Here is a 41,839-nt window from a genome sequence, read left to right as displayed (position 1 = left end):
CGAGTTGTCACCCCAGGCCCAGACGGTGCCATCGGCCTTGAGCGCCATCGAGAACGAGCCCCGGGCCACCACCTGGACCACGTTCTGCAGCGTGGGGATCTGCGTGGGCACCGTGCGAGTGCTGGAATTGCCAAGGCCCAGTTGCCCGCCATTGCCGTAACCCCACGACCAGACCGTGCCGTCGGCACGCAACACGAGGGCATGGTCATAGCCCATGGAAATGGCAGGCTGCACGGCCTGGGCGGAGGTCATCACGAAAGCGGAGCACAGCGCGGCAGCACCCAGGGCAGCGGCAGTGCGCAAAGACTTCTTCGTCATCAGATACTTCATCGGTTCCCTCGATAAGAATAAAAAAGAAAATGGAATCACCGTTCAGAGCCTGCAAGGGCTCCATGAACCAGCGGTGTTGCAGCCATTCCATCCCCGAGATGCCGGGCTGCGACCCGCCTGGCTGCGAGTCTGCCGACGGCCGGCTTTGCAAACAATGGTGTACGGAACAGGCCGGCGGGGCAGGCGTGAACTTGTGCACGAACCCTGTACGGAAAAACGCACGGTCGTGCCGGCGCCGGGTCGCCACGTCCTTTCGCCGATACTTGGGGCATGGCTGCAGAACACGATCAACTCACCACATTGCAAGGCGCCCTGGCGCGTTTCAGCGAGGGCGCGGCCAGTGCAGCGTCCTTGAGCGACCTGGCGCGCGGACAGGCGCAATTGCTGGCGGCGCTGCCTCCGCGCTACAGCGAGGTGCTGCTGAATCTGCTGGACCGGCTCGAATCGAGCGCGCTGTTCTCCGAAGAGAGCTGCTCATTCAGCCAGAAGGACCTGGTGGCCAACCTGCAGATGTGGGTGGACAAGGCGCGAGTCACGCTGGACGCTCGCTGAGCCCCGCCGATCGACCTGTCAGCGGGCCGCGCTGGTGAGCTTGCACAGCTGCAGCGCCAGGCGCTGCAGGGCCTGCCAGCCATCGGTGGGCCAGTCGGGCGACTTCAGGCCCTTGACGATGCCGTCCACGGTGTGGGCCGATTGCAGCAGGCGTGCCAGCGCCGCATCGCTGGCCTTCGGCAGGATGCGCTCGAACAGGCGCTCCTTGGGGCCCCAGATGCGGTTCTCGCGCAGGGCCATGGGCAGGGGGCGGCCGGCGTTCATCGCATCTTTCACACGCTTGAGGGCGCGGATGTCTTCGGCCAGGGCCCAGTGCACCAGCACCTCGGCCTCGCCCTCGGCCTGCAGGCCGTCGAGCATGCGCTGCACGCGGCCGGTGTGGCCGGCCAGCACCGATTCGGACAGCTTGAACACGTCGTAGCGCGCCACGTTGAGCACGGCGGCCTCCACCTGCGCCTGCGTGAGCTCGCCAGGCGGGTGCAGCAGTGCCAGCTTCTGGATTTCCTGGTGCGCGGCGAGCAGGTTGCCCTCCACCCGGTCAGCAAAGAACTGCAGTGTGCGCTGACCTTCTTCACCCGCCACCACGCGCTGGCCCTGGGTGGCCAGGCGCTGGGCGATCCACTGCGGCAGCACGCCGCGCTCGATGGGGTCTATCTGGATCGAAGTGCCGTTGCCTTCAAGCGCGGCGAACCAGGCCCCGGTGCGGGTGGCCTTGTCCAGGCGCGGCAGCATCACCAGCGTGAGAGTGCTGTCGTTGCCCTTGGCGGCCTCGGCAATCTGCTGAAGCGCCACGCTGCCGTCCTTGCCAGGCTTGCCCGAGGGGACGCGGATCTCCACGATCTGTTTGTCGGCAAACAGACTCAGCGATCCCCCCGCTGCCAGCACAGCGCTCCAATCAAAGTGAGCGCCCGCTACCGTGTAGGAGCTGCGCTCGGTATAGCCCTGGGTGCGCGCCGTGGCACGGATGGCGTCGGCCGCCTCCTGTTGCAGCAGGGCTTCGTCGCCATGCAGGACATACAGTGGCGACAAGGCCCGTTGGAGGTGGGTGGAGAGTTGGGCCAGGGCGACTTGCATGGGGCAAAGTCTATCGCTCCCGGAGTGCGCGCCGCACCACCCCACGAAGCGATACACCGATCACGCTGCGCAAACTGCCAGTAAATCGCTGCAAATTGATCGGTTTACTGCAAGAATTGCACAGGCCTCTGGCTTTCCATTGCGCGTGCGCAGACCCACAATAATGGTCCGCAATGCTGCGGCGCTATCCGTGCCGCAATGGCTTGCCAGATCACCACCCCACAAAGGCCTTTTCGCATGACCACCTCCCCTGCCCCGCAGCTTGCCGCCAGCCTGATCGGCGCCCCCACCGACATCGGTGCCGGCGCACGAGGTGCCTCCATGGGCCCCGAAGCCTTGCGCGTGGCAGGCCTGCAGGCTGCCCTGGAACGGCACGATCTGCAGGTGGTGGACCGCGGCAACCTGAACGGCCCGGCCAACCCCTGGCAGCCGCCAGTGGATGGCTACCGCCACCTGCCCGAGGTGGTGCAGTGGAACCGGTTGGTGTTCGACGCGGTGTATGCCGAGTTGCAGCAGGGACGCCTGCCGATTCTGCTGGGTGGCGACCATTGCCTGGGCCTGGGCAGCATCAGTGCGGTGGCACGCCACTGCGCCGACACAGGCAAGACGCTGCGCGTGCTCTGGCTCGACGCCCATGCCGACTTCAACACCAGCGCCCTGACCCCGAGCGGCAATGTGCACGGCATGCCCGTGGCCTGCCTGTGCGGTCTGGGCCCGCCCGAGCTCACCGGCCTGGCCGGCATGCCCGGCGGCGGCCCGGCCCTGCGGCCGCAGCAGGTGCGCCAGATCGGCATCCGCAGTGTCGACGCCGGTGAAAAGCGCCTGGTGCACGAACAGGGGCTGGAGGTGTTCGACATGCGCGCCATCGACGAGATCGGCATGCGCCAGGCCATGCAGCAGGCCCTGGCCGGCATGGACGACCAGACCCACCTGCACGTGAGCTTCGACGTGGACTTCCTGGACCCGGCCATCGCCCCCGGCGTGGGCACCACCGTGCCCGGCGGCCCGACCTACCGCGAGGCCCAGCTGTGCATGGAGATGATCGCCGACAGCGGCCGCCTGGCCTCGCTGGACATCATGGAACTGAACCCGGCCCTGGATGTGCGCAACCAGACGGCGGAGGTGGCCGTGGACCTGGTCGAATCACTGTTCGGCAAGAGCACGCTGATGCGCGTGCCCCCGCTGAAATAACTTCAGCGCTTGACGACTGCGAGCCGGCGCAGCAACTGCTGCACGATGTCGGTCTGCATGTTGCGATACAGCAGCGCCTCTTCAGCCTCCTTGGCCAGGGCGATGGTTTCGTTGTAGCTGATGTCGCGCTGTTGCAGCAGCTCGGTCTCGGGCAGGAGTTCGGCGCCGGTGGAGCTGCGCACGCGAAACTTCACGCGCAGCCGCAGTTGCAGCTCGCGCACCTGGCCCGAGGCGTTCTGCCCCACGACCACGCGCTCGCGCTGCTCGGACAACAACTCCAGCCCGACCTGGGCCTTGGGCAGGTCGGCCATGTCGCGCAGCACCGTGAGCTTGGAGCCGGACCCATCCAGCGTACGCTGCAGTTCGCGCGCCAGCGTCGAGCTGGGAGGCGCGGCGATGAACAGCGTATCGAATGTGAACTCGGGCACACCGCGCAGGCGGAAGCCGCAGGCCGTGAGCAAGGCGGCAGGTGCCAGCAGGAGCAGGGTGCGCTTGTTCATCATGGTCATACAACCACGTTCACCAGGCGCCCCGGCACCACGATCACGCGCTTGGGCGCGGCACCGGCGGCCTGGGCGATGAAGGCCTCGCTGGCCAGCGCCAGGCGTTCGATCTCGGCCTTGTCGGCCTGGGCCGGCACGAGGATGGAGCCACGCAGCTTGCCGTTGACCTGGAGCATGAGCTCGATCTCGTCCTGCACCAGCGCACTGGCATCCACCTGGGGCCAGGGCGCATCGAGCAGCTCGCCGAGCGCACCGGCATAGCCCAGCGTGGTCCACAGCGTGTGAGCGATGTGGGGCGTGGCGGGGTACAGGCTGCGCAGCAGGATGCCGAAGCCCTCAATCAATGCCACCTGGGCGCCGGCCGAGTCGGTGGCCTTGAAGTCCTCGAGCGCGTTGATCATCTTCATCGCGCCCGAGACCACCGTGTTGTACTGCATGCGCTGGTAGTCGTAGTCCACCTGCTTGAGCACGCTGTGGATCTCCAGGCGCAGGGCCTTGGCCTCCTTGCCGAACTGCACGTCGGCCAGGCTGCTGGCACCGGCCACGCTGGCCAGTGCCGCATCGCGGTCGATGGCGGCGAGCTTGAAGCCGAAGTTCCACACCCGGCGCAGGAAGCGGTAGCTGCCTTCCACGGCGGCATCGTTCCACTCCAGCGTGGCTTCGGGCGGGGCCGTGAACATGGTGTACAGGCGGGCCGTGTCGGCGCCGTACTTCTCGATCAGGTCCTGCGGATCGACACCGTTGTTCTTGGACTTGGACATGGTGCCCACGCCCTCGTAGTCGATGGCCGTGCCCACGGGCAGGTCGCCCACGGCATTCACCAGCTTCGCGCCGATGATCTTGCCTGCCTCGTCGTGCAGGTGCTCGACGTCGTGCGGCCAGAAATACTCCTTGCCGCCCTTGTCGGTGCGGCGCGAGTAGATGTGGTTGAGCACCATGCCTTGCGTGAGCAGCTTGGTGAAGGGCTCGTCGACCGTCACCAGCCCCAGGTCGCGCATGACCTTGGTCCAGAAGCGCGCGTAGAGCAAGTGCAGGATGGCGTGCTCGATGCCGCCGATGTACTGGTCCATGCCGCTGCCACCGGTGGCAACCTGCTGGTCGCGCATCCAGTAGGCGGTGCCGTCGGCCACCATGGCGTCGGCATTCTTCGGGTCGCAGTAGCGCATGAAGTACCACGAGCTGTCCACGAAGGTGTCCATGGTGTCGGTCTCGCGCCGCGCGGCCTTGCCGCAGACGGGGCAGACCACGCCGGCATGAAAGCCCTCGTGCTTGTGCAGCGGGTTGCCCGAGCCGTCGGGCACGCAGTCGGTGGGCAGCACCACCGGCAGGTCCTTCTCGGGCACGGGCACGGCGCCATGCTCTTCGCAATGGATGATGGGGATGGGCGTGCCCCAGTAGCGCTGGCGCGAAACGCCCCAGTCGCGCAGGCGCCAGGTGGTCTTGGTCTCGCCCAGGCCCTTGGCATGCAGGGCGTGGGCCACGGCGGCCACGGCCTCCTTGTAGCCCATGCCGCTGAAGCTGTCGGAGTTGATGGTCACGCCGCGCTGCTTGTCGCCATACCAGTCGTTCCACTGGTGGTAGTCGAAGTGCTCGCCGTCCACCAGCACCACCTGCTTGATTTCCAGGTCGTACTTGAGGGCGAAGGCGAAGTCGCGCTCGTCGTGCGCGGGCACGCCCATCACGGCACCGTCGCCATAGCCCATGAGCACGTAGTTGCCCACCCACACCGGAATCTGCTCGTCGGTGATGGGGTGGGTCACGAACAGGCCGGTGGGCTGGCCCTTCTTTTCCTGCGTGGCCAGCTCGGCTTCGGTGGTGCCGCCGCTCTTGCATTCCTCGATGAAGGCCGCCAGCGCCGGGTTGCTGCGCGCCGCATGGGCCGCCAGCGGGTGCTCGGGCGCCACGGCGCAGAAGCTCACGCCCATGATGGTGTCGGCACGCGTGGTGAAGACGTACATGCGGCCATCGCCGATCAGCGCGCCGTCGTCACCGCGGATGTCGTGCGGGAAGGCGAAGCGCACGCCCTCGCTCTTGCCGATCCAGTTCTCCTGCATGAGCTTGACACGCTCGGGCCAGCCGGGCAGCTTGTCGCCGGTCACGAAGTCCAGCAACTCCTCGGCGTAGTCGGTGATCTTGAGGTAGTAGCCGGGGATCTCGCGCTTTTCCACCGTGGCGCCGGTGCGCCAACCCTTGCCGTCGATGACCTGCTCGTTGGCCAGCACGGTCTGGTCCACCGGGTCCCAGTTCACGACCTGGGTCTTGCGGTAGGCGATGCCCTTGTCCAGCATCTTCAGGAACAGCCACTGGTTCCAGCGGTAGTAGCTCGGGTCGCAGGTGGCGACTTCGCGCGACCAGTCGATGGCCAGGCCCATGGCCTGCATCTGCTTTTTCATGTACGCGATGTTCTCGTACGTCCACTTGGCGGGCGGCACGCCGTTCTTGAGCGCCGCGTTCTCGGCCGGCAGGCCGAAGGCGTCCCAGCCCATGGGCATGAGCACGTTGTGGCCGTTCATGCGCAGGTAGCGCGTGAGCATGTCGTTGATGGTGTAGTTGCGCACATGGCCCATGTGCAGCTTGCCGCTGGGGTAGGGCAGCATCGAGCAGGCGTAGAACTTCTTCTTGTTCGCGTCTTCCGTCACGCGGTAGGCATCGCGGGCGGTCCAGTGGTCTTGCGCGGCGCGCTCAACCTCTTGGGGAGAGTATTTGTCTTGCATGGAGGCTCGGGTCAGAATGGGGTGCAGCCACAGGACTGCGCTGCGCGGATTTTAGGCTGTCGGGCGCACCACCCTGCGCGCATGCCCTGCCAGCCGGCTTTCAGGGGTTTTTCGGGGCCGTGGCAGCCGCCTGTGGATCGGCCACGAAGCCGATGCGCTGCAGGCCTGCGGCATGGGCCGCCCCCATGATCTCGACGATGCGGCCATAGGGCACGGCGGTGTCGGCGCGCAGCTGTACTTCGGTGTCGGGCTCTGCAGCGCCGATGCGCTGCAGGCGCTCGGCCAGCGCGGCCTGCGCCAGCGGCTGGTCATCGAGGTAGGCCTGGCCGGTGCGATCCACCACCAGCGTGAGGGCCCTTGCGGGGGCGCCCGGCGCGGCGCCATCGGCGCGCGGCAGGTCCAGGCGGATGGCGCTGGCCATGAGCGGCGCGGTGAGGATGAAGATCACCACCAGCACCAGCATCACATCGACCAGCGGGGTCATGTTGATGTCACTCATGGGCGCCGAGCCCTGGCTGCGCTCCAACCGGCCGAAGCTCATTCCCCGCCTCCCGGACGGAAAAGCCCGCCCTGCGGGGTGCCGCCGGCTGCGGTATCGATGCGCAGCTCGCGCAGGTCGCGCGCTAAGCCTTCGAGGTCGGCTTCAATGCGCCCGATCAGGCGCCCACAGACGTTGTAGGCCAACACGGCCGGAATGGCCACGGCCAGGCCGGCGGCGGTCATGACCAGGGCTTCACCCACCGGACCGGCCACGCGGTCGATGGTGATCTGCCCGGCGCCGGCCATGGCCGAGAGTGCATGGTAGATGCCCCACACCGTACCCAGCAAGCCCACGAACGGCGCGGTGGAGCCCACGGTGGCCAGCAGCACCTGGCCGAACTGCAGGCGGCCCAACACCGCGTGCAGTGCGTCGCGCAGCACGCGCGTCAGGCGCTGGGACAGGCTGCCCATGGAAGCCAGCGCTGCCGGGGATGCCTGGTCGGCCACGGTGTTCACGGCCTGCACCATGGGCAGCACCAGGGCCAGCCGGTCGAAAGTCTGCAGGCGCAGCGCGGCGTCCTGCAGCGAGGGGGCCTGCCAGACCGCAGCCACGCAGCGCGCCACGTCGGCACTGGCGCGGCGCAGCAGGCGCAGCTTCCAGACGATCACCACCCAGCTGGCGACGGACATGCACAGCAGCACCAGGGCGGTGGCCTGCGTGACCGCATCGCCCTGGCGCCACCAATGGAGTGCATCCATGCGCTTGAACAGCCTGTTTGTTTACTTCAGGTTGAGCACGTCGAACATGTCGTGCAACCCGGTCTTGTGCGCGGCCAGGTAGCGCACGGCGCGCAGGCTGCCCTGGGCATAGGTGGTGCGGCTGGACGATTTGTGCGTGATCTCGATGCGCTCGCCGATGCCGGCGAACAGCACGGTGTGGTCGCCCACGATGTCGCCGCCACGGATGGCGGCAAAGCCGATGGAGGACGGATCGCGCTCGCCGGTGATGCCTTCGCGGGCGTAGACGGCGCATTCCTTGAGGTCCCGGCCCATGGCTTCGGCGATGACCTCGCCCATCTTGAGCGCGGTGCCCGAGGGCGCATCCACCTTGTGGCGGTGGTGGGCTTCGATGATCTCGATGTCGTAGCCGATGGCCATGGCCTTGGCGGCCATCTCCAGCAGCTTGAGCGTGACGTTGACGCCGACGCTCATGTTGGGCGCCATGACCACGGCCGTGCGCTGCGCCAGGGCCGCGATCTCGACCTTCTGCTCGTCGGAGAAACCGGTGGTCCCGATGACCATCTTCACGCCCAGTTCGGCGCACGCGGCCAGATGGGCCAAGGTGCCTTCGGGGCGGGTGAAGTCGATCAGGACGTCGGCGTTCTGCAGGCCCACCCGCAGGTCGGAGGTGATGGCCACGCCGCTGGCATGGCCGAGGAAGGCGGTGGCGTCCGAGCCGATGCCGGGACTGGCGGCCACGTCCAGTGCGCCGGCGAGCACGCAGTCATCGGTGGCACGCAGGGCCTCGATGAGCATGCGGCCCATGCGGCCCGAAGCGCCGGCCACGGCCACGCGCACGGGGGTGGAGGCAGTCGATGTGTTCCCTGGCATGTGTTTCCTGGTATCGCAAAAAAGGGGGTCCGCAGACCCATGTCAATCCATCAAAAAGCCCGCAGGGGGCTGGCTGGACGCTCAGCGCCCAGGCGCCTCAAGGGGCGGGTAGCGCGCCGGCGCGAGTTCCTGCGGTGCTGCGTCGGCAGCCTTTTCGGCAGGGGTTTCGGCTTTGCGCGCGGGATAGCGCGACAGCTGGTCCGGCGTGGCTTCCAGCACCGGCACCTTGCCCTTGCCGGTGCGGCCGCCGTCCAGCGAAGCGACGAATTCAGCCTCCGACGGCATCTCGTCGCCTTCCGAGCGGGCCAGCACGTCGCCCTCGAAGAACACCGTGAGCTTGCGGGTCTGCAGCTCGGCCGATGGTTTCTTCAGGGTGAAGACATACTCCCAGCGGTTGGAATGGAACAGGCTGGTCACCAGGGGCGTGCCCAGGATTTCACGCACCTGCTGGCGGCTCATGCCGGGCTTCAAGGCCTCGACCTGTTCGCGCGAGACGAAATTGCCCTGCACGACGTCGATCTTGTACGGCGTGACCACGGTGGCCAGGCGGCGGCTGGCGCCGTCCAGGCTGCCGCACCCTGCCAGGGTACCGACAGCGGCACCCACCAACAGGATCCAGCCCAGGCGGGCATTGATACGGGCTTTGACTGGCATGAGGGAAAGAGCAGAGGATATGATCAAACCATTGTAGCGGCAGCCTCTCTCCCCTTCCCGGGCCACCGGCAACCAGGACCAATCCATGACCAACATCGACGAACTCAAAAGCACCGGCCTCAAGGCAACCCTGCCCCGCCTGAAGATCATGGAGATCTTCCAGAAAGGCGCACAGCGCCACATGACGGCGGAAGACGTGTTCCGCGTGCTGCTGGAAGAGCGCTCGGACATCGGCCTGGCCACCGTGTACCGCGTGCTCACGCAGTTCGAGCAGGCGGGCATCCTGATCCGCAGCAACTTCGAGAGCGGCAAGGCGGTGTATGAGCTCAACGAGGGACAGCACCACGACCATTTCGTGTGCACGTCCTGCGGCAAGGTGGAAGAGTTCTACGACCCCGAGATCGAAAAGCGCCAGCAGATCGTGGCCAAGGCCAAGGGCTGGCTGGTGCAGGACCACACCATGGCGCTATACGGCCAGTGCGCCGCCTGCGCCAGCAAGAACGCCTGAAGTCCGCAGCCCTGCGGGCCGCGCCTGGCTTCAGCCTCCGGTATCGCGCTCCATGGCGCGGCGATGGCGCTCCACGAATTCCTGGTAGGTATCGATCCCGCGCAACTGCAGGATGGTGTTGCGCACGGCGGCTTCCACCAGCACGGCGATGTTGCGGCCGGCCACCACCTGGATCACCACCTTGAGCACAGGCACGCCAAGCACGTCCTGGGTGAGTGGCTCGTAGGGCAGACGCTCGTAGTCGCGCTCCAGCGTCTCCTTGCGCACCAGGTGCACGATGAGTTTGAGGCGCATCTTGCGGCGCACGGCCGTCTCGCCAAAGATGGCGCGGATGTCCAGGAGGCCGATGCCGCGCACTTCGAGCAGGTTCTGCAGCAGCTCGGGGCACTTGCCCTCGATGGTGGTCTGGTTGATGCGAAACAGGTCCACCGCATCGTCGGCCACCAGGCCGTTGCCGCGCGAGATCAGCTCCAGGCCGAGTTCGCTCTTGCCCAGGCCCGACTCACCCGTGATCATCACGCCCAGGCCCAGGATGTCCATGAACACGCCGTGCATCGTGGTGCGGTCGGCAAAGTGCTTGGACAGGTAGGCCCGCAGCACGTCGATCACGAAGGCCGAGGACTCGTGCGTGGAGAACATCGGGATCTGCGCACGTTCGCACATCGATACCAGCGCATCGGGCGCGGTCTGGCTATCGGCCAGCACCAGCACCGGCGGCTCCAGCGTCACGATGCGGGCGATGCGGCGCTTGCAGTCGTCGGGCGAGGCGCTGCTCAGGTACGCGATTTCGCGCTCACCGAGGATCTGTACCCGGTAGGGGTGGATGTAATTGAGGTAGCCGACCAGGTCGGCGCCCGAGCGCGCAGAGCGCACGGCGACTTCGTCAAAGCGGCGTTCTGAAGCGCCGAGGCCCGCGACCCATTCCCATTTCAGGGGGCCGCGGAATTCCTCGAACAGGACATCGGCGCTGACAACATTGGGCTTCACGGCAGAAGGCGGGTGCGCGATGCCGGCTCGGCTCAGGCGGCCTGGGTGGACTGCCAGCCGGCAATCATGCCGTGCAGTTCGGCCGCGTCAATGCTGGCCTTGAGCTTTTCGCGCAGGACCGAGTCGCTGAGCAGTTCGGCGATCTCCGAGAGGATTTCCAGGTGCTTCTGGGTCGCCGCTTCGGGCACCAGCAGAAAGATCAGCAGCGCCACCGGCATTTCGTCGGGGGCGTCGAAGCCGATGGGATGGGCCAGCTGGAACACGGCAGCCATCGGGGCCTTGAGGCCCTTGATGCGGCCGTGCGGGATGGCCACACCGTGGCCCAGGCCCGTGGAGCCCAGGCGCTCGCGCGCAAACAGGCTGTCGGTGATCAGGGCACGCGAGAGCCCGTGCTGGCTCTCGAACAGCAGACCCGCCTCTTCAAAAGCACGCTTCTTGCTGGTGGAGTCCACGCTCACGAGCACTTGGGCGGGAGGCAGGATGGAGGCGAGTCGGTTCATGGTCAGAGGTAACAATTATGCACATATTGGCAAAAACCCTGAGCAATTTACAAGGAGCCACAAAAAAACCGCCTCCAGGGGCGGTTGCTGTGGCCCGCAATGCAACGCTCAGGCGTGCATTTCGCGCTTGGCAGCTTCGTGGTGGTGGTCCTGCAGGCGGTCCTTGTGGCGCACCACCTGGCGGTCCATCTTGTCGACCAACTCATCGACCGCAGCATACAGGTCGGAGTGGGAGCTTTCGGCAAACAGGTCGTTGCCTTTCACATGGATATTGCATTCCGCTCGCTGGCGCTTTTCCTTTTCCTTTTGCTTCTCTACTGTCAGCAGCACCTTGACATCTACTACCTGGTCGAAATGGCGATTGATCCGGTCCAGCTTGGTGGTCACATAACTGCGCAGGGCTGGGGTAACTTCGAGGTGGTGACCGCTGATCGTCAAGTTCATAAATAAGTCTCCTGTGGCTCTCGGTGGAACAAATGCCGCCCTGGATCAGAGGTGCGGCCCGGCGAACTTGGATGCATCCATTGACGGGTTCACTATGCCCCTGCTGTCATCGAAATGCAATCCCATACCGCCCCTGCCCGCTGGGTTATGCCGGCCAAGGTGCCAGCGGCCCGAAAAGGGCGCACAATGGCTGAGTTGGCGGGGGAGCACCTCCCCCTTTCGCCTCGCGACTCAAGCCTTGGCTGCAGTCACCGGCGCTGCGCCATGCAGCACCAGCCGCCCCACCACCATGATCGACAGCACGCTGGCAACGGTGCCCACCACAGCGGCCATCCAGTAGCCCTGCACCAGCCCCTGGGCATCGCGGCTGATCAGCACACCCCCCACCAGTGACGCCACCCCCATGGCAGCAGACTGCACCGAGGCATTGAGCGTCATGAATGTGCCGCGCAGTTGCGGATTGGCGGCCGAGGTGATGATGGCCATGCCCGGAATCATGCGCCCGCTCATGAAGGCAAACATCAGCGTGGACACGATCAGCACGGTCCACAGCGGCACCCCGTGCACCAGCGTGATGCCCAGCAGGCAGGGCCCGACCGCCAGGGCCAGCCAGCGGAAGGTGGCCACCTTGCCGCGCGCATCCGTCAGGCGCCCGAACAGGCGTGCCGTGAACAGCGTCACCACCCCGCCGCACAGGTAGATCAATGGCACCTGGTCGGTGCGCACGCCGGCATTGGCCTGCATGTAGATCGTGATGTAGGGGATCACCGTGAAGCCCGTGAACATCAGCAGGCCCGAGAACACGAAGGCCCGCCGGTGGTTGGCGTCCCGCAGCACCTCGGCGATGCCGCCCAGCGCCGTGCGCTGCTGGCCTGCGGCCAGATGGGCGTTCATGGTGGGCAGCGTACGCGCGGCAAACACCAGCAGCAGCAGGCACATGGCGGCGATGGCGAAGAAGGGCATGTGCCAGCCTCCGTACTCGGCGAACACCAGCCCCAGCGGCACCCCGGCCACCGTGGACACCGAGAACGAGGTCATCACGATGCCCATCGCCCGCCCGCGCCGTTCGAAGGGAACGACATCGGCCACGACAGTCTGGCACAGGGCCGAGAGCACGCCGCCGAACATGCCGGCCAGCACGCGCGCCACCATCAGCGTGGCGTAGGTGGGCGCCAGGCCGCAGGCCAGCGTGGCCAGGCCGAACAGCGCGTACAGCGCCAGCAGCAGCCGCTTGCGGCCAAAGCGGTCGATGTAGGTGGAGGCCAGCAGCCCCGAGACACCGGCCGACAGCGTGTACGCCGACACCAGCAGGCCGAACTGCGCGTCACTGATGGAGAAGATGCGCGTGAGCTGCGGGCCCAGCGGCATCATGATCATGAAATCCAGGATGTGGGTGAACTGCACGCCCGCCAGGGTCAGCAGCAGCCACAGTTCGCGGCGGGGAGTGAGGGGATGGGAAGTGGGCACAAAGGGTGGCCGGCAAGGGCATGGTGAAAGCAAGCCCGGCAGTGTGCCGCCCCTCGGGGTGCCCTACAAGCCCCTGCCCGACCGGACCGCCCGCCCCGGCGCGTAAAATCGCAGATTGCACAGATTGTGGCCGCGCGGGTGCGCGCCCCTCCCCTTTTCCCCAAGGCCTGCCTGCAGCGGACACCGACTGCCCCACACCGACACCATGACCCAGCCCAGCTCCAACGCCCTGCACACCTCTGCCCTGACCTCGCTGCCCCTGCTCGCACGCGGCAAGGTGCGCGACAACTACGCCGTGGGCGACGACCGCATCCTGATGGTGGCCAGCGACCGCCTCTCGGCCTTCGACGTGATCATGGGCGAACCCATCCCCGGCAAGGGCGAGCTGCTCACGCAGATGGCGCTGTTCTGGTTCGACAAGCTCGGCCACATCTGCCCCAACCACCTGACCGGCGACGCCCCCGAGAGCGTGGTCACCCCGGCCGAGGCGCCGCAGATCCGCGGCCGCTCGATGCTGGTGCAGCGCCTGCAACCCATTCCGGTCGAGGCGGTGGTGCGCGGCTACCTGGCCGGCAGTGGCTGGAAGGAATACCAGGAGTCGCGCTCGGTCTGTGGCGTGCCTCTGCCAGAAGGCCTGACCAACGCGGCCAAGCTGCCCGCGCCCATCTACACCCCGGCCGCCAAGGCCGCAGCGGGCGAGCACGATGAGAACATCACCTTCGAGCGCACCGTGGAGATGATCGGCCTGCCCCTGGCCACGCAGATCCGCGACCTGAGCATCGCCATCTACCAGGCCGCCGCCGAGATCGCGCTCACCAAGGGCATGATCATTGCCGACACGAAATTCGAATTCGGCCTCGCGCCCGATGGCACGCTGGTGCTGATGGACGAGGTGCTCACGCCCGACAGCTCGCGCTACTGGCCCGTGGAAGGCTATGAAGCGGCGCTCGCAACTGGCCAGAACCCGCCGAGCTACGACAAGCAGTTCGTGCGCGACTGGCTGGAACAGGCCCAGGTCAACGGCAAGCCCTGGGACAAGACCCCACCCTCGCCGCGCCTGCCGCGCGAAGTGATTGAAAAGACCGCGGCCAAGTACCGCGAGGCGCTGGAACGCCTGGTCGGCTGATTCCCTGGTCACGGCAACGAAAAAGGCTCCCGAGGGAGCCTTTTTGCATGGGGGGGGCGCTGGTCAGCTGAGCACGACGCTCGACAGGCGGCGGCGGTAGGTGGCCACCACCGGATCGTCCGGCGGGATCTGGCCGTCGGCCACCTTGGCCTTGGGCTGCTCGATGATCTCCAGGATGGCGACGTAGGTCTTGCGCGCCACCTCCTCGCCCCAGGCCTTGTCGCGCATGAGGATCTCCAGGAGTTCGTCCATGGCGTCGGTCCAGCGCTGCTCGGTGATGAGCCAGCGCGCCTGTGCCAGGCGGGCATCGAAGTCGCGCTTGTTGGCGGCAATCTTCGCGTCGAACGCGGCAGTGTCGCCGGCGCCTTCGCTGGTCAGCACCGCATCGATGGCATCCATCCAGACCTTGAGCGCGGCGATCTTGCGCGAATTGGGGGCCTTGGCGATCACCGGCGCAAAGGCCACCTTGGCGTCGTCGTCACGGCCCAGTTGCAGCAGCAGCTTGACGTAGTCGAAGCGGGCGTCGTCGTTGCCCGGGTCGGTGGCCACCGCGTGCTGCAGCTTCTCCAGCGCCGTGTCGGTGTCGCCTTCGGCCAGCGCATCCAGAGTCTCTTCCTCCGGCTCCTCGGCTTCCAGGACTTCGGCGGTGGGCAGGTGCTTGTCGAGGAACTCGCGCACCTGGCCCTCGGGCAGGGCCCCCATGAAGCCGTCCACGGGCTGGCCGTTCATGAGCAGCACGCAGGTGGGAATGCTGCGGATGCCGAACATGCCAGCCAGTTGCTGCTCCTGGTCGGAGTCGATCTTGGCCAGCTTGAAGCGGCCGTCGTACTCGGTCTCCAGCTTCTCCAGCACCGGACCCAGCGACTTGCAGGGGCCACACCAGGGCGCCCAGAAATCCACCAGCACAGGCACTTCCATCGAGGCGGCAATCACCTCGGCTTCAAAATTTTCTACGGTGACATCAATCATGGTCGGGGGCCCAGGGCCGGTGAAGCAAGTTGGCGCTATTTTGGCGCATTGAAACAACCCCGTGGCAGGGGGGCCATCGCAAATCGTAAAATCGGGGGTTCCACCTACAGCGCCGAAGCAGACCCGAGTCCGCCGCAGCGCCCCCACACACACCATGAAACCCATCCAGATCGGCGTGGTCATGGGCTCCAGCAGCGACTGGGAGACCATGCAGCATGCAGTGCAGATTCTTGAGCAATTCGGCATTTCCCACGAGGCACGCGTGGTGTCGGCGCACCGCATGCCCGACGACATGTTCGCCTATGCCGAAGCCGCCGTCGGCCGGGGCCTCAAGGCCATCATCGCCGGTGCCGGGGGTGCCGCCCACCTGCCCGGCATGATCGCCGCCAAGACCACCGTGCCCGTGCTGGGCGTGCCGGTGGCCAGCCGCCACCTGCAGGGCGTGGACTCGTTGCACAGTATCGTGCAGATGCCCAAGGGCATCCCCGTGGCGACCTTCGCCATCGGCACGGCCGGCGCCGCCAACGCGGCCCTGTTCGCGGTGGCCCTGCTGGCCAGCGAGAGCCCCGAACTGCGCCAGCGCCTGGAAGCCTTCCGTGCCGAGCAGACCGAAGTGGCGCGCAACATGACCCTGCCCCCCGCTACTGCATGACCACGCTGTCTGCCCCCCTCCTTCCAGGATCGACCCTGGGCGTCCTTGGCGGCGGCCAACTCGGCCGCATGTTCGTGCACACGGCCCAGGCCATGGGCTACTTCACCGCCGTGCTCGATGCCGACCCCACCAGCCCCGCCGGGCTGGTGAGCCACCACCACATTGAAACGGGCTACGAAGACGCGGCCGGCCTGGCCGAGCTGGCCCGCGTGGCGGATGCGGTGACCACCGAATTCGAGAACGTGCCCGCCACCGCCCTCGCGGCCCTGGGCGCGCTGCGCCCCGTGTCGCCCGCTGCAGGTGCCGTGGCCGTGGCGCAGGACCGCGCACAGGAAAAAGCCCATTTCGTGCGCTGCGGCGTGCCGTGCGCACCCTATGCGGTGATCGAGACGGCCGCGCAACTGGCCGCCGTCTCGCCAGACCTGCTGCCCGGCATTCTCAAGACCGCGCGCATGGGCTACGACGGCAAGGGCCAGGTGCGGGTGAAGACTGCGGCCGAACTCGCGGCCGCCTGGAATTCGGTGGGCCAGGTGGCCTGCGTGCTCGAAAAGATGCTGCCGCTGGCGCTCGAATGCTCGGTCATCGTGGCGCGTGGGGCCGACGGCGCCTGCGTGCACCTGCCGGTGCAGCGCAACCTGCACCGCGACGGCATCCTGGCCGTGACCGAGGTGCATGCCGGCAACCTGCCCGACGACCTGGCACTCCAGGCCATCGCGGGTGCCATCTCGGTTGCCACCGGCCTGTCGTACGTGGGCGTGCTGTGCGTGGAGTTCTTCGTGCTGCAGGACGGCGCTCTGGTGGTCAACGAGATCGCCCCGCGCCCGCACAACAGCGGCCACTACAGCCAGAACGCCTGCGATGTCTCGCAGTTCGAATTGCAGGTGCGCACGATGGCCGGCCTGCCGCTCACGCAGCCGCGCCAGCACAGCCCGGCGGTCATGCTCAACCTGCTGGGCGACCTGTGGTTTGCTGCCGACGGCAGCGGGCAGACCCCGCCCTGGGCCGAAATACTGGCCCTGCCCGGCACCCACCTGCACCTGTACGGCAAGCGCGAAGCCAAGCCCGGGCGCAAGATGGGGCACCTGAACATCACGGCAGACAGTGCCGATGCGGCACGCGCCACCGCCCTCAAGGCTGCGGCCCTGCTGGGCATTGCGCCCTTCTGACCCGGTCGGACCGCATTCCATGATCCTCGACGGCACTCAGCCCGAATCCATTGCCGCCGCCGCCCGTGCGGTGCGCAGCGGCGCCCTGCTGGGCCTGCCCACCGAGACGGTGTACGGCCTGGCGGCCGATGCCAGCAGCGATGCGGCCGTGGCGCAGATCTTCGCGGCCAAGGGCCGGCCCAGTGACCACCCGCTGATCGTGCATGTGGCCGACGCCTCGGGCATCGGCCATTTCGCAAGCGAAGTGCCGGCCTTTGCACAGGCCCTGGTCCAGGCATTCTGGCCCGGGCCCCTGACCCTGATCCTGCCGCGCCGCAACGGCGTGGCCACGGCCGCCACCGGCGGCCAGGACAGCGTGGGCCTGCGCTGCCCGGCCCACCCTGTCGCCCACGCACTGCTGGCCGCCTGCGCAGCCCCCGGGAATGGCAGCGAACTCGGTGGCCCGCCCGTGTGGGGGGTGGCCGCCCCCAGCGCCAACCGCTTTGGCCGCGTGAGTCCCACCACCGCCCAGCATGTCGCCGACGAGTTGGGCGAGGACCTGCTGGTGCTCGATGGCGGCCCTTGCCCCGTGGGCATCGAATCGACCATCGTCGACTGCACGCGCGGCACGCCGGTGCTGCTGCGCCCGGGGGCCATCACGCGCGCGCAGATCACCCGCGCCTGCGGCATCGCTCCGCTGTCCAAGGAAGACCTGCCCGAGCACACCCCGCGCGCCTCGGGCACGCTGGAGGCCCACTACGCTCCGAACGCCAAGGTGCGCCTGATGGACGCCAAGGCCCTGCAGACGGGCCTGGACCTGCTGGGTGCCGATGCGGCCAACATGGCCATCTATGCCCGCGCGGCACTGCGCACGCGCTCGTCCAAATTGGTCATACGCCGCATGCCCGATGATGCGACGGCCACGGCCCAACAGCTCTTTGCGGTCCTGCGCGGCTTCGACGACGAGGGTGTCAAACTGATCTGGATAGAGACCCCGCCCGCCACCCCGGAGTGGGAAGGCGTGCGGGACCGCTTGCAGCGTGCAGCAGCCGCCTGAATACCAATTTGCCCGCACTGTGACAATGCTTTACATGCCTTGACATGGCGTCGTTAAACTAACCCCCCATTTTCTGGAGAAATACATGGCAGCAAATTGGATGCGCCGCACCGTACTGGTGGCCGCATGCGCGTCGGCCGCATTGCTTGCGGCCTGCGGTTCGAGCACGACGGAGTCGGCTTTCAACCCCGAGCGCCTGGTGGCCTTTGGCGACGCCTACAGCGATGTGGGCCAAAAGGGCACGCGCTACACGGTCAACGATGGCAGCGTGAACAACTGGACGCTGCAGATCGCCTCGCGCTACGGCAAGACATTGACCGCATCGTCCACGGCTGGCGGCCGCAGCTATGCCGTGGGCAATGCGCGCGTGGCGATCAAGCCCGACGCCGCAGGCGTGGCGACCACCTCCACCGTGACCGAGCAGATCGACGCCTTTCTCGCCGCCGGCGGCGTTGCCGCGAACGACCTGATCGTCATCAACGGCGGCCCGAGCGATGTGATCGCCGGCATGGCCGCCGTGACGGCCGGCACCCAGAGCACCACCGACATGGTGGCCGCTGCGCGCAAGGCTGGCCAGGACTTGGCTACCCAGGTGCGCCGCCTGGTCGCTGCGGGCGCCAAGAACGTGGTCGTCACCGGTACCTATGACCTGGGCAAGACGCCCTGGGCCAAGGCCATCAACCGCGAAGCCCTGCTGAGCGATGCCAGCAGCCGTTTCAACGAAGGTCTGCTGGTGAGCATCGTCGATCTGGGCGCCAACGTGCTGTACGTGGACTCGGCCTACTACGTGAACCTGTACGTCGGCACCCCCGCCAACTACGGCTTCAACAACGCCACCACGCCGGTGTGCACCTCGCTGGACACCACCAACGGCATCGGCATCGGTGCCGGCCAGGTCAACTCGGCCCTGTGCACCACCTCGACGCTGGTGGCCAGTGCCAACCAGGACGCCTACGTGTTCGCCGACAGCGTCTACCTGACGCCCAACGCCCACCGCCAGTTCGGCAACTACGCCTACGACCGCCTGCGCGCTCGCTGGTAAGCAAGCCCTGCGGCCCCGGCCCATGAAAAAGCCGACCCTTTTGGGGTCGGCTTTTTTGTTGGCGGGCCCGGGTCAGAACCTGTACGCGACGCCGATGGCGATCACGTCGGGGTTCAACCGCTTGCTGATCGACTGGCCCGAAGACAGGTGCGTCGTGGTCTTGAGGAAGCTCTTGTAGTAGGCGGCATCCAGCGACCAGCGCTCATTGAAGTTCCACACAAAGCCGACCTGGGGAGTCAGCCCCCACTTGTTGTCCACCGACGCCGTCGTGGGGCGTGAAGGCGTGCCACCGGTCAGGCCGCTCAAGGTGGCCGTGGTGCGGGTCTTGAAGAAGCGGCTGTAGGTCAGGCCCAGGCCCACATAGGGGCGAAAGCGCGCCTCGGGCTCGGCAAAACGGTACTGGGCGAACACGGTGACCGGCAGGACCTTGGTCTCGCCGAGCTTGCCCACGCCCGCGATGGCGCCATCGCCCTCGATCTCGTGCTTGAACGGAAGCGCCAGGGGGACATCCACGGCCCAGTGGTCGGTCAGCATGTAGTTCACGCCGCCGGACAGCGAGGTGGCATTGCCCACGTCGACCTTGGTGCCCGGAAAGCTCGGAGCGCTCAGGTCGCCGCTCCTGACCTGCGGGGCAATGTGCGTGAATCCGGCGCGCACGCTGAACGTGCCCGCCACCTGGGCCGAGGCGCTGGCACCCAGCAAGAGTGCCGCGACAGCCAGACCGGCCTTGGAAAATTGGTGCATGAAAGACTCCTTCGAAGGGATGGAGCAAAGCCGGCTCACAGCCAGCCCGCCCGGGACAGCGAACGCGACACCAACTGCCCGACCAGTTGGTGGCCATAGGGCGTGGGGTGGAAGCTGTCGGAGAAGCCATAGCTCTTCCACCAGTCCGCACCGCCGGGGGCACCCGCAGGTGGCGCCATGGCCGAGAGGGCTGCGGCCGTGCAGGTGGGGAAGCTGTAGGTCGGCAGGCCATCGCTGCCCACGCCCGTGGCCGGGCAGGCTGGCGTGGTGGCGTTGGTGAGCTGGTACTGGGCCGGGTTGGTCGACTGGTCCTTGAAAGATGTGTAGAAGTCCACCACCACGATGCGCTCGTCACCGGCCAGGCTGGTGGCCAGTTGCGCGTTGAAGGCCTGGACCCAGCCGTCGAACAGGGCCTCGGCCTGCTTGGCGGCCTCGGCACCGCGCTGGGCGGAGATCGAGGCCAGCACCATCAGGAAGCGGGGAGTGCGGGTGATGCCGGGGGCATTCAGCACGGCCACGCGGGGAGCGCCCTTGGCGACCGTGTTGGCCTTGATGGTGGCCGCGAACTGCTGTGCCAGCGCCTGCATGTAGGCGCCACCCACCTGGGCCTGGCCTGCGGCACCACCCGCCAGGGCGGCGTTGACCGTGGCCGCAGGCAGCACAGAGCCCAGCACGGCTGCATAGGCCTGGCCATTGTCGGTAGCCGCCCGGAGGTAGGCGCCTACCAGGTCCGCCGCATCGTTGCCGCCACCGTCGACCAGCACCAGGTCCGAGGCGGTGTAGCCGCCATTGCCCAGGTCCTTGAGCTGCTGGGTGATGGACACGGGCGAGGTGGGCGCCGTGAAGTTGTTGATCCGCCCGCCGCCCACGGCATAGTTCGAGCAGGCGGCATTGGCGGAAAACGCCGTGCCGTTGAAGACGTAGTGTGCGCACAGCGACTGGCCATAGCTGGTGGCCACGCGCTCGGGCCAGATCGGCGTTGATCCGGCGCCGGTGGCGGCCGTGCCCTGCACGGTGAATTTATAGCCGAAGGTGCCGCTGTCGGCCAGGCTGTCGCCAGCCACTTTCACCAAGGTCACGGGCGCCGCAGGGGCGGTGTCCGAGCCGCCACCACCGCATGCTGCGAGCAGGCAGGCCGTTGCCAGCACCGAAAGGGCGGCCTTGCATTGTCTTGTGTTCAAGGGAGTTCTCCAGGAAAGAAGATTACAAAAAGCACGACCGTGCTTTTTTGCAACAACCATCCTAACTCCGCATGCGCTTCTTGCCCGCCCGGGAAACTACTAAGCCATGCACCATGAAAAAAGCCGACCCGGAGGTCGGCTTTGGCCCTTGGCGAGACTGCGTCGCTTACTTCACGATGATGTCGAAGGCGGCGCGTGCCTGGGCATGGCAGAACGGTGGCTCATAGGTGCCATGGTAGGCGCCGTAGTAGGTGGCAAAGGCTGCAGAAGTCGGGTCGGTAGGCGCTGCGCCGCCGGGGCCGAAGGTGGCCTGGATGGGCCCGTCCACATCCACCGAGATCACGTTGGTCACGCCGCGGGCCGCGAAATCGGCGGCCATCACGCGCTGGTGCACGGCAGGCGGCACCGTGGGGTCGCCCGAGCCACCGCACAGCAGCACGCGCGACTTGGGCGTCCAGCCCAGGAGGTCGTTCTTCTGGGCGGCCAGGTAGAGCGGGTCGTTCACGTTCGTCTGGCTGCTGGCGAGGAAGGCCGGCTGGAACAGCGCATCGCGTGCCTGGTTGGGCGTGCCGCCCGGCAGCGTGCCCGAGGTCACCAGCGTGGTGTAGTTCATCGTCGGGTTGGGCAGCAGCGTCTCGATATAGTTGGAGTACGGTGCCTTGAAGGCCTGCTTCACATCGGAATAGATGTTGCCGTAGACCTTCTGCCAGGCCGTCACAAGGTAGGGCACGAAGAACTGCACGCCCGCGATCGCGTCTGGAATGCGCAGCGAGCCCGACAGGTTGTAGGGCCCTGCCAAGTGGGCGCCGGCCGCCACATCGAATTCGTTGCCGTAGTCGCGCTCGGCGGCACGGTGCGCGGCCATCGAGGCATGTCCGCCCTGCGAATAGCCGGTGAACAGAATGCGGCCCGACAGGTTGGCCCCCACCGAGCCGGCGACCTTGCGTGCGGCACGCACCGAATCGATCACCGAGGTGGCTTCCGAATCGGCGTGCAGGTAGGGGTGGTAGCTGTAGCCCGACTTGGCAAACCCGAGGTAGTCGGTGGCGACCACGGCATAGCCCTGCGAGGCGTACATGGCGGCCAGCAGGAAGGTCTCGCTGTCCTGCGGGTTGGCCAGGGTGCGGGGCTTCTGCACATCGGTACCCTTGGCATAGGCCAGCAGGGCAGCCTTCTCGCCGTTGCAGCTGCCTGCGGGCACCAGCATCACGCCCGAGGCATTGGTGAGTTCGCCGGCCTTGGCGCCTGCCGTGTAGTAGTTGAGCGCCACGACCTTCACGTCGCACCGTGCCTTGCCGGCAAGGGCCCTGAGGCCGCTGGACGTGGTGCCCGCATCGATCTGGTCGGCCGTCAACGTGGTCAGGGTGACGGGGAGCTCCACCAGGTCGCCGCGTCCGGCGTCGTCGGAGCCTCCGCAAGCGGCGAGCAGTGCCGCTACGGCGGCGATACAGGTCAGGCGAAAGTACTTCATGGTCGCAATCCTCTCTCTATGTGGGCTATGTCGGCGGATGGTAACGCAGCATCGTGCGCGCACCTGCGCCCTAGCGACCATTAGGGAATACGAGTGCCCCAGGACGCCTGGGCGACAGCTGCCTGCCGCGCGCGCCTGCGCCCTACTGGTCGCGCGCGGCCCAGTCGGTCAGCGCATCGAGCACCGGGCGGGCGGCCGCGGCGTTGGCGTGGTTGACCATGGCCACCAGCACGTAGCGCCGGCCACTGGCGCCATCCACGTAGCCGGCAATGGCCATCACGTCGCGCAGGCTGCCGGTCTTGAGATGGGCCGCGCCCCGGGCCTGGCTGCGGCGCAGGGTGCCATCCACCCCGGCGATGGGCAGGGAGGACACCAGCTCGGGCATCACCGGCGAGGCCCAGGCCGATTGCAGCATGCGCGCCAGGCCCTGGGCGGTGATGCGCGCATCGCGCGAGAGGCCGGCGCCGTTGTCGGCCACGGGCTGGTCGGTATCGCCAAAGCGCAATTGCCACCAGCGGCGCAAGGCCTCGCGTGCACCATCGAACGTGGCAGGCGCGCCCTTGTTCCCCAGCGCCAGCGTGAGGAACACCTGCTGCGCCATGACGTTGTTGCTGTACTTGTTCACGTCGCGCACCACCTCGGCCAGCGCGGGCGAGGTGGCCACGAAGGCGGGCTTCAGGCCGGCCGGCACCTTGCCGTCGCGCACGCTGCCCGTGAGCTTGCCGCCCAGCTCGCGCCACATGCCCTCCACCGCGCGCGCAGCAAAGCCGCGCGGATCGGCCGGGGCGATGGGCCACACGCGCTCGCCGCAGCTGGCCGGGAACACGCCCTGGAAGGCAATGCGCGCCGGGTCGGAAAGCTCCGCGCGCAGGGCGCCGCGCCAGTCGCCGCAGTCCGCCCCTGGGGCGGCCAGCGCCACGGAGGCCTGGCGCTGCACGCCGGCCATCGGGGGGTCGTACTGGATGCGCGCCAGGCCTGCGGCCATGTCCGGCACGAAGGTCATTACCTGCGACTTGTAGTTCACCAGCAGCGCATCGGGCGAGGCGTTGTAGGGCCGCAGGGGCTCGTTGTCGAAGCTGCCGGGGTCCTGCTCGGGCACGTCGAAGGCGGTGCGGTCGAGCACGATGTCGCCCACGATGACTTGGATGCCCTGGCCCTGCAGTCGGCGCAGCAGCAGCCACAGGCGCTCCATCACCAGCTTGGGATCGCCCTGGCCCTGGATGTAGACGTTGCCGCGCAGGCTGCCGTCCTGCACCGTGCCCTGCACGTAGACGGGGGTGTTCCAGGCATAGGCCGGGCCCAGCTGGTCGAGCGCTGCGTAGGTGGTGACCAACTTCATCACCGAGGCCGGGTTCATGGGCACCTGGGCGCGGTGCGCCAGCCGAGGCGCCTGCCGCGCACCGCCCTGGGCGTCGACCACCAGCACCGAGAGCGCTTCGCGCGGCAGGCGGGCACGGGAGAGTGCGGCCTCCACCTCGGGCGGCAGGGGCGTGGGGGTGGGTGCCTGGGCATGGGCGCCGGGAAGCGCCAGGCACCACAGCACGGCCAGCAGGGCGGCAAGGCGCCGCGAAGGCGCGAAGGATGGCTGGGGCAGACAGGTCAACAGGCGTACGGACAACATGGACGGGGAGTCTATCGCCCACCACCGGCACGGCCTGCCCGGCCCGCCGATAATCCCCCGATGCGCTTTTCTCCCCGGGCCAAGGGCCTGCTGGCGGCCCTGGTGACCGTCACCCTCTGGACCAGCTTCATCGTGATCGCACGCGCCTCGGCGCAGCGCACCCTCACCCCCCTGGACATCACGCTGCTGCGCATCGTGGGCGCCAGCCTGGTGCTGGTGCCCTGGGGCTGGTGGCTGGTGCGCCGGCGCGGTGCGCTACTGGGCGCCAGCGCCCCGGCCTCCAGCCTGGCCGGCATCTCGCCCCTGCCGCTATCGACCACGGCCCTGCTGGGCATCTTCGGCGGGGTGCTGTACGCCGTGCTGGCCTACGCCGGCTTCTTCCACGCCCCGGCCACCCATGCCGCCGTGCTCATGCCTGGCAGCCTGCCGCTGTGGACCGCCTTGCTGGCGGTGGTCGTGCTGCACGACCGCATCACGCCCCTGCGCGCGGCGGGCCTGGCGCTCATCGTGGCCGGCGACCTGCTGGTGGGCGGGCGCAGCCTGCTGGCGGGCTTTGCCGGGGGTGATGTGTGGAAGGGGGACGTGCTCTTCATGCTGGCCGCCGCCAGCTGGGCCGCCTACAGCGTGCAGGCCCGGCGCCTCGCCGTGGATGCGGTGCAGGCCACCATCGCCATCACGGCCTTTGCGCTGCTGGTCTACGCCCCGGTCTATGGAGTGCTGGTGGCGCTGGGCACGGTCTCCAGCCACCTGGGCCAGGCACCGTGGCGCGAGATCCTGTTCCAGCTGGTGTTCCAGGGCGGCGGCTCCGTGGTCATCTCGGGCATTGCCTTCACGCGCATGATCCAGCACTACGGCCCCGTGCGCAGCACCATGATCACGGCGCTGGTGCCCGGGCTGTCGGCCATCGGCGCGGTGCTGCTGCTGGGCGAACCCCTGCACTGGAACCTGGGCGCGGGCCTGGCGCTGGTGACCACGGGTATCCTGCTGGGTGTGCTGCGCAAGAGCCCCACGCCCGCCGCCCTGCCGCCCGCTTCGCCAAAATCCGCAGCCTGATGTCCCCGCCCGCCACCGCCATGAACCTGCTTGCCTTCGATACCAGCACCGATACCCTGTCCATCGCCGTGCAGCACGGGGACATGGTGCACCAGCACACGGGCCCGGGGGGCGCATTGGCATCGGCCACGCTGATCCCGGCCATCAACCGCCTGCTGGCAGAGGCCGGCCTGTCGTTCGCCACGCTGGACACCATCGTGTTCGGTCGCGGCCCTGGTTCGTTCACAGGGTTGCGCACGGCTTGCGCCGTGGCCCAGGGGCTGGCCTTCGGGGCCCGCGGCGGTGCGGGCGTGCCCGTGCTGCCGGTGGACACTTTGCTAGCGGTGGCCGAAGAGGCGCGCCACCAGCATGGCAGCACCCAGGTGGTGGCCGTGCTCGATGCGCGCATGGACGAGGTCTACAGTGCCCGCTGCGCATGGCTGCCCGCCGAGAACCGCTGGCTGGCCGATGCCGACTTCGGCCTCGGAGCCCCCGAGACCGTGCAAGTGCCGGCCGGATGGAGCGTGGCCGGCAATGCGCACACCCCCTATGGCGAGCGCCTGGCCCCCCTGGCCGCGCATGTGCAGGCCCTGCCCACGGCGACTGCACTGCTGCGCCTGGCGCCAGGCCTGCTGGCCGCCGGGGGTGCCGTGCCCGCCAGCGATGCCCTGCCGCGCTATATCCGCGATAAAGTGGCGAAAACCACGGCCGAGCGGGACGCCTTGCGCGCTGCCCAGGCGGCGGCTCCGACCAAACCCTGAATCAACGACTTCTGCCATGAGCGCCGTACCCACCCCGTCTGCGGATGCACCCGAGGCGCGCCTGCAAGCCCTCACGCTGTCACAGCTCGATGCCGTGCTGGATGTGGAGCAGCGCGCCTACACCCACCCCTGGACGCGGGGCAACTTCATCGATGCCATGGCCTCGCGCTACGAGTGCCAGTTGCTGATGGGCGGCGACCAGTTGTTGGGCTACTTCGTGGCCATGATGGGGGTGGACGAGGTGCACCTGCTGAACCTCACCGTCGCCCCTGAATTCCAGCGCCAGGGCTGGGCCCGTGTGCTGCTGGACGCACTGGCACTGTGGTCGCGCGGCAAGGGCGCCCAGTGGCTGTGGCTGGAGGTGCGCGTGAGCAACCTGCGCGCCCAGCAGATCTATGAAACCCATGGCTTTCGCCGCGTGGGCGAGCGCAAGCGCTACTACCCGGCCCACCATGGCCAGCGCGAGGACGCGTTGGTCATGAGCCTGCCATTGTGAGAACCACCCCATGAGCCTTTCCCTCGATGCGCGCCAGCGCGCCATGCTGCAGGAGATGGGGGTGACCGTGTGGGCCCCCGGCGAGGCCACTGCGGCCCCGCCCGCAACTGCCTCCGTGGCTGCGCCGGCCGCCCGTGGCGTGCACGATGGCGCAGTGGCTACGGCGGTACGCCCCGCCCCGCAGGCACCTGCCGCACCCCAGCCAGCGCAGGCGAACATCTCCGCACCGGCAGCGCCACGCACACCCGCAGCCAGCACACCAGTGCCCTCGGCCGCTGCGGCAGCGGCCACCGGCCTCTCGCTCCACGCGCCCCAGGCGCTGTACCCCACGGCAGACCCAGCACGCACGCCAGCAGGCCTGGGCAGCGGCTGGCTCATCGTGGCCGAAATCCCCCACCCCGCAGAGCCGCTGTCGGGTGATGCCGGCAAGCTGCTGGACAACATGCTGAGTGCCATGCAACTGCACCGCCACCCCCGGGTGTTCCTCGCGGCACTGCAGCGCGCGGCACCCGGTGGCCAGGATGGCAGTGGCAGCGATGCCGACGTGGCGGGGCAACTGGCCGAGGCCGTCGCCACGCTGCGCCCGGCCATGGTGCTGGTGCTCGGCCATGTGGCCGCCCGGGCCGCGCTGGCCAGCACCGAGCCCCTGGGCCGCATGCGCGCAGGGCCGCACACCCTGGCGGGCTGCCCGGCCGTGGTCACCTACGACCCGGCTTTCCTGCTGCGCTCGCAGGACAACAAGGCCGCCGCCTGGGCCGACCTCTGCCGGGCACTGGCCACCGTGCGGGCGGCTGCCACCCCCTGAAGCCGAGGTGGCGGGCCCACCCGCAGGCCCTGTCACAGACACACCGGTTGCCCGGTGCGATAATCCGGCGCTTGCATTTTTTAACGGAGAAAGCTCCTTGGAAACCTACCCGAGTTGGTAGCTTTCAGCTCCCCGGCCTGCCGTGGGGTTGAAAGCAACCCCTGAACCCCCACCGCAGACGCCAATTACCAAGGGAGTGAGCCCATGCTCAACATCTTTACGCTTGCCAATGGCCGGCTGTTCCAGGAAGAGATCGAATCTCTGGAAGAGCTCGCCAGGTTCCAGCCGATCTGGGTGGACCTGGAAGCCCCCACGCTCGAAGAGAAGCGCTGGATCAAGCAGCACTATGGCCTGTCCATCCCCGAGGATGCGATGGACGAGGACATCGAGGAGTCCGCCCGCTTCTACGAGGAAGACAACGGCGAGCTGCACATCCGCAGCGACTTTTTGATCGACGACGACGAGAACCCGCGCTCGGTGCGCGTGGCCTTCATCCTGAACCAGCACAACGCCAACCTCAAGAGCCGGGGCGTGCTGTTCTCCATCCACGACGAGGACGTGCCCGTCTTTCGCCTGCTGCGCATGCGTGCGCGCCGCGCGCCGGGCCTCATCGAGGACGCCAAGGAGGTGCTGCTCAAGCTGTTCGACGCGGATGCCGAATACTCGGCCGACACGCTGGAGAACATCTACGACGAGCTCGAAGCGGTGAGCAAGCAGGTGCTGGCCGGCGATGTGACCGATACCCGTGCCGGCGAGGTGCTGGCCGCCATCGCACGCCAGGAAGACTTGAACGGCCGCATCCGCCGCAACGTGATGGACACCCGCCGGGCGGTGAGCTTCATGATGCGCAGCAAGATGCTCAACTCCGAGCAGTTCGAGGAGGCGCGCCAGATCCTGCGCGACATCGAGTCGCTGGACAACCACACGGCTTTCCTGTTCGACAAGATCAACTTCTTGATGGACGCCACGGTCGGTTTCATCAATATCAACCAGAACAAGATCATCAAGATCTTCTCGGTGGCCAGCGTGGCACTGCTGCCACCTACGCTGATCGCCAGCGTCTACGGCATGAACTTCCAATTCATGCCCGAGCTTACGTGGACCTACGGCTATGCCTATGGCATTGCACTGATGGTGGCGAGCGCGGTGGTGCCCATGTGGTATTTCCGCAGGCGGGGCTGGTTGAAGTAGCCCCCCTGTGGCGCTGCGCGCCTCCCCCCCCGAGGGGGGACGCCTCCGGTGGCCCGGCAAAGCCGGATCCACGGTGGCGCTGGTGTGGGGTGTGCCAGTATCGGCGGCTTGCGGTTCGCACCTCAGGCGCTACGCGCCTTCGTGCCAGTTAAGCCGAAATCCTCTCACAACGTTTGCATGAGCCCCCGCACCATGTGCTCCGCGTAGCGGCTGGCGACGGTCTGGACGAAGTGGGCGAAGTCGACGTGGGCGGTGTCGTCGGCGCGGTCGGAGATGGTGCGGATGGCGGCGAAGGGGATAGCGTAGTCCAGGCAGACCTGGGCCACGGCGGCGCCTTCCATTTCGACGGCGAGTGCGTTGTGGCCAGCCAGGCCCAGGCCTTCGCGCAATTGCCGGGCTTCCTGGGCGCTGGAGACGAAGCGGTCGCCGCTGGCGACCAGGCCGTGGTGCACGCGGTGCGCCCCATCGTCCAGACCCGGCAGGCGGCCGGCGCCGGACAGGCAGTTGCGGGCCGCGTCCCGCAGCAGGGTGGACAGGTGCGCATCGCAGTCCAGCCGCGTGCGCGCATAGCCAGGCAGCTCCCAACGCGGGAACAGCGGCGAGGCGTCCATGTCGTGCTGCAGGAAAGCCTGGGCCACCACCACGTCGCCCACGTTCACACCATCCCCCAGGCCGCCGGCCACGCCGGTGAAGACGATGCGCGCCACGCCGAAATGCTCGATGAGGGCAGTGGCCGTGGTCGCAGCGGCCACCTTGCCGATGCCCGAGAGCGCCAGCACCACGGGCCGGTCGCACATCTCGCCCCGCCAGAAGGAGCGGCCGGCATGGGTAAGCCGCTGCGCGCGCTCGAGCCGGGCGACGAGGCTGGCCTGCTCTTCGGGCAGGGCACTGAGGATGGCTGTGGTCATGGAACTTCGGGCAAAAAGAAAAAAGGCCGGCGGCTGGTGCGATTATTCCAGCCGCGGGCCCTTTTGGAACCACTCGCTCCAGGTACCGGATCGCGGCACCCGAACGTGGTTGCCTGCTACTTCTTGTCGCGCAGCTCGCGGCGCAGGATCTTGCCCACGGGGGTCTTGGGCAGCTCGGTGCGGAACTCGATCACGCGCGGCTGCTTGTAGCCCGTGAGGTTGGCCTTGCAGTACTCCTTGACCTGGGCCTCGGTGAGCCCCGGGTCCTTCTTCACGATGACCAGCTTGACGGCCTCGCCGGTCTTCTCGTCGGGCACGCCGACGACGGCGCATTCGAGCACGCCGGGGCAGTTGGCGACCACTTCCTCGACCTCGTTGGGGTAGACGTTGAAGCCGCTGACCAGCACCATGTCCTTCTTGCGGTCCACGATCTTGAAGTAGCCGCGCTCATCCATGATGCCGATGTCGCCGGACTTGAAGTAGCCGTCGTCCGTCATGACCTTGGCGGTCTCGTCAGGGCGCTGCCAGTAACCGGCCATCACCTGTGGGCCCTTGATGGCGATCTCGCCGGGCTGGCCCAGCGTGGTGACCTCGTTGCCTTCGTCGTCCAGCAGCTTCATCGACGTGCCGGGAATCGGCACGCCAATGGTGCCGGTGTATTCCTTGGCCGTCACGGGGTTGCAGCTGGCCGAGGGGCTGGTTTCCGACAGGCCGTAGCCCTCGCAGATGGGGCAGCCGGTCTTTTCAAGCCACAGCTTGGCCACGGCGCCCTGTACCGCCATGCCACCGCCCACCGAGACCTTGAGGTTCTTCCAGTTGACGGTATTGAAGTCGGGGTGGTTGGCCAGGCCATTGAACAGCGTGTTCACGGCCGGGAAGCTGTGGAAGGTGTGCTTGGACAGTTCCTTGAGCACGGCGGGCAGGTCGCGCGGATTGGGGATCAGGATGGTCTTGCCGCCCGTGCGCATGGACAGCATCATGTTCACGGTGAACGCGAAGATGTGGTACAGCGGCAGCGCGCAGACGCTGGTGGGCTGCTCGCCCGAGGGCACCTTGGCCATCACGGGTGCGTTCCAGGCCTCGGACTGCAGCACGTTGGCGAGCACGTTGCGGTGCAGCAGCACGGCGCCCTTGCTCACGCCGGTGGTGCCGCCGGTGTACTGCAAGAGGGCGATGTCGTCGGGGCGGATGTCGGGCTTCTTGAAGCTGCCGCGCGTACCGCGGGCCACCGCGTCGTTGAAGCGCACGGCGCCGGGCAGGTCATAGGTGGGCACCATCTTCTTGACGTTGCGCACCACGTAGTTCACCAGCGTGCCCTTGAGCAGGCCCAGCTGGTCGCCCATGGCCGCCAGCACCACGTGCTTGACGGGGGTGTTGGCGATGCACTGCTGCAGCGTGCTGGCAAAGTTCTCGATGATGACGATGGCCTTGGCGCCCGAGTCCTTGAGCTGGTGTTCCAGTTCGCGCGGGGTGTACAGCGGGTTCACGTTGACCACCACGAAGCCGGCACGCAGGATAGCCGCTACCGTCACGGGATACTGCGGCACATTGGGCATCATGATGGCGACGCGGTCGCCCTTGACCAGGCCCAGGCCCTGCAGGTAGGCCGCAAAGGCCGCGCTCAGCGAGTCGGTCTGGGCGTAGCTCACATCCTTGCCCATGAAGCTGTAGGCCACACGGCTGGCGTACTTGCTGAACGCCTCGTCCATCAGCGCGACGAGCGAGGGGTACTGCGTGGTATCGATATCGGCGGGAACGCCTTGCGGATAGGCGGCCAGCCAGGGGCGGTCGGTCATGGTGCGTGTCTCTCCAAACTTCTCATTGCAATGGAACCCCGGCATTGTCTCTGCCGGTGCGGGTTCCGTGGGTGGTTAGTTTCCCCTAGGCAGCAGAGCTTTTGCCGTAGCACCCGAAGGGTCTTTCGCCGCGGGGAGGACTGCTCGATGGGCTTACTCGATGGCCTTGCCGATGTCCTCGACGACCTTCTTGGCATCGCCGAAGACCATCATGGTCTTGTCCATGTAGAACAGCTCGTTGTCCAGGCCGGCATAGCCTGCGGCCATGGAGCGCTTGTTCACGATCACGGTCTTGGCCTTGTAGGCCTCCAGGATGGGCATGCCGTAGATCGGGCTGCCCTTGGTGTGGGCGGCGGGGTTCACCACGTCGTTGGCACCGAGGATGATGGCCACGTCGGCCTGGCCGAACTCGCCATTGATGTCCTCCATCTCGAACACCTGGTCGTAGGGCACCTCGGCCTCGGCCAGCAGCACGTTCATGTGGCCGGGCATGCGTCCGGCCACGGGGTGGATGGCGTACTTCACCGTCACGCCCCTCTCGGTGAGCTTGGCGGCCAGTTCCTTGACCGCATGCTGGGCACGCGCCACGGCCAGGCCATAGCCGGGCACGATGACCACGGTCTCGGCATTGCCCAGTACGAAAGCCGCGTCGTCGGCGCTGCCGCTCTTGACCGGGCGCTGCTCCTTGGCTCCGCCCGCTGCAGTGGCGGTGTCGCCGCCAAAGCCGCCCAGTATCACGTTGAAGAACGAGCGGTTCATGGCCTTGCACATGATGTAGCTCAAGATCGCGCCTGAGCTGCCCACCAGCGAGCCGGCAATGATCAGCATCGAGTTGTTGAGCGAAAAGCCAATGCCCGCTGCCGCCCAGCCCGAGTAGCTGTTGAGCATGGAGACCACCACCGGCATGTCGGCACCGCCAATGGGGATGATGATCAGCACGCCCAGAATGAAGCCGAGCGCGATCACCAGCACGATGTCGATCCAGCTTTGCGAGTGCCAGAAGCCGAAGCAGAAGAACAGCACGGCCAGGCCCAGCACCAGATTGAGCTTGTGCTGCCCAGGGAACTGCACCGGCGCGCCCTGGAACAGGCGGAACTTGTACTTGCCCGAGAGCTTGCCGAAGGCGATCACCGAACCGCTGAAGGTGACGGCGCCGATGAAGGCCCCGAGCGCCAGCTCTATGCGGTTGCCGCCGGGGATGGGCGCATCCTTGGGCACGATGGCAAAGGCCCAGGGCTCGGCCACCACGGCCACCGCGATGCACACCGCTGCCAGGCCGATCATGCTGTGCATGAAGGCCACGAGCTCGGGCATCTTGGTCATCTCGACCCGGTTGGCCATCATGGCGCCGGCCGCGCCGCCGACCACCAGGGCGCCGAGCACATAGACCATGCCTTGCGCCTTGCCGCCCGACAGCTCCACGATGAGCGCGGCGGTGGTGAGCACGGCGATCGCCATGCCCGTCATGCCGAAGACATTGCCGCGGATCGAGGTCGTCGGGTGCGAGAGTCCCTTGAGCGCCTGGATGAAGCAGACGCTGGCCACCAGGTACAGCAGCGTGACGAGGTTCATGCTCATGCCTGGCCTCCTTCAGCCTTGGGGGCGGCTTTCTTTTCCTTCTTCTTGAACATCTCGAGCATGCGGCGCGTCACGAGGAAGCCGCCGAACACGTTGACCGCGGCCAGCGCCACGGCCAGCACGCCCATGCTCTTGCCCAACGTGGTCTCGGTGAGTGCAGCGGCCAGCATGGCGCCCACGATGACGATGGCGGAGATGGCGTTGGTCACCGCCATCAGGGGCGTGTGCAGCGCGGGCGTCACCGTCCAGACCACGTGGTAGCCCACGTAGATGGCCAGCACGAAGATGATGAGGTTGATGAGTGTGGGAGAGACGGCATCCATGGAAATGTGTCCTTCAATTGGCGTTAGGTTCCGGCAGACCAGGGGCCTTTGGCGGCATTCTTCTTGGCGAAATAGGCATCCACAGCGTCGATCAGCTGCTGCTGGGCCGCGTTGATGGGCGGCTCGATCAGAGCTGCCGATCGCATCACGGTCTTGAGCGTTTGCACGTGGTAATCGGTGAACTTGTCGGCGCTGCGCGCCAGCACCTCGGGCAGCTCGGAGAGCGCCAGGGCGCGGTTGCGCAGCAGGTGCGCGCTGGCCACCCAGAGGTTGCCGGCATCGCCATCGGTCAGCGCCAGGTGGTCGCGCAGCAGCGCCTGCACACCGGTCTTTTGCTGCACGGTGATGGCGCCGGTGGTCTGCACGGTGGCCAGGGCCAGCACGGCGACCACGTCGACCGGGTGGTCGAGCGCGTAGAGCGGTGGTGTCATCACCTTCTTGCGCCAGGCGCGCCGGTGGAAGAAGGTCAGCGGGTTGAGCCAGCCCACGTCGATGCCGAAGCGCCGCAGGGCCTCCATGGCCATCGTGAAGGTGATGACCAGGCCCAGGATTTGCAGAATGATCCCCATGTTCCGTGCCTCCCTTGGCTTTTTTATTGGGGCAGTGCAGCGGGGAAAGGCGGCACTGCCAGGAATCCATCCATCATGCCGACGCTCACGCGTGCGGCGCGGGCCATCTGCTGGCTCCATGCCTCGGCCGGCATGCCAGCGCGCAGGTAATCGGGCGTGTTGCCTGCCGGCAGCTTCAGCAGGCGCAAGTCCACCAGGGCATTCACCTCGATGTAGGCGCCGCCCTCGGTGGCATAGCGGTAGTTCAGGTGCGAGTAGGGCTGCGCCAGCGCGGCGCCCCGCTCATTCACCCAGCGGACCAGGCCAGGGTGGGCCTTTTCCATGAAGCGGTCACTGGTGTGGGCCCAGCGCTTGAAGCGCAGGCAGTCCACGCGCACTGGGCTGCCCGCAGCAGCGTCCTGCACCCACAGGCCCTGCTCCTGGCTGCAGGAAGCCGTCCACAGGGTGCGGTCGCGCGGGTCGCTGCGCTGGTGGGATTGCACCAGCATCACCGCCAGCACTTCGTTGCGGGCACCGCGCAGTGCCACGGCACGGGTCTGCAAGGGCACTTGGGCGGGCGGCGGCAGTGCCAGGAGGGTCTCGTCGAAGCTGCCCAGGTCTTCCCAGGCCGAGGAGGGCAGCACCACGCGCGTACGCCCGGCGCTGAACTCGGCCGGGCCGGCGGGCATGGGGGCACAGGCGGAAAGAACTGCCAGCGCCAGCGCGGCAGCCAGCAGGCGGGACAACGGGTGCCTCATGCGCGCTTCACCGTGCCTTCGTGGGCCATCAGGCAGGCGGCCACGATGTCGTCCTGCAGGTCCATGTGCAGGGCGCCTTCCTTGTTGATGATGAGCTTGAGGAAGTCGAGCACATTGCGTGCGTACAGCGACGAGGCATCGGCCGCCACCAGGGCCGGCAGATTGGTCTCGCCCACCAGCGTCACGCCGTGCTTGACCACTGTCTTGCCAGGCTCGGTGAGCGGGCAATTGCCACCCTGGGGTGCGGCGATGTCGACGATCACCGAGCCGGCCTTCATGGATTGGACCATCTCCTCGGTCACCAGCACGGGGGCTGCGCGCCCGGGGATCAGGGCGGTGGTGATGACCACGTCGGCCTGGGCCACGCGCTTGGCCACCTCGGCCTTCTGGCGGTCGAGCCAGCTTTGCGGCATGGGGCGGGCATAGCCGCCCACGCCTTCGGCGGCGTCCTTTTCTTCCTGGGTCTCGTAGGGCACGTCGATGAACTTGCCACCCAGCGATTCGACCTGCTCCTTGACGCTGGGGCGCACGTCCGACGCCTCGATCACGGCGCCCAGGCGCTTGGCCGTGGCAATGGCCTGCAGGCCCGCCACGCCCACGCCCAGGATCACCACGCGCGCGGCCTTCACGGTGCCGGCGGCGGTCATGAGCATGGGGAAGAAGCGCTGGTAGCGGTCGGCGGCGATCATCACGGCCTTGTAGCCGGCGATGTTGGCCTGCGAGGACAGCACGTCCATGCTCTGGGCACGCGTGGTGCGCGGTGCGGCTTCGAGCGCATAGGCCGTCACGCCGGCCGTGGCCAGCCGCTGCAGGCCGGCGGCATCGAAGGGGTTGAGCATGCCTACCACGGTGGTGCCAGCACGCAGGCGCGGTGCTTCGGCCTCGGAGGGGCAGCGCACCTTGAGCAGCAGGTCGGCGCCCCAGGCGCCAGCGGCATCGGTGATCTCGGCACCGGCGGCCTCGTAGGCTGCGTCGGTGACGCTGGCGGCAATGCCGGCACCGGCCTCGATGCGCAGGGTATGGCCCTGGGCCTTGAGTTTCTTGACCGTCTCGGGCGTCACCGCGACCCGGGTCTCTCCGGCCATGGACTCTGCAGGCACACCAATCAGCATGTCGTCTCCTTGCTCAGGGGTAAGGTCAGTGGAATTACTTACTTGCTGACCATGAGCTTACATGAAGAAACTTTGATGCCCGCCGCTTTCGCCTGATGTAGAGAGAACTCCCCATCGCAAAGGAGACACTTCGGGCAAGAAAAAAGCCCGCGAGCGCATGGCTGGCGGGCTTTGCGGGGGCGGAACCGGGTCAGTGCACGACCTGGGCCAGTGTGCCGGCGGCGTACTGCCGGGCCACCTGCTGCAGGCTCAGGCCCTTGATCTTGGAACCCTGGCCTTCGCAGCCGAATTCGAGGTAGCGGGCCTTGCAGACCTGCTTGGCGGCTTCGCGTGCGGGCTTGAGCCATTCGCGCGCGTCGAACTTGTCGGGGTTCTCGGCCAGGAACTTGCGCACCGCACCGGTCATGGCCAGGCGGATGTCGGTGTCGATGTTGATCTTGCGCACGCCGTACTTGATGGCCTCCTGGATCTCCTCGACCGGCACGCCGTAGGTCTCCTTCATCTTGCCGCCGTACTGGTTGATGATGGCCAGCAGCTCGGCAGGCACCGAGGAGGAGCCGTGCATCACCAGGTGGGTATTGGGAATGCGCTTGTGGATTTCCTTGACGCGGCTGATGGCCAGGATGTCGCCCGTGGGCTTGCGGCTGAATTTGTAGGCGCCATGGCTGGTGCCGATGGCAATGGCCAGGGCGTCAAGCTGCGTGGCCTTCACGAACACGGCGGCTTCCTCGGGGTCGGTCAGCATCTGGCTGTGGTCGAGCTTGCCTTCGGCGCCGATGCCGTCTTCCTCTCCGGCTTCACCGGTTTCCAGGTTGCCCAGGCAGCCCAGTTCGCCTTCCACGGTGACGCCGACCTTGTGCGCCATGTCGACCACCTTGCGGGTCACTTCCATGTTGTATTCAAAGGACGAGGGGGTCTTGCCGTCTTCCATCAGCGAGCCGTCCATCATCACCGAGCCGAATCCCAGGTCGATGGCGCCCGCGCAGATCTTGGGCGAGGTGCCGTGGTCCTGGTGCATCACCAGGGGAATGTGCGGGAAGGCTTCGACGGCGGCCTGGATCAGGTGCTTGATGAAGGGCTCGCCGGCGTACTTGCGTGCGCCTGCGCTGGCCTGCAGGATCACTGGTGCACCCACCTCGTCGGCGGCCGCCATCACGGCCTGGACCTGTTCCAGGTTGTTGACGTTGAAGGCGGGGATGCCGTAGCTGTTGGCAGCGGCGTGGTCGAGCAGTTCGCGCATCGAGACGAGGGGCATGGTCGTGAGGTCCGTTCAGGGTTGATGGGGCGCCATGGATACAGGCAGTTGGCGGTGGTAACCGCTTGGTAACCCTGATTTTACCCGGCCGTCGCCACCGGCGTTGCGGCGAATTCCAGCCGGTAGCAGGTGGTAAAGGGCGCAGGAGCCGGTGCAGGCCCGAAATGCGCGCCGTGTGCTTCAGCCACCCGGCGTACGATCTCGTGCCCCAGGTGCAGGCTGTCCGCCGGTCGCACAGCACGCTGAGACCCTGGGCCGCTGGCACCGTCGTCACAGACCTGGAACCATGCGGCGCCGGAATCGGTAAACCCCATCTGCACAGCGATGCGTGTGCCCTCGGGGGTGTGCTTGAGGGCGTTCTCCAGCAGGTTGCGCAGCGCCAGGTCGAGCAGCACGGAATGGCCCAGCACGGCCACCTGCTCCGGCCCGGCCAGTGCGATCTCGTCGCCCCGCTGCCAGGCGGCCTGGGCGTAGTCGGCGCACACCGCCCGGCCAATGGCGGCCAGGTCCAGCGGCGCCTTGGCGTCGTGCAGTTCGGCCCGGCTGGCACGTGCCAGTGCCAGCAACTGATTGAGCACGTGGCCGGCGCGCAGGGCGTCCTGCCCGATGCGCGCCACGGCCTGCGCCTGTCCGTCCGCGTCGAGTCCCTTGCCGAGGGCGCCGGCCTGCAGCGCAATCGACGACAGGGGCGTGCGCAGCTCATGCGCCACCTCGTTGGCCAAGCGGCGCTCGCGCGCCAGCATGGCCTGCTGGCGTTCCAGCAAGGTGTTGATGGAGGCCACCACCGACTCGAACTCGCTCCATGCATGGCGCGTGGTCAGGCGCCCGGCACTCGCGGGGTCGAGCACCGCGACATCCCGCGAGAGGTCGTACAACGGCCGCAGGCCCCTGCGGATCGCCAGCCCCAGCGCAATGGCCACGACCGGCAACAACCACAGCCCTGGCTCGACCATTTGCTCGGCAATGTCCTGCGCCAGTTCGTCCCGCTCGCGCAATTCCAGCAGCACCATGATCTTCCGATCCTTGGCCGCATCCCACTGTGAAAAACTGCGCCACATGGACCCCTTGGCTCCCAGGGTGAGATTGGCAAAACCCTCGCTGGCGCTGAAGGGGGGCTCGGGCGCGCTACCGCTCAAGGCCAGCAGCCGCCCCTGCGCGTCCCACTGCACGACGCTGATCGACTGCTGGTAGTCATGGGCCTTGAGCCACGGCGTGGCCGTCCGCTCGGTCATCTGAGGCCCGGCCACGGCCTCGGTGGCGCGCAGGTTGAGCAACAGCGCCGCCACGCTGGCCAGGTGGCCGTCGGTCAGCTCATCGGCTTCGTGGACACCGGTCTGGTAGCCCAGATACACGAAGCTGCCCCACACCAGCGCCAGAGCGCCCAGCGACCACAGCAACAACTGCCGTGTCAACGAGGACCGCCTGGACCTTGGCCCCTGGATCAGGGCAGGGGTCACTGCACCGCGCAACGCGGTACCTGCTGGCTCTGCGCGGCCCGGCGCGCCGCTCATGGCTCCTCCTGGGGCATGAAGTAACCGACCCCCCGCATGGTCTGGATGCAATCACTGCCCAGCTTGCGGCGCAGGTGGTGGATATGGACCTCCACCGCATTGCTCTCGATCGCCGCATCCCAGCCATACAGCCGCTCTTCGATTTGCTGGCGCGACAGGACGCGCCCCTTGGCGTCCAGCAGCACCTGCAGCACCGAAAACGCCCTGGGCGATACGTCCACCGGCTTGCCCGACTGGCGGATCGTGCGGGCAGCCGGATCGAGCTCGATGTCACCATACCGGACGGTCGGCGATGCCCTGCCCGCTGCACGGCGCAACAAGGCGCGCAGGCGCGCATCCAGCTCATCCACGTCGAAGGGCTTGACCAGGTAGTCGTCCGCACCCTGGTCCAGCCCTGCGATGCGCTGGTAGATCTGGTCGCGTGCGGTGACGATGAGCACCGGCGTGGCCGGGTCCGGAAGTACAGGGGTAGAGGACGCACCAGGCGCCGGACTCAGGCGCAGGCGGCGCAGCAGATCGCTGCCATCGCCATCGGCAAGCCCCAGGTCCAGGAGCACCGCATCAAAACGCTCCGCACGCAGCGCCGCCCAGGCTCCGGCCACACCATCGCACACGTCCACTGCATAGCCGCGCTGCAGCAGGTTGGTGCGCAGGCCACTGGCAATGCCGGCATCGTCTTCGACCACGAGTATTCGCATGGGCCCATTGTCGCCGGGCCAGGCGGCCACCGCCAGGGCATTAAGACGGGGTTAAGTGCCGGCTTTTATGTTCCACGCCATGCAAGCCGCCCCCACCCCATCCCATCGCACCGCCTCCTCGCTTCAGCGCAACGCATTCATGTGGACTCTTGCCCTGCTGGTTGGCGTGGCCGCATGGGATGTGCTGGGGCAGGATCTCACGCTGGCGCATGCCTTTGGCGACTCCACAGGTTTCCCCTGGCGCGACCAGTGGTTCTTCGTGCACGTGCTCCATGAAGGCGCACGCCGCCTGGGCTGGGTGCTGGTGCTGCTGCTGGCGTTGAGTGTGTGGTGGCCCAGGGGCGTACTGCGGCGCATCGACGCAAGTGAGCGGCTGCAGATGGCCCTCAGTGCACTGCTGGCACTGGCAGTGGTCAGCATCGCCAAGAACCTCAGCGCCACGAGCTGCCCCTGGGATCTGTCCGAGTTCGGCGGTGTCGCGCGCTATGCATCGCACTGGGCCTGGGGCGTACTCGACGGGGGCGGTGGCCGTTGCTTTCCCGCCGGCCACGCTTCCGCCGGGTTTGCATTCGTCGGCGGCTACTTTGCGCTGCGCCGCAAGCAACCCACCGCCGCACGCTGGTGGCTGTCCGGTTCACTGCTGGCGGGCCTGATTCTGGGTTTGGCCCAGCAGGTCAGAGGCGCTCATTTCATGAGCCACACCCTTTGGACGGGCTGGCTGTGCTGGACCACCGGTTGGCTGTGCGACCTGGCAATGTCCAGCTTGCGCCCTCGCCTGCAGTTCTCTCACTCATTGCCCGCAGAGGAGTCCTCCCATGCTGCCTCTTGAGCTCGACTTGTTCCAGTCGCTGAATGCCAGCGTGGATACCCCTGCGGGCGTGGTGGCGGCTGCCCGCTGGATATCCCAATCACTGCCACTGGCCATGGCTGCGTGGCTTGCGGCCATCGTGGCCCTGGGGACAGGCCGGCAGCGGCGCGCCGTATTGAGTGCATTTGCAGGCATGGCGCTGGCGTGGGTGGGCGCACAAGCGCTGCGCCATGGCGTTCAGGCCCCGCGACCAGCCCAGTTGGGACTGGGCATGCAATGGATCGATCACGCCGCCCGGGCGGGTTTTCCGAGCCTGCATGCAGCAGGCGCTTTTGCACTGGCTGCGGCCCTGTCACTGGGCCGGATGCCATGGGCGGCTGGCGTGGCATGGACCGCCGCGCTGGCCATCGCCTGGAGCCGCGTCTGCCTGGGCGTGCATTTCCCGTCCGACGTGCTGGCGGGTGCACTCACCGGAATGCTGGGCGCCTGGGCCGCCCATCGCGCAGGGCTGGCACTGGACGGCTTTCGGACAGAGGCCATCGGCAGCGCAGCCCTGCTGCAGCAAGGGCCGCTCTTGCCGCGAATGCCGGCCGCGGAACGCCACGAGAGCGAACGGTGAAGCGCAGCGGCAGGCCTGGAGGCCTGCCGCCAGGACCTGCTCAGCTCGCGCGGCAGATCTTCAGCATGTTGGTGCCACCCGGCGCCCCCATGGGCTCGCCGCAGGTAATGGCGTAGACGTCGCCCTTCTGCACGATGTTGCGCGTCTTGAGGTGGCCTTCGGCCTGCTCCAGCGCGGTGTCGCGGTCAGCGCTGGTATCCATCAGCAGCGGGCGCACATTGCGGTACATGGCCATCTTGCGCTGCGTGGCCACCTTGGGCGTGAGGGCGTAGATGGGGATGTGGATGCGGTGGCGGCTCATCCACAGCGCCGTGGCGCCGCTGTCGGTCATGGCCACGATGGCCTTGGCGCCCAGGTGATGGGCCGTGAACAGCGCGCCCATGGCAATGGACTGGTCGATGCGGCCAAAGGTCTGGCCGGTGAAGTCGGCGTCCAGCGGGTGGTCTTCGGCGGCTTCGGCGGCGGCGCAGATGGTAGCCATCTCCATCACCGTTTCCAGCGGGTACTTGCCGGCTGCGGTCTCGGCGCTGAGCATCACGGCATCGGTTCCATCGAGCACGGCGTTGGCCACGTCGCTGACCTCGGCGCGCGTGGGCACGGGGTTGGTGATCATGCTCTCCATCATCTGCGTGGCGGTGATCACGACCTTGTCCAGGTCGCGCGCCATGCGGATCATCTTCTTTTGCAGCGCTGGCACCGCCGCGTTGCCGACTTCCACGGCCAGGTCACCACGGGCCACCATGATGCCGTCGCTCACGCGCAGGATGGCTTCCAGGTGCGGGATGGCCTCGGCGCGTTCGATCTTGGCGATCAGGCCCGGCTTGTGGCGGTACTCGGAGGCCGCCACGTTGCACAGCTGGCGTGCCATCTCCATGTCGGTCGCGTTCTTGGGAAAGCTCACGGCCACGTAGTCGGCCTGGAAGCTCATCGCGGTGCGGATGTCCTCCATGTCCTTGGCCGTGAGGGCCGGCGCCGTGAGGCCGCCGCCCTGCTTGTTGATGCCCTTGTTGTTGGACAGTTCGCCGCCGATCTTCACGGTGGTGAGCACCTCTTCGCCGCGCACGGCATCGACGGTGAGCACGATCAGGCCGTCGTTGAGCAGCAGCACGTCACCGGCCTTCACGTCGCGCGGCAGCTCCTTGTAGTCGAGCCCCACGCCATCGTTGTCACCGGGCTCGGTGCGCGAGGCATCGAGCACGAACGGGGCGCCCGACACCAACTGCACCTTGCCCTCGGCAAACTTGCCGACGCGGATCTTGGGGCCCTGCAGGTCGGCCATGATGGCCACCTCGCGCCCCGCACGCTGGGCAGCGGCGCGCACGGTGGTGGCCCGGTCGATGTGGTCCTGCGCCTTGCCATGGCTGAAGTTCAGGCGCACCACATTGACGCCCGCACGGATCATCGCCTCCAGCAGTTGCGGATCGCTCGATGCGGGGCCCAGGGTGGCAACGATCTTGGTGGCGCGGCGGGTTTGCATGGGCTTGTCTCTTTCGTCGGTTATGTAATCGAATTTCAATTTTCACACGAAAGCGGTTACATGCCGATTACCAGCCGGCTGGCCGGGCCAATCGACTGGGCGCTGCGCAGGGATGCTGGGCTGCCGAACACGCCCGACTG

Annotated in this window: 42 protein-coding genes and 1 pseudogene; 15 read left to right on the top strand and 28 right to left on the bottom strand. The window is 67.3% G+C overall.

Features of this window, described 5'->3' with window-relative positions:
- A pseudogene (locus ASE28_RS14955) lies at nucleotides 1–318 on the bottom strand (hypothetical protein); the annotation flags it as partial.
- A 282-nt stretch (nucleotides 319–600) separates the two neighbouring features.
- Here ASE28_RS14955 and ASE28_RS14950 point away from each other — a divergent pair.
- Nucleotides 601–882 (top strand): hypothetical protein, encoded by a 282-nt coding sequence (locus ASE28_RS14950; RefSeq protein ID WP_057267251.1) that lies wholly within the window; start codon nucleotides 601–603, stop codon nucleotides 880–882.
- Nucleotides 883–900: 18 nt separating this feature from the next.
- Here ASE28_RS14950 and holA read toward each other — a convergent pair whose 3' ends face one another.
- Entirely contained in the window at nucleotides 901–1,956 is a 1,056-nt protein-coding gene (holA, locus tag ASE28_RS14945; RefSeq protein WP_057267250.1) for a DNA polymerase III subunit delta, read from the bottom strand.
- 237 nt (nucleotides 1,957–2,193) lie between these two features.
- Between holA and rocF the strand changes: the two genes are divergently transcribed.
- Entirely contained in the window at nucleotides 2,194–3,147 is a 954-nt protein-coding gene (gene rocF, locus ASE28_RS14940; RefSeq protein WP_057267249.1) for an arginase, read from the top strand.
- Between the two features lie 2 nt (nucleotides 3,148–3,149).
- Here the strand turns inward: rocF and lptE are convergent, their stop codons facing one another.
- From lptE to ASE28_RS14910, 6 genes are all read right to left on the bottom strand, one after another.
- Nucleotides 3,150–3,647, bottom strand: coding sequence for an LPS assembly lipoprotein LptE (lptE, locus tag ASE28_RS14935; RefSeq protein ID WP_057200846.1), 498 nt, complete (start codon nucleotides 3,645–3,647; stop codon nucleotides 3,150–3,152).
- 5 nt (nucleotides 3,648–3,652) lie between these two features.
- Nucleotides 3,653–6,364 carry a leucine--tRNA ligase gene (gene leuS, locus ASE28_RS14930; protein ID WP_057200777.1) on the bottom strand — a complete coding sequence of 904 codons (2,712 nt, stop codon included), beginning with the start codon at nucleotides 6,362–6,364 and terminating at the stop codon, nucleotides 3,653–3,655.
- A gap of 100 nt (nucleotides 6,365–6,464) precedes the next feature.
- Nucleotides 6,465–6,905, bottom strand: a complete 441-nt coding sequence (locus ASE28_RS14925) for a biopolymer transporter ExbD (protein ID WP_057200776.1) — start codon at nucleotides 6,903–6,905, stop codon at nucleotides 6,465–6,467.
- Nucleotides 6,902–7,603 carry a MotA/TolQ/ExbB proton channel family protein gene (locus ASE28_RS14920; protein ID WP_057200775.1) on the bottom strand — a complete coding sequence of 234 codons (702 nt, stop codon included), beginning with the start codon at nucleotides 7,601–7,603 and terminating at the stop codon, nucleotides 6,902–6,904. Before ASE28_RS14920 ends, ASE28_RS14925 begins: the two co-directional genes overlap by 4 nt.
- 21 nt (nucleotides 7,604–7,624) lie before the next feature.
- Nucleotides 7,625–8,455, bottom strand: coding sequence for a 4-hydroxy-tetrahydrodipicolinate reductase (gene dapB / locus ASE28_RS14915; RefSeq protein ID WP_082608066.1), 831 nt, complete (start codon nucleotides 8,453–8,455; stop codon nucleotides 7,625–7,627).
- Between the two features lie 81 nt (nucleotides 8,456–8,536).
- The gene (locus tag ASE28_RS14910) at nucleotides 8,537–9,109 is read right to left on the bottom strand and encodes an outer membrane protein assembly factor BamE (protein WP_057267248.1); all 573 of its coding nucleotides are present in this window, start codon (nucleotides 9,107–9,109) and stop codon (nucleotides 8,537–8,539) included.
- A gap of 85 nt (nucleotides 9,110–9,194) precedes the next feature.
- On the opposite strand from ASE28_RS14910, the gene fur reads away from it, so the two are divergent.
- Nucleotides 9,195–9,617 carry a ferric iron uptake transcriptional regulator gene (fur, locus tag ASE28_RS14905; protein ID WP_057200773.1) on the top strand — a complete coding sequence of 141 codons (423 nt, stop codon included), beginning with the start codon at nucleotides 9,195–9,197 and terminating at the stop codon, nucleotides 9,615–9,617.
- Between the two features lie 30 nt (nucleotides 9,618–9,647).
- Here the strand turns inward: fur and hprK are convergent, their stop codons facing one another.
- From hprK to ASE28_RS14885, 4 genes are all read right to left on the bottom strand, one after another.
- Complete coding sequence (hprK, locus tag ASE28_RS14900; RefSeq protein WP_057200772.1) at nucleotides 9,648–10,604, bottom strand: HPr(Ser) kinase/phosphatase; 957 nt, start codon at nucleotides 10,602–10,604, stop codon at nucleotides 9,648–9,650.
- 32 nt (nucleotides 10,605–10,636) lie between these two features.
- A complete protein-coding gene (locus ASE28_RS14895) occupies nucleotides 10,637–11,104 on the bottom strand; it encodes a PTS sugar transporter subunit IIA (RefSeq protein WP_057200771.1) in 468 nt (155 codons plus the stop codon).
- Between the two features lie 108 nt (nucleotides 11,105–11,212).
- Nucleotides 11,213–11,548: a ribosome hibernation-promoting factor, HPF/YfiA family gene (gene hpf, locus ASE28_RS14890; RefSeq protein WP_007857535.1), complete on the bottom strand. Its 336-nt coding sequence runs from the start codon at nucleotides 11,546–11,548 to the stop codon at nucleotides 11,213–11,215.
- 231 nt (nucleotides 11,549–11,779) lie between these two features.
- Nucleotides 11,780–13,015, bottom strand: coding sequence for an MFS transporter (locus ASE28_RS14885; protein ID WP_057200770.1), 1,236 nt, complete (start codon nucleotides 13,013–13,015; stop codon nucleotides 11,780–11,782).
- 205 nt (nucleotides 13,016–13,220) lie between these two features.
- Here ASE28_RS14885 and ASE28_RS14880 point away from each other — a divergent pair, with 205 nt between their 5' ends.
- Nucleotides 13,221–14,141: a phosphoribosylaminoimidazolesuccinocarboxamide synthase gene (locus ASE28_RS14880; protein ID WP_057267247.1), complete on the top strand. Its 921-nt coding sequence runs from the start codon at nucleotides 13,221–13,223 to the stop codon at nucleotides 14,139–14,141.
- A gap of 63 nt (nucleotides 14,142–14,204) precedes the next feature.
- On the opposite strand, the gene trxA is transcribed toward ASE28_RS14880, so the two are convergent.
- On the bottom strand, nucleotides 14,205–15,110 hold the full coding sequence (gene trxA / locus ASE28_RS14875) for a thioredoxin (RefSeq protein WP_057267246.1): 906 nt from the start codon (nucleotides 15,108–15,110) through the stop codon (nucleotides 14,205–14,207).
- 154 nt (nucleotides 15,111–15,264) lie between these two features.
- On the opposite strand from trxA, the gene purE reads away from it, so the two are divergent.
- From purE to ASE28_RS14855, 4 genes are all read left to right on the top strand, one after another.
- A complete protein-coding gene (gene purE, locus ASE28_RS14870) occupies nucleotides 15,265–15,762 on the top strand; it encodes a 5-(carboxyamino)imidazole ribonucleotide mutase (protein WP_057200768.1) in 498 nt (165 codons plus the stop codon).
- Entirely contained in the window at nucleotides 15,759–16,928 is a 1,170-nt protein-coding gene (locus ASE28_RS14865) for a 5-(carboxyamino)imidazole ribonucleotide synthase (RefSeq protein ID WP_057267245.1), read from the top strand. The genes purE and ASE28_RS14865 overlap by 4 nt, the downstream gene beginning before the upstream one ends.
- Before the next feature lie 19 nt (nucleotides 16,929–16,947).
- A complete protein-coding gene (locus ASE28_RS14860; protein ID WP_057267244.1) occupies nucleotides 16,948–17,964 on the top strand; it encodes an L-threonylcarbamoyladenylate synthase in 1,017 nt (338 codons plus the stop codon).
- Between the two features lie 85 nt (nucleotides 17,965–18,049).
- Nucleotides 18,050–19,006, top strand: coding sequence for an SGNH/GDSL hydrolase family protein (locus ASE28_RS14855; protein WP_057267243.1), 957 nt, complete (start codon nucleotides 18,050–18,052; stop codon nucleotides 19,004–19,006).
- A 72-nt stretch (nucleotides 19,007–19,078) separates the two neighbouring features.
- On the opposite strand, the gene ASE28_RS14850 is transcribed toward ASE28_RS14855, so the two are convergent.
- The 4 genes from ASE28_RS14850 to dacB all read right to left on the bottom strand — a co-directional run bounded on the left by ASE28_RS14850 (nucleotide 19,079) and on the right by dacB (nucleotide 24,023).
- Entirely contained in the window at nucleotides 19,079–19,750 is a 672-nt protein-coding gene (locus ASE28_RS14850) for an OmpW family protein (RefSeq protein WP_057200764.1), read from the bottom strand.
- 35 nt (nucleotides 19,751–19,785) lie between these two features.
- A complete protein-coding gene (locus tag ASE28_RS14845; protein ID WP_057267242.1) occupies nucleotides 19,786–20,931 on the bottom strand; it encodes an SGNH/GDSL hydrolase family protein in 1,146 nt (381 codons plus the stop codon).
- 166 nt (nucleotides 20,932–21,097) lie between these two features.
- Nucleotides 21,098–22,402 (bottom strand): lipase family protein, encoded by a 1,305-nt coding sequence (locus tag ASE28_RS14840; RefSeq protein ID WP_057200762.1) that lies wholly within the window; start codon nucleotides 22,400–22,402, stop codon nucleotides 21,098–21,100.
- Between the two features lie 142 nt (nucleotides 22,403–22,544).
- A complete protein-coding gene (dacB, locus tag ASE28_RS14835; protein ID WP_057267241.1) occupies nucleotides 22,545–24,023 on the bottom strand; it encodes a D-alanyl-D-alanine carboxypeptidase/D-alanyl-D-alanine-endopeptidase in 1,479 nt (492 codons plus the stop codon).
- 60 nt (nucleotides 24,024–24,083) lie between these two features.
- Between dacB and ASE28_RS14830 the strand changes: the two genes are divergently transcribed.
- From ASE28_RS14830 to corA, 5 genes are all read left to right on the top strand, one after another.
- A complete protein-coding gene (locus tag ASE28_RS14830; RefSeq protein WP_057267240.1) occupies nucleotides 24,084–25,076 on the top strand; it encodes a DMT family transporter in 993 nt (330 codons plus the stop codon).
- A gap of 20 nt (nucleotides 25,077–25,096) precedes the next feature.
- A complete protein-coding gene (gene tsaB, locus ASE28_RS14825; protein ID WP_057267320.1) occupies nucleotides 25,097–25,816 on the top strand; it encodes a tRNA (adenosine(37)-N6)-threonylcarbamoyltransferase complex dimerization subunit type 1 TsaB in 720 nt (239 codons plus the stop codon).
- 16 nt (nucleotides 25,817–25,832) lie between these two features.
- Nucleotides 25,833–26,312, top strand: coding sequence for a ribosomal protein S18-alanine N-acetyltransferase (rimI, locus tag ASE28_RS14820; protein WP_057267239.1), 480 nt, complete (start codon nucleotides 25,833–25,835; stop codon nucleotides 26,310–26,312).
- Between the two features lie 10 nt (nucleotides 26,313–26,322).
- Complete coding sequence (locus tag ASE28_RS14815) at nucleotides 26,323–27,117, top strand: uracil-DNA glycosylase family protein (protein ID WP_057267238.1); 795 nt, start codon at nucleotides 26,323–26,325, stop codon at nucleotides 27,115–27,117.
- Nucleotides 27,118–27,321: 204 nt separating this feature from the next.
- Complete coding sequence (gene corA, locus ASE28_RS14810; RefSeq protein WP_057200757.1) at nucleotides 27,322–28,308, top strand: magnesium/cobalt transporter CorA; 987 nt, start codon at nucleotides 27,322–27,324, stop codon at nucleotides 28,306–28,308.
- Nucleotides 28,309–28,472: 164 nt separating this feature from the next.
- On the opposite strand, the gene ASE28_RS14805 is transcribed toward corA, so the two are convergent.
- From ASE28_RS14805 to ASE28_RS14760, 10 genes are all read right to left on the bottom strand, one after another.
- Nucleotides 28,473–29,216 (bottom strand): 5'-methylthioadenosine/adenosylhomocysteine nucleosidase, encoded by a 744-nt coding sequence (locus ASE28_RS14805; RefSeq protein ID WP_057267237.1) that lies wholly within the window; start codon nucleotides 29,214–29,216, stop codon nucleotides 28,473–28,475.
- Nucleotides 29,217–29,332: 116 nt separating this feature from the next.
- On the bottom strand, nucleotides 29,333–31,012 hold the full coding sequence (locus ASE28_RS14800) for a long-chain-fatty-acid--CoA ligase (RefSeq protein WP_057200755.1): 1,680 nt from the start codon (nucleotides 31,010–31,012) through the stop codon (nucleotides 29,333–29,335).
- Nucleotides 31,013–31,165: 153 nt separating this feature from the next.
- Entirely contained in the window at nucleotides 31,166–32,590 is a 1,425-nt protein-coding gene (locus ASE28_RS14795) for an NAD(P)(+) transhydrogenase (Re/Si-specific) subunit beta (RefSeq protein WP_057200754.1), read from the bottom strand.
- Nucleotides 32,587–32,913, bottom strand: coding sequence for an NAD(P) transhydrogenase subunit alpha (locus ASE28_RS14790; RefSeq protein WP_057200753.1), 327 nt, complete (start codon nucleotides 32,911–32,913; stop codon nucleotides 32,587–32,589). Before ASE28_RS14790 ends, ASE28_RS14795 begins: the two co-directional genes overlap by 4 nt.
- Before the next feature lie 23 nt (nucleotides 32,914–32,936).
- Nucleotides 32,937–33,482 carry a hypothetical protein gene (locus ASE28_RS14785; RefSeq protein WP_057200752.1) on the bottom strand — a complete coding sequence of 182 codons (546 nt, stop codon included), beginning with the start codon at nucleotides 33,480–33,482 and terminating at the stop codon, nucleotides 32,937–32,939.
- 23 nt (nucleotides 33,483–33,505) lie between these two features.
- Nucleotides 33,506–34,219 carry a hypothetical protein gene (locus ASE28_RS14780; protein WP_057267236.1) on the bottom strand — a complete coding sequence of 238 codons (714 nt, stop codon included), beginning with the start codon at nucleotides 34,217–34,219 and terminating at the stop codon, nucleotides 33,506–33,508.
- Nucleotides 34,216–35,331, bottom strand: a complete 1,116-nt coding sequence (locus ASE28_RS14775) for a Re/Si-specific NAD(P)(+) transhydrogenase subunit alpha (RefSeq protein WP_057267235.1) — start codon at nucleotides 35,329–35,331, stop codon at nucleotides 34,216–34,218. The genes ASE28_RS14780 and ASE28_RS14775 overlap by 4 nt, the downstream gene beginning before the upstream one ends.
- 190 nt (nucleotides 35,332–35,521) lie before the next feature.
- Nucleotides 35,522–36,586, bottom strand: a complete 1,065-nt coding sequence (gene fba, locus ASE28_RS14770) for a class II fructose-bisphosphate aldolase (protein WP_057200749.1) — start codon at nucleotides 36,584–36,586, stop codon at nucleotides 35,522–35,524.
- Nucleotides 36,587–36,666: 80 nt separating this feature from the next.
- Nucleotides 36,667–38,028, bottom strand: coding sequence for a histidine kinase dimerization/phospho-acceptor domain-containing protein (locus tag ASE28_RS14765; RefSeq protein WP_057200843.1), 1,362 nt, complete (start codon nucleotides 38,026–38,028; stop codon nucleotides 36,667–36,669).
- Nucleotides 38,029–38,093: 65 nt separating this feature from the next.
- Nucleotides 38,094–38,795: a response regulator transcription factor gene (locus tag ASE28_RS14760; RefSeq protein ID WP_057200842.1), complete on the bottom strand. Its 702-nt coding sequence runs from the start codon at nucleotides 38,793–38,795 to the stop codon at nucleotides 38,094–38,096.
- Between the two features lie 139 nt (nucleotides 38,796–38,934).
- On the opposite strand from ASE28_RS14760, the gene ASE28_RS14755 reads away from it, so the two are divergent.
- Nucleotides 38,935–39,624, top strand: a complete 690-nt coding sequence (locus ASE28_RS14755; protein ID WP_235516121.1) for a phosphatase PAP2 family protein — start codon at nucleotides 38,935–38,937, stop codon at nucleotides 39,622–39,624.
- Nucleotides 39,611–40,222 (top strand): phosphatase PAP2 family protein, encoded by a 612-nt coding sequence (locus ASE28_RS14750; RefSeq protein WP_057267234.1) that lies wholly within the window; start codon nucleotides 39,611–39,613, stop codon nucleotides 40,220–40,222. The genes ASE28_RS14755 and ASE28_RS14750 overlap by 14 nt, the downstream gene beginning before the upstream one ends.
- Nucleotides 40,223–40,262: 40 nt before the next feature.
- Here ASE28_RS14750 and pyk read toward each other — a convergent pair whose 3' ends face one another.
- On the bottom strand, nucleotides 40,263–41,699 hold the full coding sequence (pyk, locus tag ASE28_RS14745; RefSeq protein WP_057200747.1) for a pyruvate kinase: 1,437 nt from the start codon (nucleotides 41,697–41,699) through the stop codon (nucleotides 40,263–40,265).
- Nucleotides 41,700–41,839: the final 140 nt, after the last annotated feature.

The sequence above is a fragment of the Acidovorax sp. Root219 genome, from assembly GCF_001428665.1.
Lineage (GTDB): Bacteria > Pseudomonadota > Gammaproteobacteria > Burkholderiales > Burkholderiaceae_C > Acidovorax.
Note: the sequence above shows the minus strand (reverse complement) of the source record. Positions and strands in the feature narration are given on the sequence as shown.

Excerpts from the sequence above, each read along its gene's own strand:
- purE (WP_057200768.1), top strand. The coding sequence starts at position 15,265 with ATGAAACCCATCCAGATCGGCGTGGTCATGGGCTCCAGCAGCGACTGG.
- ASE28_RS14925 (WP_057200776.1), bottom strand. The coding sequence starts at position 6,905 with ATGAGCTTCGGCCGGTTGGAGCGCAGCCAGGGCTCGGCGCCCATGAGT.
- ASE28_RS14790 (WP_057200753.1), bottom strand. The coding sequence starts at position 32,913 with ATGGATGCCGTCTCTCCCACACTCATCAACCTCATCATCTTCGTGCTG.
- ASE28_RS14880 (WP_057267247.1), top strand. The coding sequence starts at position 13,221 with ATGACCCAGCCCAGCTCCAACGCCCTGCACACCTCTGCCCTGACCTCG.
- fba (WP_057200749.1), bottom strand. The coding sequence starts at position 36,586 with ATGCCCCTCGTCTCGATGCGCGAACTGCTCGACCACGCCGCTGCCAAC.
- trxA (WP_057267246.1), bottom strand. The coding sequence starts at position 15,110 with ATGATTGATGTCACCGTAGAAAATTTTGAAGCCGAGGTGATTGCCGCC.
- ASE28_RS14760 (WP_057200842.1), bottom strand. The coding sequence starts at position 38,795 with ATGCGAATACTCGTGGTCGAAGACGATGCCGGCATTGCCAGTGGCCTG.
- ASE28_RS14855 (WP_057267243.1), top strand. The coding sequence starts at position 18,050 with ATGGCAGCAAATTGGATGCGCCGCACCGTACTGGTGGCCGCATGCGCG.
- ASE28_RS14860 (WP_057267244.1), top strand. The coding sequence starts at position 16,948 with ATGATCCTCGACGGCACTCAGCCCGAATCCATTGCCGCCGCCGCCCGT.
- fur (WP_057200773.1), top strand. The coding sequence starts at position 9,195 with ATGACCAACATCGACGAACTCAAAAGCACCGGCCTCAAGGCAACCCTG.
- hpf (WP_007857535.1), bottom strand. The coding sequence starts at position 11,548 with ATGAACTTGACGATCAGCGGTCACCACCTCGAAGTTACCCCAGCCCTG.
- ASE28_RS14865 (WP_057267245.1), top strand. The coding sequence starts at position 15,759 with ATGACCACGCTGTCTGCCCCCCTCCTTCCAGGATCGACCCTGGGCGTC.
- rocF (WP_057267249.1), top strand. The coding sequence starts at position 2,194 with ATGACCACCTCCCCTGCCCCGCAGCTTGCCGCCAGCCTGATCGGCGCC.
- tsaB (WP_057267320.1), top strand. The coding sequence starts at position 25,097 with ATGAACCTGCTTGCCTTCGATACCAGCACCGATACCCTGTCCATCGCC.
- ASE28_RS14780 (WP_057267236.1), bottom strand. The coding sequence starts at position 34,219 with ATGAGGCACCCGTTGTCCCGCCTGCTGGCTGCCGCGCTGGCGCTGGCA.
- ASE28_RS14795 (WP_057200754.1), bottom strand. The coding sequence starts at position 32,590 with ATGAGCATGAACCTCGTCACGCTGCTGTACCTGGTGGCCAGCGTCTGC.
- ASE28_RS14800 (WP_057200755.1), bottom strand. The coding sequence starts at position 31,012 with ATGACCGACCGCCCCTGGCTGGCCGCCTATCCGCAAGGCGTTCCCGCC.
- dapB (WP_082608066.1), bottom strand. The coding sequence starts at position 8,455 with ATGCCAGGGAACACATCGACTGCCTCCACCCCCGTGCGCGTGGCCGTG.
- leuS (WP_057200777.1), bottom strand. The coding sequence starts at position 6,364 with ATGCAAGACAAATACTCTCCCCAAGAGGTTGAGCGCGCCGCGCAAGAC.
- ASE28_RS14920 (WP_057200775.1), bottom strand. The coding sequence starts at position 7,603 with ATGGATGCACTCCATTGGTGGCGCCAGGGCGATGCGGTCACGCAGGCC.
- ASE28_RS14815 (WP_057267238.1), top strand. The coding sequence starts at position 26,323 with ATGAGCCTTTCCCTCGATGCGCGCCAGCGCGCCATGCTGCAGGAGATG.
- pyk (WP_057200747.1), bottom strand. The coding sequence starts at position 41,699 with ATGCAAACCCGCCGCGCCACCAAGATCGTTGCCACCCTGGGCCCCGCA.
- ASE28_RS14850 (WP_057200764.1), bottom strand. The coding sequence starts at position 19,750 with ATGCACCAATTTTCCAAGGCCGGTCTGGCTGTCGCGGCACTCTTGCTG.
- ASE28_RS14805 (WP_057267237.1), bottom strand. The coding sequence starts at position 29,216 with ATGACCACAGCCATCCTCAGTGCCCTGCCCGAAGAGCAGGCCAGCCTC.
- ASE28_RS14775 (WP_057267235.1), bottom strand. The coding sequence starts at position 35,331 with ATGCTGATTGGTGTGCCTGCAGAGTCCATGGCCGGAGAGACCCGGGTC.
- dacB (WP_057267241.1), bottom strand. The coding sequence starts at position 24,023 with ATGTTGTCCGTACGCCTGTTGACCTGTCTGCCCCAGCCATCCTTCGCG.
- ASE28_RS14750 (WP_057267234.1), top strand. The coding sequence starts at position 39,611 with ATGCTGCCTCTTGAGCTCGACTTGTTCCAGTCGCTGAATGCCAGCGTG.
- ASE28_RS14830 (WP_057267240.1), top strand. The coding sequence starts at position 24,084 with ATGCGCTTTTCTCCCCGGGCCAAGGGCCTGCTGGCGGCCCTGGTGACC.
- ASE28_RS14895 (WP_057200771.1), bottom strand. The coding sequence starts at position 11,104 with ATGAACCGACTCGCCTCCATCCTGCCTCCCGCCCAAGTGCTCGTGAGC.
- lptE (WP_057200846.1), bottom strand. The coding sequence starts at position 3,647 with ATGAACAAGCGCACCCTGCTCCTGCTGGCACCTGCCGCCTTGCTCACG.
- holA (WP_057267250.1), bottom strand. The coding sequence starts at position 1,956 with ATGCAAGTCGCCCTGGCCCAACTCTCCACCCACCTCCAACGGGCCTTG.
- ASE28_RS14785 (WP_057200752.1), bottom strand. The coding sequence starts at position 33,482 with ATGGGGATCATTCTGCAAATCCTGGGCCTGGTCATCACCTTCACGATG.
- ASE28_RS14755 (WP_235516121.1), top strand. The coding sequence starts at position 38,935 with ATGTGGACTCTTGCCCTGCTGGTTGGCGTGGCCGCATGGGATGTGCTG.
- ASE28_RS14840 (WP_057200762.1), bottom strand. The coding sequence starts at position 22,402 with ATGAAGTACTTTCGCCTGACCTGTATCGCCGCCGTAGCGGCACTGCTC.
- ASE28_RS14950 (WP_057267251.1), top strand. The coding sequence starts at position 601 with ATGGCTGCAGAACACGATCAACTCACCACATTGCAAGGCGCCCTGGCG.
- rimI (WP_057267239.1), top strand. The coding sequence starts at position 25,833 with ATGAGCGCCGTACCCACCCCGTCTGCGGATGCACCCGAGGCGCGCCTG.
- corA (WP_057200757.1), top strand. The coding sequence starts at position 27,322 with ATGCTCAACATCTTTACGCTTGCCAATGGCCGGCTGTTCCAGGAAGAG.
- ASE28_RS14910 (WP_057267248.1), bottom strand. The coding sequence starts at position 9,109 with ATGCCAGTCAAAGCCCGTATCAATGCCCGCCTGGGCTGGATCCTGTTG.